The organism is uncultured Campylobacter sp. (genome assembly GCF_938030145.1).
GTDB lineage: Bacteria > Campylobacterota > Campylobacteria > Campylobacterales > Campylobacteraceae > Campylobacter_B.
The window spans coordinates 1-57,671 of the sequence record NZ_CALHGM010000030.1; the positions used below are offsets into that span (position 1 = coordinate 1).

Annotated in this window: 58 protein-coding genes and 1 other RNA gene (1 of these 59 running past the window's edge); 33 read left to right on the forward strand and 26 right to left on the reverse strand. The window is 45.2% G+C overall.

Annotated features, from left to right (window positions below):
• Positions 1–55: 55 nt before the first annotated feature.
• The 7 genes from Q0323_RS05430 to Q0323_RS05460 form a co-directional block, all read right to left on the reverse strand.
• The gene (locus Q0323_RS05430; RefSeq protein WP_298052290.1) at positions 56–613 is read right to left on the reverse strand and encodes a hypothetical protein; all 558 of its coding nucleotides are present in this window, start codon (positions 611–613) and stop codon (positions 56–58) included.
• A gap of 11 nt (positions 614–624) precedes the next feature.
• Positions 625–993 carry a hypothetical protein gene (locus Q0323_RS05435; protein ID WP_298052292.1) on the reverse strand — a complete coding sequence of 123 codons (369 nt, stop codon included), beginning with the start codon at positions 991–993 and terminating at the stop codon, positions 625–627.
• A gap of 35 nt (positions 994–1,028) precedes the next feature.
• Positions 1,029–1,511, reverse strand: coding sequence for a hypothetical protein (locus tag Q0323_RS05440; RefSeq protein WP_298052294.1), 483 nt, complete (start codon positions 1,509–1,511; stop codon positions 1,029–1,031).
• A 177-nt stretch (positions 1,512–1,688) separates the two neighbouring features.
• Entirely contained in the window at positions 1,689–2,042 is a 354-nt protein-coding gene (locus Q0323_RS05445) for a hypothetical protein (protein WP_298052295.1), read from the reverse strand.
• A 46-nt stretch (positions 2,043–2,088) separates the two neighbouring features.
• On the reverse strand, positions 2,089–2,616 hold the full coding sequence (locus Q0323_RS05450) for a hypothetical protein (RefSeq protein WP_298052297.1): 528 nt from the start codon (positions 2,614–2,616) through the stop codon (positions 2,089–2,091).
• 13 nt (positions 2,617–2,629) lie between these two features.
• Positions 2,630–3,037: a hypothetical protein gene (locus Q0323_RS05455; RefSeq protein WP_298052300.1), complete on the reverse strand. Its 408-nt coding sequence runs from the start codon at positions 3,035–3,037 to the stop codon at positions 2,630–2,632.
• Between the two features lies 1 nt (position 3,038).
• Entirely contained in the window at positions 3,039–3,230 is a 192-nt protein-coding gene (locus Q0323_RS05460) for a hypothetical protein (protein ID WP_298052302.1), read from the reverse strand.
• 313 nt (positions 3,231–3,543) lie between these two features.
• On the opposite strand from Q0323_RS05460, the gene Q0323_RS05465 reads away from it, so the two are divergent.
• The 8 genes from Q0323_RS05465 (at position 3,544) to Q0323_RS05500 (ending at position 11,636) form a co-directional block, all read left to right on the forward strand.
• A complete protein-coding gene (locus Q0323_RS05465; RefSeq protein WP_298052306.1) occupies positions 3,544–3,732 on the forward strand; it encodes a hypothetical protein in 189 nt (62 codons plus the stop codon).
• A 288-nt stretch (positions 3,733–4,020) separates the two neighbouring features.
• A complete protein-coding gene (locus Q0323_RS05470; RefSeq protein ID WP_298052309.1) occupies positions 4,021–4,866 on the forward strand; it encodes a universal stress protein in 846 nt (281 codons plus the stop codon).
• Between the two features lie 300 nt (positions 4,867–5,166).
• Complete coding sequence (locus Q0323_RS05475) at positions 5,167–5,724, forward strand: hypothetical protein (protein ID WP_298052312.1); 558 nt, start codon at positions 5,167–5,169, stop codon at positions 5,722–5,724.
• Between the two features lie 15 nt (positions 5,725–5,739).
• Complete coding sequence (locus Q0323_RS05480; RefSeq protein ID WP_298052518.1) at positions 5,740–7,668, forward strand: TonB-dependent siderophore receptor; 1,929 nt, start codon at positions 5,740–5,742, stop codon at positions 7,666–7,668.
• A gap of 390 nt (positions 7,669–8,058) precedes the next feature.
• A complete protein-coding gene (locus Q0323_RS05485) occupies positions 8,059–9,978 on the forward strand; it encodes an SbmA/BacA-like family transporter (RefSeq protein WP_298052314.1) in 1,920 nt (639 codons plus the stop codon).
• A gap of 12 nt (positions 9,979–9,990) precedes the next feature.
• Complete coding sequence (locus tag Q0323_RS05490) at positions 9,991–10,239, forward strand: hypothetical protein (RefSeq protein WP_298052316.1); 249 nt, start codon at positions 9,991–9,993, stop codon at positions 10,237–10,239.
• A 494-nt stretch (positions 10,240–10,733) separates the two neighbouring features.
• Positions 10,734–10,943 carry a hypothetical protein gene (locus tag Q0323_RS05495; RefSeq protein WP_298052318.1) on the forward strand — a complete coding sequence of 70 codons (210 nt, stop codon included), beginning with the start codon at positions 10,734–10,736 and terminating at the stop codon, positions 10,941–10,943.
• Between the two features lie 75 nt (positions 10,944–11,018).
• Entirely contained in the window at positions 11,019–11,636 is a 618-nt protein-coding gene (locus Q0323_RS05500) for a chemotaxis protein (RefSeq protein WP_298052321.1), read from the forward strand.
• A gap of 12 nt (positions 11,637–11,648) precedes the next feature.
• On the opposite strand, the gene prfA is transcribed toward Q0323_RS05500, so the two are convergent.
• Both prfA and rpsT read right to left on the reverse strand, forming a co-directional pair.
• Entirely contained in the window at positions 11,649–12,716 is a 1,068-nt protein-coding gene (prfA, locus tag Q0323_RS05505; protein ID WP_298052324.1) for a peptide chain release factor 1, read from the reverse strand.
• Positions 12,717–12,740: 24 nt separating this feature from the next.
• A complete protein-coding gene (gene rpsT, locus Q0323_RS05510) occupies positions 12,741–13,013 on the reverse strand; it encodes a 30S ribosomal protein S20 (RefSeq protein ID WP_291938896.1) in 273 nt (90 codons plus the stop codon).
• A gap of 152 nt (positions 13,014–13,165) precedes the next feature.
• Between rpsT and glmM the strand changes: the two genes are divergently transcribed.
• From glmM to nhaA, 5 genes are all read left to right on the forward strand, one after another.
• On the forward strand, positions 13,166–14,506 hold the full coding sequence (gene glmM, locus Q0323_RS05515; RefSeq protein ID WP_298052327.1) for a phosphoglucosamine mutase: 1,341 nt from the start codon (positions 13,166–13,168) through the stop codon (positions 14,504–14,506).
• Positions 14,507–14,604: 98 nt separating this feature from the next.
• Entirely contained in the window at positions 14,605–15,066 is a 462-nt protein-coding gene (lspA, locus tag Q0323_RS05520) for a signal peptidase II (protein WP_298052329.1), read from the forward strand.
• Positions 15,053–15,445: an SHOCT domain-containing protein gene (locus tag Q0323_RS05525; RefSeq protein WP_298052331.1), complete on the forward strand. Its 393-nt coding sequence runs from the start codon at positions 15,053–15,055 to the stop codon at positions 15,443–15,445. Before lspA ends, Q0323_RS05525 begins: the two co-directional genes overlap by 14 nt.
• 9 nt (positions 15,446–15,454) lie before the next feature.
• Positions 15,455–15,895 (forward strand): CopD family protein, encoded by a 441-nt coding sequence (locus Q0323_RS05530; protein WP_298052333.1) that lies wholly within the window; start codon positions 15,455–15,457, stop codon positions 15,893–15,895.
• Positions 15,896–15,959: 64 nt separating this feature from the next.
• Entirely contained in the window at positions 15,960–17,123 is a 1,164-nt protein-coding gene (gene nhaA / locus Q0323_RS05535) for a Na+/H+ antiporter NhaA (RefSeq protein ID WP_298052336.1), read from the forward strand.
• A 133-nt stretch (positions 17,124–17,256) separates the two neighbouring features.
• On the opposite strand, the gene Q0323_RS05540 is transcribed toward nhaA, so the two are convergent.
• From Q0323_RS05540 to ruvC, 3 genes are read right to left on the reverse strand one after another with little or no spacing between them, the layout of a single operon-like run.
• Positions 17,257–17,784, reverse strand: a complete 528-nt coding sequence (locus Q0323_RS05540) for an isochorismatase family cysteine hydrolase (protein ID WP_298052339.1) — start codon at positions 17,782–17,784, stop codon at positions 17,257–17,259.
• On the reverse strand, positions 17,784–18,590 hold the full coding sequence (locus Q0323_RS05545; RefSeq protein WP_298052341.1) for a nitrilase-related carbon-nitrogen hydrolase: 807 nt from the start codon (positions 18,588–18,590) through the stop codon (positions 17,784–17,786). The genes Q0323_RS05540 and Q0323_RS05545 overlap by 1 nt, the downstream gene beginning before the upstream one ends.
• 10 nt (positions 18,591–18,600) lie before the next feature.
• Positions 18,601–19,080: a crossover junction endodeoxyribonuclease RuvC gene (gene ruvC / locus Q0323_RS05550; protein WP_298052344.1), complete on the reverse strand. Its 480-nt coding sequence runs from the start codon at positions 19,078–19,080 to the stop codon at positions 18,601–18,603.
• A 110-nt stretch (positions 19,081–19,190) separates the two neighbouring features.
• On the opposite strand from ruvC, the gene dnaA reads away from it, so the two are divergent.
• The 6 genes from dnaA (at position 19,191) to Q0323_RS05580 (ending at position 27,119) form a co-directional block, all read left to right on the forward strand.
• The gene (gene dnaA / locus Q0323_RS05555; RefSeq protein WP_298052346.1) at positions 19,191–20,519 is read left to right on the forward strand and encodes a chromosomal replication initiator protein DnaA; all 1,329 of its coding nucleotides are present in this window, start codon (positions 19,191–19,193) and stop codon (positions 20,517–20,519) included.
• Positions 20,520–20,675: 156 nt separating this feature from the next.
• A complete protein-coding gene (dnaN, locus tag Q0323_RS05560; RefSeq protein ID WP_298052349.1) occupies positions 20,676–21,755 on the forward strand; it encodes a DNA polymerase III subunit beta in 1,080 nt (359 codons plus the stop codon).
• A gap of 9 nt (positions 21,756–21,764) precedes the next feature.
• Complete coding sequence (gene gyrB, locus Q0323_RS05565) at positions 21,765–24,077, forward strand: DNA topoisomerase (ATP-hydrolyzing) subunit B (protein ID WP_298052352.1); 2,313 nt, start codon at positions 21,765–21,767, stop codon at positions 24,075–24,077.
• Positions 24,077–25,510 (forward strand): EAL domain-containing protein, encoded by a 1,434-nt coding sequence (locus Q0323_RS05570; RefSeq protein WP_298052354.1) that lies wholly within the window; start codon positions 24,077–24,079, stop codon positions 25,508–25,510. The genes gyrB and Q0323_RS05570 overlap by 1 nt, the downstream gene beginning before the upstream one ends.
• On the forward strand, positions 25,507–25,887 hold the full coding sequence (gene queF / locus Q0323_RS05575; protein ID WP_298052356.1) for a preQ(1) synthase: 381 nt from the start codon (positions 25,507–25,509) through the stop codon (positions 25,885–25,887). The genes Q0323_RS05570 and queF overlap by 4 nt, the downstream gene beginning before the upstream one ends.
• On the forward strand, positions 25,884–27,119 hold the full coding sequence (locus Q0323_RS05580; protein WP_298052358.1) for an HD domain-containing protein: 1,236 nt from the start codon (positions 25,884–25,886) through the stop codon (positions 27,117–27,119). The genes queF and Q0323_RS05580 overlap by 4 nt, the downstream gene beginning before the upstream one ends.
• A 3-nt stretch (positions 27,120–27,122) precedes the next feature.
• On the opposite strand, the gene ffs is transcribed toward Q0323_RS05580, so the two are convergent.
• Positions 27,123–27,220: signal recognition particle sRNA small type (gene ffs / locus Q0323_RS05585), an RNA gene on the reverse strand.
• A gap of 47 nt (positions 27,221–27,267) precedes the next feature.
• Here ffs and Q0323_RS05590 point away from each other — a divergent pair.
• The 3 genes from Q0323_RS05590 (at position 27,268) to Q0323_RS05600 (ending at position 30,253) form a co-directional block, all read left to right on the forward strand.
• Positions 27,268–27,687, forward strand: a complete 420-nt coding sequence (locus tag Q0323_RS05590; RefSeq protein WP_297901478.1) for a hypothetical protein — start codon at positions 27,268–27,270, stop codon at positions 27,685–27,687.
• 64 nt (positions 27,688–27,751) lie between these two features.
• Positions 27,752–29,554 carry a translational GTPase TypA gene (gene typA, locus Q0323_RS05595; protein WP_297896887.1) on the forward strand — a complete coding sequence of 601 codons (1,803 nt, stop codon included), beginning with the start codon at positions 27,752–27,754 and terminating at the stop codon, positions 29,552–29,554.
• Positions 29,555–29,665: 111 nt separating this feature from the next.
• On the forward strand, positions 29,666–30,253 hold the full coding sequence (locus Q0323_RS05600; RefSeq protein WP_291938868.1) for an HAD-IB family hydrolase: 588 nt from the start codon (positions 29,666–29,668) through the stop codon (positions 30,251–30,253).
• A 450-nt stretch (positions 30,254–30,703) separates the two neighbouring features.
• Here the strand turns inward: Q0323_RS05600 and Q0323_RS05605 are convergent, their stop codons facing one another.
• Positions 30,704–31,516 (reverse strand): transporter substrate-binding domain-containing protein, encoded by an 813-nt coding sequence (locus Q0323_RS05605; protein WP_298052361.1) that lies wholly within the window; start codon positions 31,514–31,516, stop codon positions 30,704–30,706.
• 225 nt (positions 31,517–31,741) lie between these two features.
• Positions 31,742–32,545: a transporter substrate-binding domain-containing protein gene (locus Q0323_RS05610; protein ID WP_298052363.1), complete on the reverse strand. Its 804-nt coding sequence runs from the start codon at positions 32,543–32,545 to the stop codon at positions 31,742–31,744.
• Between the two features lie 97 nt (positions 32,546–32,642).
• On the opposite strand from Q0323_RS05610, the gene Q0323_RS05615 reads away from it, so the two are divergent.
• Positions 32,643–33,671 (forward strand): hypothetical protein, encoded by a 1,029-nt coding sequence (locus Q0323_RS05615; protein WP_298052366.1) that lies wholly within the window; start codon positions 32,643–32,645, stop codon positions 33,669–33,671.
• Positions 33,672–33,970: 299 nt separating this feature from the next.
• Entirely contained in the window at positions 33,971–34,378 is a 408-nt protein-coding gene (locus Q0323_RS05620; protein WP_177386916.1) for a DUF805 domain-containing protein, read from the forward strand.
• 133 nt (positions 34,379–34,511) lie between these two features.
• Here Q0323_RS05620 and Q0323_RS05625 read toward each other — a convergent pair whose 3' ends face one another.
• Positions 34,512–35,093 carry a Crp/Fnr family transcriptional regulator gene (locus tag Q0323_RS05625; RefSeq protein ID WP_177386915.1) on the reverse strand — a complete coding sequence of 194 codons (582 nt, stop codon included), beginning with the start codon at positions 35,091–35,093 and terminating at the stop codon, positions 34,512–34,514.
• A gap of 127 nt (positions 35,094–35,220) precedes the next feature.
• Between Q0323_RS05625 and Q0323_RS05630 the strand changes: the two genes are divergently transcribed.
• The 3 genes from Q0323_RS05630 to Q0323_RS05640 all read left to right on the forward strand — a co-directional run bounded on the left by Q0323_RS05630 (position 35,221) and on the right by Q0323_RS05640 (position 39,312).
• Positions 35,221–35,787, forward strand: a complete 567-nt coding sequence (locus Q0323_RS05630) for a hypothetical protein (RefSeq protein ID WP_177386671.1) — start codon at positions 35,221–35,223, stop codon at positions 35,785–35,787.
• A 13-nt stretch (positions 35,788–35,800) separates the two neighbouring features.
• Positions 35,801–38,248 (forward strand): molybdopterin-dependent oxidoreductase, encoded by a 2,448-nt coding sequence (locus Q0323_RS05635; protein ID WP_298052369.1) that lies wholly within the window; start codon positions 35,801–35,803, stop codon positions 38,246–38,248.
• Positions 38,249–38,595: 347 nt separating this feature from the next.
• Positions 38,596–39,312, forward strand: a complete 717-nt coding sequence (locus Q0323_RS05640) for a hypothetical protein (protein ID WP_298052370.1) — start codon at positions 38,596–38,598, stop codon at positions 39,310–39,312.
• A gap of 275 nt (positions 39,313–39,587) precedes the next feature.
• Here Q0323_RS05640 and tpx read toward each other — a convergent pair whose 3' ends face one another.
• Positions 39,588–40,112: a thiol peroxidase gene (tpx, locus tag Q0323_RS05645; protein ID WP_298052373.1), complete on the reverse strand. Its 525-nt coding sequence runs from the start codon at positions 40,110–40,112 to the stop codon at positions 39,588–39,590.
• An 89-nt stretch (positions 40,113–40,201) separates the two neighbouring features.
• Between tpx and Q0323_RS05650 the strand changes: the two genes are divergently transcribed.
• From Q0323_RS05650 to Q0323_RS05675, 6 genes are all read left to right on the forward strand, one after another.
• Positions 40,202–41,680 (forward strand): NINE protein, encoded by a 1,479-nt coding sequence (locus tag Q0323_RS05650; protein ID WP_298052376.1) that lies wholly within the window; start codon positions 40,202–40,204, stop codon positions 41,678–41,680.
• Positions 41,681–41,740: 60 nt separating this feature from the next.
• Entirely contained in the window at positions 41,741–42,184 is a 444-nt protein-coding gene (locus tag Q0323_RS05655; protein ID WP_005872982.1) for a DUF805 domain-containing protein, read from the forward strand.
• A gap of 216 nt (positions 42,185–42,400) precedes the next feature.
• A complete protein-coding gene (gene hutX / locus Q0323_RS05660; RefSeq protein ID WP_298052379.1) occupies positions 42,401–42,913 on the forward strand; it encodes a heme utilization cystosolic carrier protein HutX in 513 nt (170 codons plus the stop codon).
• Positions 42,914–43,935: 1,022 nt separating this feature from the next.
• Positions 43,936–44,535: a disulfide bond formation protein B gene (locus tag Q0323_RS05665; protein WP_298052382.1), complete on the forward strand. Its 600-nt coding sequence runs from the start codon at positions 43,936–43,938 to the stop codon at positions 44,533–44,535.
• Positions 44,536–44,555: 20 nt separating this feature from the next.
• Positions 44,556–45,164 carry a cytochrome C gene (locus Q0323_RS05670; protein ID WP_298052385.1) on the forward strand — a complete coding sequence of 203 codons (609 nt, stop codon included), beginning with the start codon at positions 44,556–44,558 and terminating at the stop codon, positions 45,162–45,164.
• The gene (locus tag Q0323_RS05675) at positions 45,161–47,677 is read left to right on the forward strand and encodes a molybdopterin guanine dinucleotide-containing S/N-oxide reductase (protein WP_298052387.1); all 2,517 of its coding nucleotides are present in this window, start codon (positions 45,161–45,163) and stop codon (positions 47,675–47,677) included. Before Q0323_RS05670 ends, Q0323_RS05675 begins: the two co-directional genes overlap by 4 nt.
• Positions 47,678–48,055: 378 nt before the next feature.
• On the opposite strand, the gene Q0323_RS05680 is transcribed toward Q0323_RS05675, so the two are convergent.
• From Q0323_RS05680 to Q0323_RS05720, 9 genes are all read right to left on the reverse strand, one after another.
• Entirely contained in the window at positions 48,056–48,868 is an 813-nt protein-coding gene (locus Q0323_RS05680; RefSeq protein ID WP_298052390.1) for a hypothetical protein, read from the reverse strand.
• A 190-nt stretch (positions 48,869–49,058) separates the two neighbouring features.
• A complete protein-coding gene (locus tag Q0323_RS05685) occupies positions 49,059–50,372 on the reverse strand; it encodes a sodium-dependent transporter (RefSeq protein ID WP_298052393.1) in 1,314 nt (437 codons plus the stop codon).
• Positions 50,373–51,019: 647 nt separating this feature from the next.
• Complete coding sequence (locus Q0323_RS05690; RefSeq protein ID WP_297943960.1) at positions 51,020–52,333, reverse strand: hemolysin family protein; 1,314 nt, start codon at positions 52,331–52,333, stop codon at positions 51,020–51,022.
• A gap of 321 nt (positions 52,334–52,654) precedes the next feature.
• Positions 52,655–53,464: a M48 family metallopeptidase gene (locus Q0323_RS05695; protein WP_297945685.1), complete on the reverse strand. Its 810-nt coding sequence runs from the start codon at positions 53,462–53,464 to the stop codon at positions 52,655–52,657.
• A 1,108-nt stretch (positions 53,465–54,572) separates the two neighbouring features.
• Positions 54,573–55,832: a hypothetical protein gene (locus Q0323_RS05700; RefSeq protein WP_298052395.1), complete on the reverse strand. Its 1,260-nt coding sequence runs from the start codon at positions 55,830–55,832 to the stop codon at positions 54,573–54,575.
• A gap of 8 nt (positions 55,833–55,840) precedes the next feature.
• Positions 55,841–56,101, reverse strand: a complete 261-nt coding sequence (locus tag Q0323_RS05705; RefSeq protein WP_297961700.1) for a DUF493 domain-containing protein — start codon at positions 56,099–56,101, stop codon at positions 55,841–55,843.
• The gene (moaC, locus tag Q0323_RS05710; RefSeq protein WP_297917802.1) at positions 56,079–56,549 is read right to left on the reverse strand and encodes a cyclic pyranopterin monophosphate synthase MoaC; all 471 of its coding nucleotides are present in this window, start codon (positions 56,547–56,549) and stop codon (positions 56,079–56,081) included. Before moaC ends, Q0323_RS05705 begins: the two co-directional genes overlap by 23 nt.
• A 618-nt stretch (positions 56,550–57,167) precedes the next feature.
• Complete coding sequence (locus tag Q0323_RS05715; protein ID WP_298052398.1) at positions 57,168–57,614, reverse strand: hypothetical protein; 447 nt, start codon at positions 57,612–57,614, stop codon at positions 57,168–57,170.
• Positions 57,615–57,671, reverse strand: partial view of a DUF1508 domain-containing protein gene (locus Q0323_RS05720; RefSeq protein ID WP_298052401.1) — the 3' portion only. It continues 306 nt past the right edge of the window; 57 of the gene's 363 nt are visible here — the last part of the coding sequence; its start codon lies off the right edge, out of view; the stop codon is at positions 57,615–57,617.

A 57,671-nucleotide genomic window follows, 5' to 3' on the forward strand; every position in this document is an offset into this window, starting at 1 on the left:
CGCCCGCTTCTTTCTTGGATACCAAAGTTAGCTATAAAAGAAATGATTGAAATAGTTAATTGATAAAATATTCGCGTTTAGGAATAGCAAGATTACAATCTATTCGGCACTCGGTAAGAGTATGCGGATAAAATTTCTTCTCGCAGTTTATACAGGCGAAAACGATTTCGTCCGTCGCTTCATTCAACATAACTCTATAATCGCTAGGCGACCATTGCGGGCATTCGCACGCCAAGTCCAAATCCACGCTAACTACCAAGCTGTCAAATACAATCGAGTTTAATTCCTCGTAGACTAGTCTTAAGCTCTTTTGATCTTTCAATGCTCTAATTTTATTTATCAAGCGGTATTTGTCCGATTTGATGATCTTTACGCCAAAGAGATCCTTCGCTTTTCCGTCGCCGTAAATCGATAGCTCGGTAGGATAATCTTTAAAATTTAACTTTAAAAGTTCGTCCAAGCCGCAACCGTCGTATTCTTTCATAAGAAACAAAATTTTATTTTCCATAAACCATGCCGCCATGCAATAACATACTTGCTCGGGATCAAAAGAGCGTAAATTTAAAATTTTATTTTCCAGCGATACGCATAAATTTCTAATTTTGGGCTGCATTATTTCATCCTTTATTTATTCCTAAATATCAAATAGGCTAAATTTTTGCTCAAATTCCCATACGCAACCACCCAGTATTCCTTTATGATATTTTTAATTTGCAAGTTATCGTTCAGAAAGTCGGCAAATATTTTAATCCTATCCTTATCTACCGCGCCTAGCTCTTCATCCTCTTTCTCAAACGAAGCGACAATTAAATGCGACAGAGCAATCTTATCGTAGAAATTTAATGTCTTGTTTTCTAGTAGATTTAGCATAGACGTAATTTTGCCAATGTCTGCTAATTCTAGCTCCCAATCTTGCTCATCTCCCGCCGAATCTAACCCCAAAAGCTTATTTAATTTTATTGCGCTTTCTTTTCTTACGAAATAATCGGTCATTTTATTATCCTTTATAGATGTTTTTGCCGCGATACTTAGACGACCGCGCCATCTAGCAGTTTTCTAGAATTTTGCAAAGCCCATACGAAATTTTCGAGCTCTACGCAGTCTTTTAATACAAATCCAAAATTTAACAGACCTACCGATAGGGCGTCGCCATATTTTATGACATGCGCTATTAGATTGCCTTTATGTTCTATACTCACTTTATTTTCATATCTTGTAAATTTAAAGATATTTTTCGAGCATCTTCCGTTTCTTTTTGAAAATTTCTCAAATTGCTCCGTAAAATTCGGTCTTTGATTCCCATCTTTTAGCCATAATCCCCCGGCATATAGCGCCCATATAAGCTCGTAAAAATTGATATTATGCCGAGTCTCGGTAGCAGCGACTAAAAGCTTATTCGTTTCATGGTTGATCTCTATTAAAGCCTCTCTGCCCATATGCCAGATCTCGGCTACTACTTTTTCTCTATCCGGCACGGAGGCAATTAAAAATTCAAATTCATTTTCTATCATATTAAAATCCTATTTTTTGTTTTTGCTACCTAATTTAATTTGAATGCTCCATCGTTCGAGCCTAAATTATATTTATCCCATTCTTTTATGACTTCTCGAATCATGCTCTCTATGCGGAATTCCTGCCCTACTAAAATAAGCATCTATTTTCTCCATAATTCTATTAAATCATTATATCTAAATCAAATTTCTATCCATATCAAATATTTTAGGATAGTTTTTATGGTTTATTTCGATATAATCGCCCTTTTTAAATTTTACAGCTCGCGTCGATAAAACCTCTAAAACTACAAATTCAAATCCAAAAAATAGCTCATCCCATCCCTCTTCTCCTTCTTCGAGACCCGGATCGCAGCATCCTTCAAAATCATCATAAAATCTGACTTTATATATATTATTTTCATCAAACTCAATGATAAACTCTCTTTTGTTTAGTTCATATATATTTCTCGCCAAATTTTTCATAATATCGCGTTCGTTGTCCGAAAATCTTAACAAAAAATTCTCGTAAATTTCCTTTCCGCTTAGCATCGCACTCCTTTTTGCAATTTAGCAAAGATTTGTCCGCTTGAGCCTTTTAATCGGCTTCTTGGCTATTGTATTTCGCACTCTCGATCTTTGCAAGCGTTAATTTCGCTAAAGGATTGATAAGCTTAGCGATACAATATTTATTATCGCATGTAATCACGCTTTGGCGCTCATCTACTTTCATTGCGTTGGAGCAATTCGGGCACATTACATAGCCTTCGCCCAAATCAACGCCAATCGGAAAATTTAACCCTCTCTGTTCTTTCAAAAATCTAAAAAATTCCTCTTTTGAAATTTTGATATTAGAAAATAATCGAAAAATTTCTTCTGCCTTTTGCCTTATCTCGCCTTCTTTAAAAAATACGTTAGGAGCCTTTTTAAAATCTTCATCAAACTCAGAAAATCTACCCGTCATCATATCCAATTCTTTTAATGCCTGCTCTTCCGCTTTATTGGTTACGCAATATTGCGATTCCAAATCATACATCTTATAAAATTCATCGCAAAACAGCTCTATATCGCACCAATCGGATAGAAATCCAGCTACTAAATAATACAACCCTTCATTTTGCTGCATATTTCACCTCATTTTAAATTTTATCGCCATTTTTATTATTTACGCCTTTTAGAATTTCATGCAATAGCTCGTTTTCGGTTGCATTTTTCTCATCCAATATTGATACGCCCATAGTTGTTGGAGTAATCTTAAATAAAAATAGATTTACAAGCTCTGTTTTTTCATCGATTCCGTATGACAATGTAACGATATCCAATAAATCGTGCCGCTCTATAAAACCATCAAAGATATCTTCTAATCGCGACGCTTTCTCTGCGTAGAAGAATATCCACTTGACGCCTATAAGAAAATCCGTTGTGATATTACTAAAGATATCTATCTTATCCATAAAGTGCGATCCGATAAGCAAATATATATCCGAGCCGTTTTTGGACAAAGAGCCAAGCTCGTAAATAGAACCGATATTTTTATAATTTAGCATTTTATTCCTTGTCGCGCCGATTTTGCACCCTCTTTAGCCACTCTTTTTCAAATTTATAATATTTCTCAAGCTTTTTATTCTTTTCTATTTGATTCCGCTTTTCTATCTCGGCATAATCTTGCAGCTCGCCTCCGCACTTATGGCAAACACTCCTATCTTTAACGTCCGAGAAATTATAAAATTTACTTCTCATATTTTTAAAATTTTACCGTAATTTTCCTACAAAATTTTACTTAAATTTGGCTTCAGTCGTTTAAAATTTTATCTCTTTGAAATTTAAATTTCAACCATTGTCCGGCGTTTTAAATTTCTCTATTTTTAAAATGCACGCTGCAAACGCCGTTTTAAAATTTATGCAGATGCAAGCAGCGAGGAGTCGCTGCGATAAATTTAAAGTCAAATTTTATTTCTAGCCATCTTTTAATTCGTTTCTTATCTTTGGTGTATTAAATCCCGCTTCGTTTCATTCGTAAATTTGAAACGTATCTTAAAAGCAAGGAGAGCCGATGAGCGAAAGAAATTTACAAATTTTAGGTTGGGCGGGCACATGCCTGTCGGTCATCATGTACGTATCCTATGTGCCGAACATAATGGCAAATTTAGACGGCAACAAAGTCCCGTTTCTCCAGCCGCTCGCCACAGCAAATTTCCCGGGGATCATCTTTGAGCTACTAACCGCAATAACGGCGCTTTAAACCGCGCTTTTAGCGGCTTGATAAATTTTAAAACCGCCCGCGCCGCACCTTGTCTGCCGCGTCCGCAACGCTTTTTAGTCGCCTACTACGCTAACTACTCGATCGCTGTCAGCTGAGCCTGAGCTAGCTTACCACAAGCGCGCCCGCACCTCACAAATCCATTACGACGCGGCTTTAAATTTCACAAAACCGTCCGCGCCGCATTCAAATCTACGGAATTTAAATAACTTTTATACAAAATTTGATAAGCTTATTTCGGTTAAAATTTTATCTTTAAAAGGACGAAAAATGAAAAAGGTCATCACTTGCGTCGATCAAAATGCGCTTGCCCCGGCGGTTAGAGATTACGGAATTTACGTCGCTAAAACCTTGGGTGCCGAGCTCGTGTTTATTCACGTGGTTGAAATCCCGGAGCTTGGCGAGAATTTTTATGGGCTAGCCGCAGGCGGGATCGTCCTAGGAGAGAATGATATTCTTGCAAATAGCTACGGAAGTCCCACATTAGGCGGCGTGGATGCGGAGAAAGACCACGAAGAAGCCGAAGCGATGCTGGATGAATATATCTGCGCTGCGACTACTGCGGGCGTAAAGGCGAGTAAGATCATTAAAGATGGCGATTTTATCGACGTTATCGCCGAGTACAAGGACGAAGCTGAAATTTTTGTACTCGGTATCAAGGGCTCAAATAACGAGGACGTAGGCTTTAACGCAAGCGTGCTAATAAAGGAGCTTCACGTGCCGTCGCTGCTCGTGAATAAGGAATTTTCACCTATTAACTCCGTGCTCATTGCGTTTGACGGCACTGACGCGGCGAAACGCACGCTTGAGTTTATAAAGAGCTCAAAGCTTCTTGCGAGCGTACATAAGCATGTCTTGCACATCAATCTCGATGCCACAGAGGGCGAGCGGATGCTAAATCTGGCGCGCGAAATTTTAGGCACTCAAAACGCCACTTTCAAATGCATCCAAGCGGAAGTGCCCGCCGATGAGATCATCAAATATCGCCGCGCCAATAACCTCGATCTGATCGCTACCGGTGCCTTTACGAAGGGCTTTTTCAAAAAGCTCTTTTTAGGCAGCGTTTCCGAGGATATATTACACAATGCGCTTGTACCGGTGCTAGTGCTATCGTAATCGCAAGACCAAACACCGATAAACGCTAAATTCCGTCGCTTACGTTATTTTAAAGCGGCGGAATTTTAGAATTTTAAATTTTTCAATCCTTCGTTTTTCAAATTCATATACTTTTTATAAAATTTATATAAATTTTGCTTAATAATTCGTCAATAAATCTTATCAAATTCCGTTAAATTAGTAATTGCATATAAAATTTTATGATTTAGTTTATTAAAAATTTTATTATTATTTAAGAGGAATTGTAAGATAATCCCGCCAGTAAATTGATATAGATTATAAAATCTAAAAAGGATTTTTATGAAAAAGGGTAAAATTTTACTTTCTTTTGCGCTACTTTGCTCACCGTTTTGGCTTACTGCGGCGCAAAATAGCGGCACTTCTCAAAACTCGTCCGCCGCAAGCTCTACCTCTAAAATTTCGTCATCGCAAAGCTCGCGCGCAAGCGCTGTATCGCAGAGCTCTGCGCCGCCCGTTTCAAATTTAGCCCCTAATAATGCGGCGCCGAAAAACTCTGCGCAAAAGCCTGGAAGCCCTACTGCTGTAAATTCCGCGCCGCAGGGTAACGCCGTCGTAAGCCTCGCTACTAAAGGCGTTGCACAAAATTCCATGCCGCAAAGCGGTAGCGCAGAAAATTCTACGCCGCAGGGTTTGGACGACGATAATCTCGGTACCATAAACGTCACGGGCAAGGCCGATCTGTCCACTACCGAGGGCACGGGCTCTTATACGACGGGCAATATGAGCACCGCGACGGGGCTAAATTTAAGCATAAGAGAAACGCCGCAGTCTATAAGCGTCATCTCCAATCAGCTTTTAAAAGATCTGAGCCTGCACAACGCCGAAGAGGCTCTTTAAAAATACGCCACCGGCATTTCGCTAAATAACGACGCGGGCGGCAATCGCATCGTCTCGCGCGGCTTTTATGTCGATAATATCCAAGAAGACGGCATCGCAAGCTCGGTTTCCAGCTCCGTGTTCGGGCCGCTGGGCTCATCGAAGGAATTTACCGATTTGGAATTCTACGATCGCGTTGAGGTTCTGCGCGGCGTAGCGGGCCTTACGCAAAGCAACGGCGAACCTGGCGGCACGATAAATTTAATCCGAAAGCGCCCGAGCGATCAGTTCGGCTTTAACGCAAGTCTAAGCGGCGGTAGCTGGGATAATTATAGCGGTATGATCGACGTAACGGACGCGGTAAATCAAAGCGGCACGGCACGCGCGCGGTTGATCGGAATTTTAAGTAAAACGGGCTCGTTTAAGGACTATCCGCGCAACGGCTATCGCGAAGGCGTTGGCGTTTCGACGGAATTTGACGTGGCCGATAAGACGCTTCTTAGCGCAGGATTTTTGTGGCAAAAAACCGTCGGCGTCTATGATATTTACGGCGTACCCGTCTTGGATAATCATGGAAATTTACTAAATTTACCGCGCAGAAGCTACTTCGGCTCGGACTGGGATAAGAGCGAATATAAAAAATTTAACGTCTACAGCGAACTTTCGCACGAATTTAGCGATGATCTAAAAGCCTATGCGAGGCTTAATTATACCGATAGCGACAGCATGTTAAAATTCGGAGCGCTCGGCGGGGCAAATCCCTACAACGGCAGCTCGTCGCATACGGTGCGATATAGGATTTACGATAACGACTCCAAAGAGATTGGGTTTCAAACTGGACTAGACGGCAAATTCGAAGCATTTGGGCAGAAGCACGACTTTTTCTTAAACGGCTCGCTTAGCAACGAAAAGCTTAATTGGCGCGAGACTAGAACGAGAGATTCGTCTATGGCGTCACTGGGGATGAATATTTATAACTGGGACTGCTCAAGGATCGCTCAGCCCGATTGGAGTAGCGCCGCTACGTTTAAAGACAGAAGCTCCACTACCATAAAGCAGCGCGCGATCTCGCTCGGGACTAGATTAAATTTAACCGACGATTTTCACTTTTTGCTCGGCGGACGCTTTTCGAAGGTAACTTACAGCAGGTATTATTATAATATTTTGCGCGGTACGGCTTCGCATCAGACAAGCCCGAGCAAATCGGATTTCACGCCGTATGCGGGAGTGGTCTGGGATTTTGCGGATAATTTTTCGTGGTACGCAAGCTATGCCGAAATTTTTAAGCCGCAAGCCGCGCGCGATAAAGACGGTAAAATTTTAGATCCCGTCGTCGGCTATAATTTAGAAACCGGTGTGAAGGGAGAATTTTTTGACGGCGCGCTTAATACGAATGTCGCGCTATTTCAGATCATTCAGAAAAATAGGGCGATGAGCGATCCTCTTAATACGAACTACTCCATCGCCGAGGGCAAGGTGCGAAGCCGCGGCGTGGATGCCGAGGTGCAAGGCTCGCTTACTGAGAATTGGAAATTATTCGCAGGATATACTTTCAACCGCAGCGTCTATTTAAAGACGGAAAGAACCTCCGCAGCGGTCGATTATAGCAAGGGCGCAAACGCCAAACGCTACATTCCGAAGCATCTGTTTAAGCTCTATACGAACTATGAAATTCCGCTCGGCGAAAATCGTAAGATTACCCTGGGTGCGGGCGTGCGCTATCAGAGCAAAACCGCTTCGATATATCGCGAAAACGTTGCGTACTACGCCGCGCCGCAGAAAGCTTACACGCTGTGGGACGCAAATGTCGGCTATCATTTTGACAAGCACTTTAGCGTAAATTTTGCGGTCAAAAACATCACGGATAAGAAGTATTTTCAAAATACGCAAAATCGCGTCGCGGGGATGAATAATTACTACGGCGAGCCGCGGAATTTTATGTTGACGCTAAATTATACGTATTAGGTGCGGATGGAATTTTGCGCTTATGCGAACTCGGACTGACCGAACTCGCACGCGGCCTTGGATAAATTCCGCGCTTTATAAGAGCGCGGATAAAGCGAGCGTAGAGGCGCGAGGCCAAGCTTTGTCGCAAGTAGCACGTAGCGAGGCGGGTAAATTTAAACGAAGCCGCGGGATCAAAATTTAACTTGCGATTTGGTTGATTAGCGATTGATTAGCGCGGACGATCCGGGCGATCGCGGGCAGGGGCGATAAATTTAATTTCGCGAAATTCCAAGCGAATTAAACGCGCAGACTTGCGAGCATAAAATCCGCTCGCGAGGCTGCAGGATCAAATTTAATCCCGCGATCTCGCCGCAACTAGCGCTAAATTTTAAAATTTAAAGAGAAAATTTGAAAACGCTAAAGCAATTTTTTGAAATTCTACGTCCGCACTGGTTCGGCAAGGGCGCGGCGAAGCTGTGGGCGCTGCTGCTGCTCGCGCTTGGTTTTAGTCTCGCTATCATCAAAATCAGCGTACTGATGAACGCGTGGGATAAGCGCTTTTACGACGCGCTAAGCGAGCTTAAGGGCGAGCTGATCCCTGCGCTCGTGGGCGAGTTTTTGCTCTACACGGCGCTCATCGTGCTTTTCATCGTCTGTGGCAGCTGGCTTCGCAAACTGCTTGTAATCGTCTGGCGCGAGCGGCTAAGCGCGATGATGGAGCGCAAATGGCTACATAACGCCAACTTCTACCGCACGAGCCTTGGGAGGAATTTTAGCGCCAGGGGCGGATCAAATTTAGAAAAACCTGGCGACGTAAATTTAGATGAAAATTTAAACGAGCGCGCAGAGTGTTCCGCAGCCGAAGCGGACAGCGCGGCTTTATATAGAGACGTGAGCGGGCTTGAAATTTTACCGAGCACGGCGGAGCAAAATGCAGTAGGGCAAAGCGGCGCAAGCGAGAATGAAAATTTAAACGATCGTAGCGACGAGAATTTTAAAAATTCAAAAAACGCCGAGAATACTAAAGCATATTTGGAGCAGGATACGGATGGCTTAAACGAATACGTGGGCTCTGCGAGCGATCGCGCAGAGTATCTTGCAAGCGAGGCGAGCGGCACCGGTGTGAACGAAAATTTAAACCAGCAGCGTGAGGAAGATTTTAAAGAATATTGGGGACGAGATACGGGTAATTTAAACGAACGTGCGGCGTCCGTGAGGGCGCGGGCTGGGTGCCCCGCAACCGAAGCGGATGCCAAAGGTTCGCTTAAAGCTTCCGAAGACCGGGGAATTGCAAAGCTAGACAACCCCGATCAGCGTATCGCGGAGGACAGCTTGCTGCTCGTGCAAAAAAGCGTCGATCTCGTAAAATCGCTCGTCTATAATCTTGCCAAGCTCATCGCCTTCGTCGCAATCTTGTGGCAGGTCTCGAAGGTGCTGAAATTTGAAATTTTCGGCATGCGCTTTGAGATCGAAGGTTTTTTGCTCTACGTCGCGCTTATTTATACTCTCCTTTGCTCGCTGATTACGCATCTCATCGGGCGCAGGCTTAGGGGGCTAAATTTTGCTAAACAGCGCGCCGAAGCCGACTACCGCTCGGATCTGCTGCTAGTGCGCGAAAATGCAGAAGCCGTAGCGTTTATGCGCGGAGAGGATGCCGAGCGCGGCCGCTTTCGCGCGAGCTTCGGCGAGATCATGAGAAACTGGCGCAGCATCATGAATACGGAATTTCGCCTCGAGTGCTTTTCGGCAAGCTACCTAAAAATCACCAATTTGATCCCGATCTTTGACTGCTTGCCGCTGTATTTGTCGCGGGCGATGAGCTTTGGCGACATGATGCAGGCGCGCTCGGCGTTTTACAGCGTGCAGGACGGATTTGCGTGGTTTATGGACTATTATAAGCAGATCATGGAGTGGGCGGCGAGCGTGCAGAGGATCTATGAGTTCATCTCGCGCATGGACGGCGAGAGCGCAAATCTGCGTACTTGCGTTAAACAAAGCGACGAAAATTCCGCTTGCTGCGAGGGCTTGTCGGTCTTCACGCCTGCGGGCGAGCCGCTGATCGAGGATCTATGCTTCGAGCTTGCGCCTGTGCAGTTTATAATGCTACGAGGCAAGAGCGGTGCAGGCAAAAGTACGGCTCTGCGCTACGTCGCGGGTCTTTGGAGATACGGCCGCGGCGAGATCAGCCTGCCGCGCACATGGGTAATGTTTATCCCGCAAAAGCCCTATATAGCGCCGCTTAGCCTAAAAGAGCTCATTTCCTATCCGCAGTCGCCGCGCGCAGACGACGCGGAATTTTTAGAAATTTTACGCCGCGTAGGGCTTTAGAAATTTGCCCGCATGCTAAACTCGCGCGCCGATTACGTTAAAATTTTAAGCGGCGGGGAGGCGCAGCGGCTTAGTTTCGCACGTATTCATTACCACAAGCCGAGCTTCGTTTTTGCTGACGAGATCACGTCCGCGCTCGATCCCACTTCGGCGCGCGAGCTGCTACTTGGTCTGCGTGCGGATCTACCGAGCCTCGGCATGCTAGCGATCGTGCATCAAACGGGGCTTGAGGACATATTTGAGCGGACGATAGAGCTTTAAATTCGGCCCTTTAAATTTCACGCCGCAGGGATTTTGCCTTTAAATTCATATCTTTTTAAATCCAGATTTATTAAAATTACTCGTTTATATTAAACGGCGATAAAATTTAGCCGAGGCGCTCGGTGCCTATGCGCATGAGTAATTAGCGCTCGCTACATAGGCGCAGAGGCTCGCATCCGTGTATGCTCGGACCCATACACGCAGTCGGCAGCGGCAGGCACTACGGCGCGGCGAGCGGCTTGGAGGTCGGTAGACGGCGCGCGATCGCGGTTCTGCACGGAAATTTAAGCTGATAAAATTTAAACGCAAGATAGTCTGCTCAATGCGGGGCGTCTCGATAAAATTTTAAGCTACGCGGCGAGCGGTTTGGAAGTCGGTAGACAGCGCGCCAAATGAGAAGGCTGCGGCAGCGGCGCGATGCGCGGGCGTAGCGATAAATCGGTAGCGCGTCGGATGGCGCGTGACACATCGGCGGCGCAGACGGCACGCCGTAGTTGAGAAGCGTAGCGGCGATACGTACCTACTCGGCGCCGTATGACATGACCTTCGCTCGTGCAAATCATCATCGTAACGGCGCTACGATCGAAGCGAACAATGCTACCGCGGCGGCGGATCGACAGCACAAAGCGGCGCGGCGTGATTACGGCGACGACAGCATAAAATGCCGCAATATGGCAACCGCGATCGACGGGATGCGTATGTAGGTAAAGCGCAGTGCAAGTAGCGCAAACGCCGCGATACGATGATGGCGATCCGCGGAGCGTATAAGTGAAGTAGCGATGCGGGCGGCGCAACAACGCCACGGAGATACGATAGCGGCGATCAGCGAGGCGTACCGGTGCAGCAGCATAGCACTTGCAGGCGCTATGCCTGAGCCGCTAAATTTTAAAACTAAGCAAGGAGATTTTATGCTTAAAGCGGGGATTGTTTATAAATTTGCGCTCATCGTGCTGCTAGCTTGCGCGCTTTGCATTTTGGGCTTTTCGGGCGTTAATTTTGCGCGCGGCGAATATGACGAGGCCTGGATGAGCCTACATAAAATCGCAGGATTGGGCCTGCTTTGCGTCGCGATCTTGCATATAATCACGAGGCGAAAGAAGCTCGTAAAGCTCTGGGGCGAGTTTTTGGACGTGGTTTTGAGCCGCAAAAATCCCGGCTTTTGCAATATGGACCGCATCATAGGCGCGATCGAGTCCTACAATATCAGAGAGATCGCTGGTAAAATGGGCTTTGAGCCGGACGAGCTCGCTGCGATTTTGAAATCAAACGGCATCAAGCTTATAAGCGCAGATCAAGGCCTGCGCGAGCTTGCGAAGTTTAACGACGAAAAAATTTTCTTCATCTTGGTGCTTTTGATCGAGGCAAAATTCGGCAAAGCGGGTGGATGTAAGGTCTAAATTTTAAAAGGCTTAATAGCTGGCGTCTGCGATCGCTTCGGCTTGAGAGTGCGCGATGAGCGGATCGATGATCTCGTCGAACAAGCCTCCCGCCATGATCGCGTCGAGGCGGTAGAGAGTTAAATTTATGCGGTGGTCGCTGATGCGGTTTTGCGGATAGTTGTAGGTACGAATTCGCCCCGAGCGGTCGCCTGTGCCTACCTGATCCTTGCGATCTTTGCGCTCTTTTTCTAAGCGCTCCTGCTCTTGCATATCGTAAAGGCGCGCCTTCAGCACCTTCATCGCCGCCTCTTTGTTTTTGTGCTGGTCCTTGCCGTCTTGGTTGGTAACGACTAAACCGGTCGGGATGTGAGTGATGCGAACGGCGCTGTCGGTGGTATTTACGGACTGCCCGCCGTGGCCGGAGCTGCGCATAACGTCGATGCGAAGGTCGTTTGGGTTGATCTGTATCTCGCTATCCTCGATCTCGGGCATGACGGCGACTGTGATCGCGGAGGTATGCACCCTGCCCTGGCTCTCCGTTTCGGGGACGCGCTGCACGCGGTGAGTGCCGCCTTCAAATTTTAGTCGCGAATACGCTCCCGCGCCCTTTACGAGCAAGATAGCTTCTTTATAACCGCCGACACTACCTTCGCTGGTGCTTACGATCTCGCATTTATATCCGCGAAGATCGGCGTAGCGCAGATACGCGCCGAGCAGGTCGCCCGCAAACAGCGCCGCTTCATCGCCGCCTGTACCGGCGCGGATCTCTAAAAAGATATTTTTATCGTCGTTTGGGTCTTTTGGAAGCAGTAAAATTTTGATTTTTTCTTCGAGCTGCGGCTTTTGCGCCTCTAGGCTTTTAAGCTCCTCTTTGGCTAGCTCGCCGAGATCGGCATCGCTTAGCAGGGCTTTGTTTTCTTCGATCTGATTTAAAATTTTAAGATACTCGCTAGCCGCCTCTTTGATCGGCTCAATATTGCGCTGCTCCTTAGATAGCGCCGTCATATTAGCGATATCTGCAGTAACAGCGGGATCGCTAAGCATGCGAGAAAGCTCGTCGTAGCGATCCAAAAAAGGCTTTAGTTTATCGGCTAGCATTTAAATTTTATGCGTAAGTAGCGCTTACGCGGCAGTTTTTAAAGAATTTACGAGTTTGGCTAGGCGGCTTACTTTTCTGCTCGCGGTCTGTTTTTTCAAAAAGCCCCTGCTTACGAAGCTGTGAAAGCTTTCATTAGCCGTTTTTAGAGCCTGAGTCGCTGCGTCTAGATCCTTGCTCTCGACCGCCTCTCTTACGGCTTTTGTGATATTTTTTACTCTGGTGCGATAAAATCTATTTCGCTCCGTTCTTTTTATGGTTTGTCTCGCGCGTTTTTCGGCGGATTTGTGATTTGCCATAACGTTCCTTTTCGGTTAAATTTGAACCTGCGATTATACGTAAAAAATATTTAATCGACGCTTAATTTAAGTAAAATTTAAATATAGTTTAAATTTATATAGATTAAACTTTTTTTGGTAGAATTTCACGATTTTTATATAAGGATTTGATAATGAAACTTTTCGGAACGGACGGCATACGAGGCAAAGCGGGAGAATTTCTAACCGCCGAGCTTGCAATGCGCGTAGCGATGGCAGCGGGGATTTATTTTAGGAAAAATTACGTTACGAATATGATTTTAGTCGGCAAAGATACCCGCAGAAGCGGCTATATGATAGAAACAGCAATCGTAGCAGGCCTTACCTCGGTGGGCTACAACGTCCGCCAGATCGGACCGATGCCTACTCCTGCGATTGCCTTTCTTACGGAGGATATGCGCTGCGACGCGGGCATCATGATAAGCGCAAGCCACAATCCATACTACGACAACGGCATTAAATTTTTTAACAGCGAAGGCTTTAAACTCGACGAAAAAGAGGAAGCGCAGATCGAAAAAATTTATTTTAACGACGAGCTCATCGCCGAAGCGCGCACCAAAATGATGCAGATAGGCGCCGCAAAGCGCGTAGACGATGTCATCGGCAGATACATCGTGCATATTAAAAATTCCTTCCCGAAGCAAAAGACGCTGCACGGGCTTCGCGTCGTGCTTGATTGCGCAAACGGAGCAAGCTACAGGGTCGCACCTACGGTATTTAACGAGCTGGGAGCCGAAACAATCGTCATCGGCGACGAGCCTAACGGAAAAAATATTAACGACGCCTGCGGTGCGCTAAGCCCACAAGGTCTGGCCGGGGAGGTAAGGCGCCTACGCGCCGACGTGGGCTTTGCCTTTGACGGGGATGCCGACAGACTCGTAGTCGTGGATGAAAACGGCGAGATCATCCACGGCGACGCGCTGCTTGGAATTTTAGCGGTCTATTTGAAAGAAAAAAAGCGTCTCGCGGGCGATCAGATGATCGCGACGGTGATGAGCAACTCCGCGCTGGAGGATTTTTTAGCCAAACACGGCATTGCGCTTCATCGCTGCAATGTCGGCGATAAATTCGTACTTGAGATGATGCGCGAGCTGGGCGCAAATTTCGGCGGCGAGCAGAGCGGACACGTGATCTTCGGCGATTACGCCAAAACGGGCGACGGCATCGCAAGCGCGCTGCAATTCGCCGCTTGCATGCTGGATACGCACAAAAGAGCTAGCGAACTCTCATCAATGCTCAAGCCGTATCCTCAAATTTTAAGAAATTTAAAGATCGCGGATAAAAAGCCGCTTGAAAAATTAAAAGGGCTAAAGGAGCTTGAAACAAGCCTCAAAGCGGACAAGATCCGCTCGCTCTTTCGCTACTCCGGCACCGAAAACGTTATCCGCCTCTTGCTCGAGGGCAAAAACGAAAAACTGCTGCAAAAGCGAATGGATGAGGTCGAGAAATTTTTTACCAAAGCCCTAAATGAATAGCGATTTGATAAAATTTTACGGCGCGACAAGCTATCGGCTGTACACGAAAAGCGCGGACAAAAAATGCAGGCTTTACATATTTAAATTTAGGCTGTGAGATGGCTAAGACCTGTATTAAATTTATCCTGCTTTTTGCAGTGATCTTTGCGATCGATCAAGCGATAAAACTTCTGTTTTTAAACGGCTTTTCATGGCAGGGAGAGTTTTTTTCACTAGAGCTTACGCTTAATCGCGGCGTTGCGTTTTCGATGTTTGCCTTTTTGGGCGAAAATTTAAAATTTATCCAGATCGCGCTGATCTCGGCGCTTGCGGCGTATGTATTTTGTCATAAAAAGCTTTTTTGCGAGCACTGGGCGCCGTTTGCGCTGATGCTCGCGGGAGGCTGCTCAAATTTACTCGATCGCTTCATTCGCGGCGGCGTGGTCGATTACGTCGCATGGCATAAGTGGTTTGAGTTCGCGGTGTTTAATTTCGCCGACGTGATGATAGATCTGGCCGTCGTGATTTTTATCTTCCAAAGCTACAAGATCGCGAAAAAGGAGAAAAATGAAGAGAAATAATTATATCGCTTACGCGCTTTGGTTTTTAGGTGCGTTTTCATGGATCGCAGCTATGCCGATCGGCGGCGGACTGCATAGAATTTATTGCGGCAAATTTATCAGCGGATTTGCTCAAATCGCGCTATTTTGGCTGGGAAGTTTTACGCTATGGTTTTTAGTGGGCTTTTTGTTTTGGGCGATTTGGGGAATTTGGATTTTGCTAGACATATTTTTCGTAGGAATTTGGGTTGAAGATTTAAATGCTTTTGCAAGCAAGACGGAGGAAGACGACTACGAGGGGCGTCTAAAAAAAGTCGATGCGCTCTTTGAGCTGTATCAAAAAGGCGCGATTTCCAAAGAGGAATTCGAAGCACGAAAAGAAATTTTAATGAGAGATTAAGGAGAAAAAATGAGTTACTATTGGTTTAAATTTGTCCATTTTGCGGGTTTTATTTCATGGATGGCGATGCTGTTTTATATGCCGCGCCTGTATGTTTATCACGCTGAAAATTTAGACAAGCCGGATTTCGTAAAGGTCGTTAAAAAGATGGAGCGAATGCTGTATCATGCGATCGGCTGGATAGCGATGGCAGTGACGGTTTTTAGCGGGGTAATGCTGATCGTTTTAAATCCCGGGCTTATGAAAATGGGGTATTTTCATCTAAAGTTGTTAGCCGGGGTTTTGCTAATCTGTTATCATTTGTGGCTGTATTATTATATGTATAAATTTGAAAAAAACGAGTGTCACAGGAGCGGAAAATACTTCCGTGCGATCAACGAAGGCCCTACGATCATAATGTTTATAATACTTTATGCAATGCTAATAATGCCGAATTTACCGAGCAACTAGCCCGTTTTGATAAAAATTTAATTAAAATTTGCATAAAATTAGAGCAAAATTTTAAAGGAAGCATGTGCAACATATCATTAAGAAAATTTTATCAAGCGAAAGTAGCGCGGGAATTATACTGCTTTTATCCGCAGTTCTTGCGATCATCGCTCAAAACGTAAGCTTTTTATCAAAATACTATGAGGCGTTTTTACATCTAAGTTTTACCATAGGCGTCGGCCCCGCAAAGCTCGATGAATCGATGCATTTTTTAGTAAATGACGTGCTCATGGCGATATTTTTCTTTGCCATCGGACTTGAGCTCAAGCGCGAAAAGATCGAAGGGCAGCTGCGCCATTTTTCTCAAATTTTACTTCCTAGCTTCGCGGCTTTGGGCGGAGTAATGATGCCCGCGATTATATTTTCGATCATCAACTGGGGCGATGCCGTCGCGATGAAGGGCTGGGCGATCCCAACGGCGACAGATATAGCCTTTGCTGTAGGCGTTATGGCACTTTTGGGCAAAAAAATTCCTGCTAGCCTTAAAATTTTTGTCCTAACGCTTGCGATAATGGACGATCTGTGTGCAATTTTAATCATCGCTTTGTTTTATTCCTCTACCATAAACGCAATCTATCTAGGCGGCGCAGCTGCCTGTGTCGCAATAATGTTAGCGATGAGCAGACTTGGCGTTGATAAAAAGCTTCCGTTTATCATCGTGGCCGTGGTGCTGTGGGTGATGGTACTAAACTCCGGTATCCACGCGACTATCGCGGGAGTGCTTGCGGGTTTTTGTATCCCGCTTAAGACCCGCTCGGGTTCTATGCTAAAGGATATGGAGCACGGACTAGCCTACCCCGTAAATTTCTTCATCTTGCCGATCTTTGCCTTTACAAACGCAGGCGTTTCGCTAGCAGGCATCAGTCCTAGCTTCCTTTTCGGTCCGGTGCCGATGGGTATCATGCTAGGGCTATTTTTCGGTAAACAGATCGGAATTTTTGCCTTTAGCTGGATTTTAATCAAAGCCAAAATCGCCTACATGCCGGAAAATGCAGGCTGGCCGCAGCTTTACGCAGTAGCAATTATCTGTGGTATCGGCTTTACGATGGCGCTTTTCGTCGATGGCCTCGCATACGGCGGCAGCGATATGTATCATTACACAGACAAGCTCGCGGTATTTTTAGGCTCGATAATTTCCGGAGTAGTGGGATTTTTCGTCGCAAAAGCAGTCTCAGTAAAACAAAGCTAAATTCCATAAAAAGATTAAAATTTTAAAATTTTACGAGCAACACAAAATTCCAAAATTTTAAGAGCAGCTCTAAAATTTTGGAATTTATACGCTACAAAATTTAGCTTAAAATTCTGTCTGATCCAAGCGCAGCTTAAATCACCAAAATCCCCGCATTCTGCATTAAGCTTAGCGCGCATTCGTCGTAGTAGCCGCGCTCATGGTTCGGCGCATCGTAGGTAGCTACTGCACCTCGCGGAACGATGACGTCCTTATCGGCGCCAGTTTCGTTGAGATAGGTGCGCAGGCTAAGCGCAAACTGCATCACGCAGATGTCGGTGCAACAGCCCGTAATCACAAAGCGATCGAAGCCGTCCAGAATTTTCTTATCCAAATTATGAAAGCCGTTCGTGCTGCGCTTGAAAGTGACGTTTTGCTCGCTTACGTAAGGCGTGAGCTCCTCGATCACCTCCGCTTCGGGCGAGCCAACTAGGCAGTGAACCGGATAGCGCTTCATCTCCAAATCCCGCTCGGCGTGAGCGTCGCAAATAAAATGCACATTTTTCGCCGCCTCAATCTGCCTAATCACCGCAGGAGCGATCTTCGCTATGCTAGGATCGGCCATCGCGCCGAATTTTACGAAGCCATTTAGCATATCGATCACAAATACCAAAGTTTTCATCAAAACTCCTTATAAATTTCAGGTTTCATATCTTTTAAAAGATCCATTTTAGCGCGAAATTTTAAAATTTCATCTAAATCCGCCCGAGCAATCTTCACGGCTTCTTTTTTGCCTAGGCGCGCGACGATCTCGCCGTAGGGATTTATCAGCATGGAATTTCCGCCGAAACTCTCGCCCTGCCCCGTATCGCCGCAGCCGTTTACCGCGCAGATAAAAATTTGATTTTCGATCGCGCGGGCCTTAGCGAGCGTGATAAAATGCTCTATACGGCTCTGTGCAAACTGCGCGATCACAAAAACCACCTGCGCGCCGCGAAGCGCCAAGGCGCGAAAAATTTCACAAAAGCGCAGATCGTAGCAGATCGCGACGCCGATTTTGACCGCGCGATTTTGAAATTTTATCTCGCAAATTCCTAACCTATCGCCGCCACTTACGATCTCATTTTCGCGAGCGAGCGAGAAGGCGTGGATCTTGTCGTAGCGTAAAATTTCGGCTCCGTTTTGATAAACGAAAGCGGAATTATAAATTTTATCTCGCTCGGAGCTTATCGATCCGCCTATTAAAATAGCGCAGCTTTTTCGCGAAATTTCGTTTAAAAATTTTTTTGTATGAGTAGCGTTCGTATCAGCTAGCTCTTTAAATTTAGCCGTATTGAAGCCCGTATTAAAGGCTTCCGGCAGCACCGCTACGTCCGCGCCGCGTTTTAACGCGCGATCGATCAGCCCGCGCGCGCGAATAAAATTTTGCTCACAATCTGCAAAATTTTGAGCCATTTTCACGTCCATTTGCAAAATAGCGATTTTCATATAAACCCTCCTATTTAGGCGCTAAGCGCATAACATTTGCATGCGTAAGCGCGATAGCTATAGCATCCGTAATATCAAGCGGCTTAATCTCCTTATTAATCCCCAAGATCCGCTTCACCATGAAAGCAACTTGCTCTTTCGCAGCCTTTGCCTTTCCTGTGACAGATTTTTTTACCTGAAGCGGCGTATATTCGGCAAAATTTCCAAAAATTTGTAAAATTTTAAGAGCCAGTGCGCCGCGAAATTGAGCGAGCTTTAAAACAGACTGCGGATTATAGGCATAAAACATCGATTCTATCGCGACCTCATCGATCTTATGAGTGCTAAAAATTTGATCGATCGCCTCGCTCATCTGCGTCATTTGAAATTGCACGTTTTCGGCCTTCATTTTCACAAGTCCCGCCTCAATAAGAGCGATTTTATTCACATCTTTTTCCAAAATCGCATAGCCTAAATTTCTAGTTCCCGGATCGATTCCTAAAATTTTCATATCCACCTTTCACACTTATTCACAGTTTAATCACCGGTGAATAAACTTAAATTTACCACAAATTTAGCGAAATTTAGCTAAAATCTTAATCTAACTTGTAAGGGAATTTTATGGCGAAGTCGCAAGCACAAGAAATTTTATCGAATTTAGAGAAGGAAATTTTACCTACCGAATACTCTAGATATATTAAAAATTTGAAATTTAACGATAAAAACTCGACACCAGGGTTTTTCATCTACAACGCAACTAACGAATTTATAGCCAAATATGCCCAGACAAAATACGGCACTAAAATAAAAGAGCTTATCAAAAAACAGTTTGGGCTCAACGACGTGATCGTCAAAATCACCTCAAAGGCTAAAATTTCGCCGAAAGAAAAGGTAAAAATCATCTCGGAAAAGCCAAAGAGCACGATTCTAAGCGAAAATTATAATTTTGAAAATTTTATCATCGGCGATTCAAATAAATTTGCTTTTGAGTGCTCGATTACAGTCGCAAAAGAACCCGGAATTCGCTTTAATCCACTCTTTATCTACGGGCCTAGCGGGCTTGGAAAAACTCACCTGCTTCAATCGATCGGAAATTACTGCATCAAAAAGGGGAAGACCGTCATTTGCGTCACCAGCGAGCAGTTTGCTAATGATTTTGTTTTTAATCTCAAAAACAACTCAATCGATAAATTTAAACAAAAATACCGCAATTGTGACGTTTTGCTCATCGACGATATTCAGTTTTTAATAGGACGCGACAAAGCTCAAGAGGAGCTTTTTTATACATTCAACGAGCTAAAAGACAAAAACTGCCAAATCGTGCTAACCAACGACCTGCCGCCAAAATTTCTAAAAGGCTTTGAAAGTCGTCTTACAACACGATTTGAAAGCGGCATAATAGCAAACATTACCCCGCCGGATCTCGAAACTAAAATCGCCATTATCAATAAAAAGAGCGAGGAAAATCGCGTTAGAATTCCACACGATGTCGTAGAATATATCGCTACAAATATGGGTGACAATATCCGCGAAATCGAAGGCGCAATAAATAAACTAAATGCATATTCCTCGATACTTCGCACAAAGATCACGCTGGAATTTACCAAAAGTACACTGCAAGATCAAATTCACCAAAAATATTCAAGCGTGAGCCTTGAACACGTCATAGAGGTGATTTCAAAAGAACTGAACGTAAAACCTAGCGAGCTAAAGAGCAAAACGCGAGCTAAAAACGTCGTCGAAGCGCGCCAAATTTGCATATATCTAACAAAACAGTTAACTCAAAACTCAATGCCTAAAATCGCCGCATTTTTTAATCTAAAAGATCACAGCGCCATCAGCAAAAATATCAAAAAAATCAACGAACTCATTCAAACCGACGAGATGTTAAAAATAAAGATCGAAGAACTAAAAAACAAAATAACCAAAAAGGATAAGAATGAAATTTAAACTTTATGAAAATAAAGCAAAAAAGGTGAATGAAAGTGAATAAAACAAAGCTACTTACTCACTGGATAAACTACCTAAAGACAAGCTTTAGGATAAGTTTTTCACAAAAACCACTTGCCAACTACTACAACGATAAAAATTTAAAAGGATAAAAATATGAAAGTGTTAATCACTAAAAAACTTCTAGAAGAGATAGTTTCAAATACTAGCTCCTATCTTGATAAAAAAGATCTAAGTTCGATAACTTCGCATCTTTTAATGAGTGCAAAAGATGGAATTTTTAGTATAAAAGCTACCGATCATGAAATTGGCCTAAGCTATAATATACAAAATATCTCAATAGAAACAGATGGAGAAGCTACAGCAAATGGAGGTAAGCTCCTTAGCGTCATTAAAGGCCTAAGCGACGATAGCGTTACTTTAGAAACCGTTAACGGAGCACTATTTGTAAAGCAAAAAAAATCCAAGTACAAGCTTCCGATGTTTGAAACGAGGGATTTTCCGAGCTTTCCTACAATAGATGGTAAAAACAGCTTTGACGTAAATGCTGGAATTTTAGGCAGAAGCCTTAAAAAGATCTATCCGTCGATCGATACGAACAATCCAAAATATGAGCTAAACGGAGCCTTAATCGACGTAAAAGAGGGCTTTTTAAATTTAGTCGGAACCGATACGAAGCGACTTAGCGTTTATAAGCTGATCACTCAATCAAAAGCGGGCGAGCTAGATACTAAAATTTTGATTCCTAAAAAGGCGATAGGCGAAATTCAAAAGTTATTTTCGGATAAAATTAAAATTTACTACGACGAAAACGTGCTACTAGCAGTGAGCGAGAATTTTGAGTTTTTTACAAAGCTTATTAACGGCAAATTTCCAAACTACGAGCGCGTTATTACAAGCGATACGGCGTATAAAATTTTAATTCCGCGCGATAAGATGGTAAGTGGAGTGCGAGCGATAAACGCAATGTGTGAGGAGATGAAGGTTACCATTAAAAAGGACGGAATGATTTTTGAGAGCATCAACGAGGATAATTCCGAAGCAAAGACCGAAATTGAAGCGGTGATCGAGATAAACGGCGAGATAGTTTTTGGCGTGAAAAACCGCTTTCTGCTTGATTTTTTAAGTAATATTGAGAGTGAAATTTTTGAGCTTGATTTTAACAGCTCCGATACGGCGTTCGTACTTAGCGCGGACAGCCTAAAAACGGTTGTCATGCCGATAAATAATATTTAAAGGAAAATTATGAAGCAAAATTACGGCGCTAGTAATATTAAAGTTTTAAAAGGTCTTGAGGCTGTTAGAAAGCGCCCTGGAATGTATATCGGAGACACCAATATCGGCGGACTTCATCATATGATTTATGAGGTTGTAGATAATTCGATCGATGAGGCGATGGCAGGGTACTGTGACACGATCGATGTCGAGATCACTAGCGAAGGAAGCTGTATCGTTAGCGATAACGGTCGTGGAATCCCCGTCGATATACACCCGACTGAAAAAATTCCTGCTGCGACGGTGGTTCTGACCGTGCTTCACGCAGGTGGTAAATTTGACAAAGACACTTATAAGGTCTCCGGCGGTTTGCACGGCGTGGGCGTTAGCGTTGTAAATGCGCTCTCAAAAAAGCTCGTTGCTACGATCAAACGTGACGGAAATATTTATAGACAAGAATTTGCCAAAGGAATTCCTGCTACCGAGCTTGAAAAGATAAAAACTACTAATCGCACGGGCACTACGATCGAGTTTTGGCCCGACGGCGAAATTTTTGAAATTTTAGAATTTGATGATGAAATTTTATCAAAAAGATTTCGCGAGCTAGCGTATCTAAATCCAAAAATTACGATAAATTTTAAAGATAATCGCACGGGCAGGGACGAGCACTTTCACTTCGAAGGCGGCTTAGAGAGCTTCGTAAATGATATGAATAAAGCGCCTGCCATATCTAAAGCCGTGTCGTTTAGCGATAGCGCGGATGATGTTATGGTGGATTTTGCGCTGATGTATAACGAAACATATAGCGAAAATTTACTGAGCTTCGTAAATAATATTAAAACTCCGGACGGTGGTACTCACGAGGCGGGCTTTAGAGCGGGTCTTACGCGCGCGATAACAAATTATGTCGCGGCAAATGCGGCTGCGCGTGAAAAGGACACGAAGATCACCGGCGACGACGTTCGCGAGGGGCTCATCGCGGTAATTAGCGTAAAGGTTCCCGAGCCGCAGTTTGAAGGGCAGACTAAAGGCAAGCTGGGCTCCAGCTATGTTAAGCCGATCGTACAAAAGATGGCGTTTGAGGTGCTTAGCAAATATTTTGAAGAAAATCCGATCGAAGCGCGCGCCATTATGAATAAGGCTCTTTTAGCTGCGCGCGGTCGCGAAGCGGCAAAAAAAGCGCGCGATCTAACGCGCAAAAAAGACAATATAAATTCCGTCGGTACCCTTCCCGGAAAGCTAGCCGATTGTCAGAGTAAGGATGCAAGCATCAGCGAAATTTATCTGGTTGAGGGCGATAGTGCGGGCGGCTCGGCGAAGCAGGGAAGAGACCGCGTGTTTCAAGCGATCCTGCCGCTTAGAGGTAAAATTTTAAACGTAGAAAAGGCGCGCCTGGATAGAATTTTACAATCCGAAGAGATTAAAAATATGATCACGGCCTTTGGTTGCGGTATCGGCGAGGAATTTAACGAAGAGAAGCTTCGCTATCACAAAATCATCATTATGACCGATGCGGACGTTGACGGTAGCCACATCCAGACGCTGCTTCTAACATTTTTCTTTAGGTTTTTGCGACCTATCGTGGAAAACGGCTATGTTTATCTAGCGCAGCCGCCGCTTTTTAGATATAAAAAGGGCAAAAAAGAAATTTATCTAAAAGACGAAAAGGCGCTGAGTGAGTTTTTGATCGAAACCGGCATTGATATGGGCGAGTTTGAAGGAATCGGCAACGAGGATCTGATCGATTATCTAAAAATCGTCTCAAACTACCGCTCGCTTCTTAATGAGCTTAAAAAGCGCTTTAGCGTGCTTAGCGCGATCAGATTTTTGATAGAAAACGACGAAGCGCGAAGCCTTGGTTATGAGGAACTATTTAAAATTTTAAAACCGCGTCTGGAGAGTGAAGGATTTAATATTTTGAATTCCTACGTAAATGATGAAGGGATTAGAATTTATGTTCAGACGCCGAGCGGCTTAGAACAGCTTGTGATAGATGAAAATTTATTCGGCAATTATATCTTTGAAGAGGCAATCAGAGTTTATTCAAAGATCAAAGAGCGAGATGTAAGCTTTGGCAAGGATTTTATTGAAATTTTAGATGAAATCGAAAAAAGCTCGAAAAAAGGCGCTTATATTCAGCGCTATAAAGGTCTTGGAGAGATGAATCCGGAGCAGCTTTGGGAAACCACTATGAGCCCTGAAAATAGAAGGCTTTTAAAAATTAGCATTGCAGACGCGCAAAGTGCTAGCGATACCTTTAATCTTTTTATGGGAGATGAGGTTGAACCGCGTAGGAACTACATCCAAGATCATGCCAAAGATGTTAAACACTTGGATATATAATGTCTGTTTTATTTAGTGAGACCAAAGAGCGCGAAAACCGTTTCATAACGGCACTTAAAATTTCGGTGCCGTTTACCTGCGTTTTGATTGTTTTTGGAATTATTTTGTTTCGAAACGGCGAGTTTAAATTTGATGACGTAATTTTGTTTTTGATACTTTTAATCTGCTATGTTTATTATGTCATCTATCAAATTTACTTTGGCTTTCAAAAGACGCTGATAGATCCCGTTACTCACGTATTCGTGCGCGAGGAGATAGAGAAAATTTTAAGTAATGATCTAGCTAAAAATCGTCAAATAAATATCGTTCTTTTGCGAATTAAAAATATCATCGACATAAACGATCGATACGGCTACAAAAACGGCGATGAAATTTTATACGAGTATTGTAAGGAACTTTCAAATTTTATGGCGGAGCAGGGTTTTAAAGACCTTCCGATCGGTCGCTTTATAAACGGCTACTTCGTATTTGGAGTGGAATCAAAAGCTACAAATTTAAGCCATATTTTGCGGATGTTTGAGCATAAAATTTCAAGTCAAACGATCAAAAATGTAGAGATAAAAAGCGAATTTACGATGCTTCCAAGCTCTTATGATCGCAATCTGCATAATATCGTAAATGCGCTATTTTATAAGATAAATCACCTGGACGACGAAGAACACGGCGAGAAGGCTATTGACGTAGAGAAAGTATTAATTGACGTATTTTCCGCCGACGTAATGGAAGCGATCGATAGCGAAAATTTTAGCTTTAAATATCAGCGCGTTGCAGATAAAAACGGCGTAAAATCACATATAAATTTAATTCCAAAGCTTGATCTAAGAAGTGGCGAAAAGATCACAAAAAGTAGAATTTTGGATATTTTGCTTCTAAATCATTATGACATCAAATACGATATTTCGATGATGAGGCAGATTTCTAGGATCATCTATTTTAAAGATATTGACGCTAAAATTTTTATCGAGGTCATGCCTCAGACCCTGCGAAATAACGAGTTTCGCAATGAAATTTTAAAGCTCATCGATAATAATCTGATCGATCCGAAAAAGATCGTGTTTGAGTTTAACGAAAAGCTTATCTATTCTGAGATTAAGCGCTTTGACGAAATTTTGATTAAATTCCGCGAACTTGGATTTAACTTCGCGCTGTCGCAGTTCGGCGGTTCAAACGCGAGCTTTGAGTATTTAAAATTTCTAAACGTCGATTTTATCGTTTATGACATAGAATTTAATAAAAATTTAGACGATGAAAAGATTAAAAATATATTTATTGGCATCAACGAAGCCTGCGCAAAATCGGGCGTCAAAACCATAATGCGCTTTGTAGATAAGCAGGAATTTCAAATGCAACTTTATAAAATGGGTATCGATTATATTCAGGGATTTTGCGTCGAAAAACCAAATGATATATCGAATTTAAGGAGAGTGCAGTGAGATACGGCGAAGAGGAAATTGAAAAATTTGACATCGAGAATTTAGAAGTTTGGCCCAATAAACAAAAGCACGACTATCTAATAAAAATAACCTTACCTGAGTTTTGCTGCCGCTGCCCACGCTCTGGCTATCCGGACTTTGCGACGATCTATTTGGAATATATCCCCGATAAACTCGTAGTAGAGCTAAAAGCGATCAAACTTTACATAAATTCCTTTATGAACCGCTACATCAGCCACGAAGATAGCATAAATGAAATTTACGGCGCGCTGCAAAGCAAGCTAAAGCCTAAATTTATGAAAATCAGGGGCGATTTTAATCCTCGCGGCAACGTCCACACGGTAATCGAAATAAACTCGGATCAAATTTACCGATGATAAGCTCAAATTTAGTCGAACAAATTTTTAAATCCGCAAGCATTAGTCGCTGGAACGATTACCCAAAGATGGTAAGTCTAGTAGAGCTCGACAAACAGGCGCATAAATTTATCATCGCTTATTTCATCGCTAACTTTGAGCGCGATGTGGATATCAACTATGTGATAGAAGCGGGGATTTTCGAGTTTTTAGCGCGCATCGTCGTAACCGACATCCGCCCGGACGTCTTTCATCAGATACAAAAAACCAAGAAAAAAAAGATCAACGAATGGGTTTTAAGCGTCCTAGAAAGCGATCTTTTGCCTATTCAAAACGGCGAGTTTTTCGAGCGATTTAAAAAATATCTAAATTCCAAGGATCATAAGAAAGAGGCCGTAATTTTAAAGGCGGCGAGCTACCTCTCTACGCGATGGGAATTTAACATCGTCTATCAAACGAGCCAGTTTCTAAACGACATCGAGGAGTTAAAAGCCAAGGTCGAGGAGGAGCTCGAGGATTATTATGAGCTCATCGGCGTGCGAAAGATCGTGATGAATAAAAAACTTGCCCGCATAGTCGATCTTAGCGGCAGACTTCGTTTTCAAAAACGCTGGGCTCAGACGCCGCGCATTCCTGAGACATCGGTGCTGGGACATATGCTGGTAGTCGCGATTTTAAGCTACTTTTTCTCGCTTGAAGTTGGTGCGTGCCACTCGCGCACGGCGTATAATTTTTTCTGCGCGCTATTTCACGATCTACCAGAAAGCCTCACTCGCGACATCATTAGCCCCGTAAAATACGGCGTCAAGGGCCTTAGCGACATCATCAGCGAATATGAGATGCGGCTAATAGACGATAAAATTTTACCCTTTGTGCCGGAACATATGCGAGATGATTTTAGTTATATTTTGGGTATCCGTAAAGAGGGCAGTAAATTTATAAAAGACGAGTTTGAAAACCGCACCTTCGAGCTAGGCAAGGAGCCTAAATTTGCAGAGGGCAGCCTAAAGATGTTTAACGAAGATAAATTTCGCGCAATCGACGGCAAGGCGCTTAAGTATTGCGATAAACTAGCGGCGTTTTTCGAGGCTGGAATTTCGATCAGTTACGGCGTGAAAAGCAAGGAGTTGCTTAGCGGGTATAATTCGATGTTAGAGTTTTTCAAAGCTAAGCCGAAAATTGAAGGCGTCGATTTTCAGAGTGTTTGCGAGGATTTCAAAGAGCATTTCGGGCTTAATAGGATCGATTTATAAAACCCCTTCCCAGATGGCTGCGGCACATGCGAGATCTAAGTGCTCTGCTGTATTCCTACCCTGAAGCGGTGCCTAAAAAAAGCATTGCACAGGTCTAAGAAAGGGCAAACGGGATTATATGGAAATGTTTCTTAAAGTAAGGTTATAAATGAATTTCAAAAATCATCTTCTATCCGTATTTCGCGAGGTTTTTATCCCTCATCATCGCTCTATCGAGTTTAGAGCCAAAATTTTTGCCGCAATGCTGCTTGCCAAAAAGAAGCAGACCGACGAGGATTACGACGTGATCAAAGATATAGCGGGCGAAATTTATCCGGGCGACGAGCAGCGCATCGGCGTGCTAGTTTCTATCGTAAAAGAGTATATCTTAAAGGCGAAAACTTATAAAAGCTTAAATTTAGACTCGCTTCTAAAAGAGATCGACAGAGATATCAAAAACAACAAAAAATATATCAAAAAGATCGATTTTTCGCATCTGCGCCGTCTGATCGGAGATGATGACGAGGATGCGCTGATCCAACAGCGCGTTTATGAGTTTTTTGTCTGCGAAGTCAAAGAGTACTCGTAAATTTTTATCTTAAGAATTTTTTTAGTATAATCATCAGTTTTTGAAATTATAAACGGAGAAAAATTTGGAAAATATCAGAAATATTGCGGTTATCGCGCACGTCGATCACGGCAAGACCACTATCGTAGATGAGCTTTTAAAACAGTCCGGCACATTTGGTAATCACCAAGAAGTCGGCGAGCGTGTGATGGATAGCAACGACATCGAGCGCGAGCGCGGCATTACGATCCTATCCAAAAACACTGCCATCCACTACGGCGGCGTTAAAATCAATATCATCGACACCCCAGGTCACGCCGATTTCGGCGGCGAGGTCGAGCGCGTGTTAAAAATGGTAGACGGCGTACTTTTGCTCGTCGACGCGCAAGAAGGCGTCATGCCGCAGACAAAATTTGTCGTAAAAAAGGCACTATCTTTAGGGCTCAGACCTATCGTAGTCGTAAATAAAATCGACAAGCCCGCAGCCGATCCGGACCGCGTGGTAAATGAAATTTTCGATCTTTTCGTAGCGCTTGATGCAAACGACGAGCAGCTTGAGTTCCCCGTCATCTACGCCGCTGCTAAAAACGGCTACGCAAAATACGATCTAAGCGACGAAAGCGCCGATATGAAGCCGCTTTTTGAGACGATCATCTCTCACGTCCCTACTCCGAGCGGTAGCGACGACAATCCGCTGCAGCTGCAGGTTTTCACGCTCGATTACGACAACTACGTAGGCAAAATCGGTATCGCTAGAATTTTTAACGGTACGATAAACAAAAACCAAAGCGTTATGCTAGCTAAAGCCGACGGCACGCACATCAACGGTAGAATTTCAAAACTCATCGGCTTTAGCGGGCTTGAGCGTGCTGACATTGATGCGGCGGGCACGGGCGACATCGTGGCGATTGCGGGCTTTGACGCACTTGACGTAGGCGACAGCATCGTCGATCCCAATAATCCGATTCCGCTTGATGCGCTACATATCGAAGAGCCCACCCTTAGCGTAATTTTCAGCGTAAATGACGGACCGCTAGCTGGCACAGAGGGTAAATTTGTAACCTCAAACAAGATCGACGAGCGCTTGGAAGCGGAGATGAAAACTAACATCGCGATGCGCTATGAAAACGCGGGCGAGGGTAAATTTAAAGTAAGCGGCCGCGGCGAGCTGCAGATCACTATTTTGGCCGAAAATATGCGCCGCGAGGGCTTTGAGTTCTGCCTCGGGCGCCCGGAAGTTATCATCAAAGAGATCGACGGCATCAAATGCGAGCCTTTCGAGCACCTAGTTATCGACGCGCCCGATGATTGCACCGGCACCGTCATCGAAAAACTAGGCCGCAAAAAGGCCGAGATGAAGGTGATGAACCCTACCGGCGACGGGCAGACGCGTATGGAGTTTGAGATCCCGGCGCGCGGTCTTATCGGCTTTCGCTCGCAGTTTTTGACCGATACTCGAGGCGAAGGGGTGATGAACCATAGCTTTTTGGAATTCCGCCCTTTCATCGGCGCGGTCGAGAAGCGACAAAACGGCGCGCTCGTGAGTATGGAAAACGGAGTGGCGCTAGGATACAGCCTGTGGAACCTGCAAGATCGCGGCGTGCTTTTTATCGCTCCGCAGGCGAAGGTCTATCTCGGTATGATCATCGGCGAGCACAGCCGTCCGAACGATTTGGACGTAAATCCGATCAAGGGTAAAAATTTAACCAACGTCCGCGCCAGCGGTAGCGACGATGCGATCAAGCTCGTGCCGCCGCGTGCGCTAAATTTAGAGCGCGCGCTGGAGTGGATCGAAGAGGACGAGCTTGTGGAGGTTACGCCCGTAAATATCCGCGTGCGTAAGCGATACTTAGACCCTACGACGCGCAGACGAATGGCGAAAAAATAGAATTTCAAAATGAAATTTTAAAATTTGGCGTGAAATTTAGCTTTAAATTTCACGCCTTTTTTATAGGCAAATTTTAAAATTTACGCTTCTGAAATTTTGCTAGGAGAGGCAATGAATCTTGTTTTATTCGACTTTGACGGCACGATCACGCGCGATGATTCGCTACTTGAGTTCGTCGCCTACGTAGTCGGATTTAAGAAATTTTTTCGCGGGATTTTGGTGCTATCGCCTATTTTAGCGGCGTATAAGCTAGGTCTTGCGAGCAATAATTTTACGCGCAGAAAGCTCTTGGGCTACTTTTTTGCGGGTATGAGTGCCGATAAATTCGATAAAATTTGCAAAAAATACTCCACCACCCACATCGAAGATATCCTAAAACAAAGCGCGATGGACAAGATCGCAAGCTATAAAGCCGCGGGCGATAAGATCGTCATCGTCACCGCCTCGCTCGAAGATTGGCTACGTCCGTGGTGCGACGCGCAGGGCTTGGAACTTTTAGGCACTAAAATACGGCGCAAAGGCGGCATCATCACGGGCGAGATCGAGGGGCAGAACTGCTACGGCGCGCAAAAGGTCGCTCGCGTGCGCGCGGCATACGACGTGCAGGCTTTCGATCGCGTTATCGCTTACGGCGACAGCAGGGGCGATCGCGAGATGCTTGAGTTCGCCGATGAGGCGCACTACAAGGCGTTTGAGTAAAATTTAACGGCTGAAAGTTTAAAATAGCATCTGCGGCGACTGCGCTTTTGCCGTGAGTCAGAATTTAGCTCACGCAGAATTTTATCCTTTTAAATTTATCGCGCTTATCTGTGGAATTCTACACCGCACGATAAATTTATATTTTATCGCAGCGCAAAAGCCCTCAACTACGAAATTATGTTGCAGAATGGGATTTTAAAATTCTCGGTGCGGGTAAAATTCTAAAATTTCGTCATGCATAAAATTTTAAAATTCTATCATAGCGTGAAATTTTGCTCCGAATGGAATAGATGTTTTTAAACCGAGCGTGAGATAAAATTTGAAATTTTAGAATTTTATGGAATTTTTTGGTTACTAAAATTTAAAAATTTGCAGATTTTAGAATCCCGCTCGCCGCGTGCGAAGCGGAATTTCAAAATTTCAAAATTCCGCGCCTTAGAATTCTAAGATCTAAAGCATATTATAAATTCCGTCTAGCAGGAAGTATTTTTTATCTGCAGTGCCGCGGTAAAATGGCTCGAAAGTGTCCTCATAAGCCTTTTTGAAAAAGCCTTCTTTGCTTAGCTTAATTAGATCGGCATTGATGAAATCAAGCAGGCTTTGATTGCCTTTTTGCACGCCGACGCCTAAGAATTCCGCCGCGCCTAGGTTTTTAAACGGCACTTCAAGCGTATCGTCCACGACGGCGTAGGCTAGGACGATGATGTTGTCATTGGCATAACCGTCGGCTCTGCCGTCCTTCATCATCGCATAGCACTCGGAGGTATTTTTGCAGTAAACTAAATTGCTAAATTTCTCTTTGCGTAGATAGCGCTCGGTCATTGAGCCGTTGGGATTTTTTTCGATTGAAATTCTCATATCACGAACCTGTGCGAAGTCCTTCACTTGATCCTCTTTACGCGTTACGATGCCAAAATTTACCGATAGATACGGAAGCGAGAAATCCACCTGCTTCTTACGCTCTTGCGTAATCATAAAGGTGCCGATAACCATATCGACCTTATTATTTTTCAAAAACGGGATTCTCTCGCCTGCGGTTACGGCTACGAACTGCACTTCGCCTTTTTTATCGCCGAAAATGTCTTTGGCGATTGAGCTAGCAAGCTCGATTTCAAAGCCCTCAAACTTGCCGTTATTAGACTCGCTTAGCGGCGGACGACCTTCGCGCACGCCTACTCTGATAACCCCTGCCTGCCTGATTTCATCTAGTGTATTTGCAAAAATGCTAGCGTAAAATAAGGCTAAAATAAAAAGTAATCTCATAAAAAGCCCCCTACTTTTTAGTTTTCGGAATAATTATAGCACTATATATTTTAGAGAAAATAAATGCAAGCGGTTTAAAATTCAATCACTGCGCGTATGCAAGTTTGAAATTTGGGGGCAAAGCGGGGATTTAAAATTTCGCAAATTCTAAATTTTAAATCCCAAGATTTATTCGTTATGCAAACTGCCTTCGATAAATTTTATATTTTGATTCCTAGCTCGCTTTTATAGCAAGTCATAAATTCCATCTAAAAGGAAGTATTTTTTATCCGCTGTGCCGCGGTAAAAAGGCTCGAAAGTGTCCTGATAAGCCTTTTTGAAAAAGCCCTCTTTGCTTAGCTTGACAAGCTCTGCGTTGATAAAATCAAGTAGCTCCTTATTTCCTTTTTGCACGCCAATACCGATGAAATCGGGCTTGCCGAAGTTTTGAAACGGCACTTCGAGCGTATCGTCCACGACGGCGTAGGCTAGCACCGTGATATTTAGATTGACGTATCCGTCGGCTTTGCCGTCACGGATCATCGCGTAGCATTCGCTTGTGTTTTTGCAGTAGCTTACGTTGCTAAATTTCTCTTTTTTGAGGTAATTATCTACGGTCGTGCCCTCTTCGGTTATGAGCCTCATATCGCGCAAACGCGATATATCTTTGATGGCGTCCGCTTTGCGAGTTAGTACGCCGAGATTGGTCGAAAAATACGGCATCGAGAAGTCTACATGATTTTTGCGCGCCGAATCGATGACGAAGGTAGCTGCGACCATATCAACTTTATTATTGACTAGATACGAGACGCGATCGGCGGCGCTTAGAGAGACAAACTGCACTTCACCTTGTTTGGCACCGAAAATCGCCTTTGCGATCGCATTGGCAAGCTCGATCTCAAAGCCTTCAAATTTACTGCCGCTAATCTCGCTAAAAGGCGGTCTGCCATCTCTGACGCCTACTCTAATGACGCCGCTATTTCTGATCTCTTGCAGCGTGTTTGCAAAAAGCCCTGCACAAAGCAAGATCAAAGTAAAAAGTAGTTTCATTTGCCGCTCCTTTGTTTAGGTTATTTATGGCTAATTCTAGCGAAATTAAAATCAAAAGGCGCTTTTTTGGGCTAAATTTATTTGCCGTTTGCTTTTTATGAAATTTCAAGACGCCGTTAAATTTAGCCTTAGATTTGATATAATCGTGCAAAATTTAAGCGAGGGCAATATGAAAAATTTTATCTTTTTGTGGCTTTTACTTGTGGGCTACGCTTTTAGCGCTGCTAAGGATGACGCGAGAGTTTCTGCTTCACAGCAAGCAGAGTCAAATTTATCGCAGCCAAATTTTGAAATTTTTTACGATGAAAATGCTAGCGATGCGCAGATAGATGCGGGCTTGGACGCACTTTTAGCCTTCGCGGCGCAAAACAGGGGCAGGATCGACGATGATTTCGGGGAGTTTAAAGATAGAATTTTCACTGCTTTCATTTTTAATCCGAAGGTGCTGCGAAATTCAAAATTTGACTTCGAGCGGATAGAAAAAATCCTTAAATTTAAACCAAATCTCAATTACGGCGGAGACGGCGGTTATTTCTCGCCGCTAAAGCTCGCGATCTTTTTCGGCTCGAAATTTAGCGGCGAGATGGCGAAGCTTTATCGCTTTGATAGCGCTGATGCGATGCGGCTTTTAGAGCTTTTGGTACAAAACGGCGCGAACGCCAAGACTAGCGGGCTGCTACGAGATGCCGTGGCAAACGATAATTTCGAGGCATTCAAGTTTTTGATTGCAAACGGCGCGCGAGATACGAAAGACGTGGTCGGCTCGGTTGCGGGCAGCGAATTAATATTTTTAAGTGACAACAACGTTTCTATTCTCGGATATAAAGAGGCGCTGCCGCTTGCTGCGAGGGAGTTTGCTGCGGGAGCCAAATTTAAAGAATTCCGCGACGAGAGATTACGCTATTTGGACGAAATTTTAAAATTCCAAAGCTTTGCGAGCATTGATAAAAAGGAGATCGAAACGCTTATCAAAGTAGCTGTGGTGCTGGATGACGAGATGACGGCGAAATTTCTGCTCTCGCGAGGTCTGTGCGAGCAGAAGGAGCTTTGCGAGTTTCTAAAAGCGCAGGCGAAAACTTACGGCTCCGCAAAAATTTCTAAAATTTTAAGCCGTCAAAAGGGCTAAATTTTAAAATTTATACGGCTATGGCATGGCAAAGCAGATAAAATCACTATTATAATTGTGCTAGTCGCAGCCGCCCTACTTTGTTATTTAGTGCGAGCGAAAAAGCAAGATTTGTTCCGCCTAACCTACCCTCCTCCGCTTATCAAACAGCTCGCTATTAAGTTCATTCGAGATAAATTTTAATGTATTTGCCAGACAGCGCGGCGGCGAAGGTAAATTTTAAAATTTAATCAATATAAAGGACAAATTTAAGTGCCATTGTTATATAATTTATCTTATTTTTTAAAAAGGAGTTTGAGATGACTTTTATAGAGTCTGTTCGCACTTGTCTCAAAGAGAATTATTGCAACTTTGAGGGGCGTGCACCACGTTCAGAGTACTGGTGGTTTGCATTATTTGCGGCACTTTTAGGAATTGTAACGTTAGTATTGGATGGCTTTTTAGGCACCTATGCCGTTACGAGTTCCGGTAGAATGATCGGTTTCATTAACTCAATCTTTTTATTGGCAATACTTTTACCTTCTATCGCCGTGGCGGTAAGGCGTCTGCACGATACCGATAGAAGCGGCTGGTTTTATCTGTTAATTTTTGTCCCGATAATAGGCCCGGTAGTATTGATCGTATTTTTTATCCAGCAAGGCACTAACGGAGGCAACCGCTTTGGAGACGATCCGTTGCGACCCGCAAGCAGAGGCTCGATTTTTTAAAGCGCACACACAGTCTTTGCAAATAAGCTAAATTTAGGGCTAATTCCATTTTGGTTTTTAGCCCTTTTTAATAGGCGGTTTTGCTCAAAATAGCCTTTTGTGTTTAAATTTAGATCCACTGCGCAGATTCAAACTACAAAATTTTAATCCTATTGCCCTTTAATTTCACGATCTTTTTGTCATTTACGAGCTTCGTAATCGCCTGAGAGACGTTTTGGCGAGGCGCGCCGAGCAGGCTTGCCAGCGTCATTATATTAAAGGGAAGCTCCACGATCTTATCTGCGTTTGCGATGCGATTTAGAAAATTTAAAATTCGCGTCTGGATTTTCGCAAAGACGATCTCTTTAATTAAAATTCGCTGCGAGTAGATATTTTTGATAAGCGCGTTTATGATCGAGCTTGCGAACTCGTCTCCAAGCAGCTCAAAAAGCTCCGAGATGTTGATCTGTAGCGTCTCGCAGTCGCTTAAAATTTCAAGGCTAGTATTTTTATCCAAGCAGATGTAGGCGCCGCTTTTTACGAAGCTAAAGATAAATTCCTTGCCGTTTTCGTAGCAGTTTAGCTTCGCCCTGCCACGCAGCAGAATGATAAATTTAAACTTCTGCGCGTAGATCACGTCGCCGCGAGCGTAGCTTTCGCGCCTAAATTTAGCAATCCGCTCCCTACTTAAAAAGTCGAATTTCTCGCTGTAATCGTTATTTAGTCTATCTATCATAGCAGCTCTTTGCATAAAATTTCACGTAAATTTTACATAAAAAGGATAAATTCGTCGCAATCGCGACAAATTTAAATTTATCTTTGATTTATAATTCGCGTTAAAGACAATCTAGAAAGGATACTTTATGAGGAAAATTTTTATCTCATTTATCTGTGCGTGTTCGCTTTTTGGCGGTGAGGTGATCTCCAAAACCACGGCGATCTCGCAGGACGGCAAAGCAATCGGCGAGGCTGAAATTTTAACGCCGATCGAGGTGATATCCAGCGAGGGTAATGTTACCAAGATTAAAATTAAAGGCGTCGTGAGCGAAAACTATCAGCTTCAGATCCAAAAAAATATGAAGGAGGCTGAAATTTACGCGATTTTTACGAACGAAGCCGAAACAAATTTTAAAAAGGGCAAAAAGCTCGAGGACGATTACGGCGAGATCTGGTACGAGGTCGAGGGAATTTACGAGGTTGGCTCGGATGCCGTAGCTAAGGACGCTAAGGCGCTTTATGCGGAGGCAAAGACGAACTATGAGCAGATCTGCTCGGCATGTCACCGCTTGCATGAGCCAAAGAGCTTCACGGCAAATCAGTGGCCTGCAAATTTACAAGAGATGATCAATGCAAACTACGTAGCGCTCGAGGGCGACGAGCTAAATTTGATCATAAAATATCTACAACACAACGCAAAAAAACCTGAATGATAAAGGAGATCAGATGAAAAGGCGAGACTTTTTAAAGGCAGGGATTTTAGGCGCAAGCGCAGCAAGTGCTAGCAGGATCGAGGGGGTTACGCAGACGATTTTCGATAACAAAAAGGTATTCGGCGCGAATAGATTCGGTACTTTTTGGCTAAATTTAAACTCATCGCAGATCGTTTCGGTAAGCGAATTCGAGGGCGATAAATTTCCAAACACTATGAATTACAGCTTGCCCGATTCCGTGCAGAACGAAAACCGCGTGCTCTATCCGATGGTGCGCAAAAGCTATCTAAAGGCTAAAGGCGCGGCGAAGAGCGAACTGCGCGGCAAAGAGGAGTTCGTGCGGGTTAGCTGGGACGTAGCGCTTGATCTAGCGGCGAAGGCTTTGAAAGAAAATTTCGACAAATACGGCGCCGAGGCGATCTACGGCGAGTGCTACTGGTGGGGCGGCAGCGGTAAGATCGGCTGGGGACGCACCGTAGCGCACCGAATGCTTAAAATTTTAGGCGGCTACGTAGAGGAAAGCGGCGATTATTCGACCGGCGCGGGGCTCGTTATCATGCCTCACGTGCTGGGCAGTAGCGCCGTTTACGACGCGCCTACTACGTGGAAAGCGATCATCAAAAACGCCAAAAACGTCGTATTTTGGGCGACCGATCCTGTAGTAACCAATCAAATTTCATCCATTCCGCCTACGCACGACGGCTACATCGGCATGCAAGAGCTTAAGAAATCGGGCATCAAAACCTACAGCGTAAACGTGATGAGAAACGACACCGCGCGCTACTTTGACAGCGAAGATATCATCGTGCGCCCAAATACCGACACCGCGCTCATCATCGGCATGTGCCACCATCTCTTTACGAGCGGGCTTTATGATGCGGAATTTATCAAAAAATACACCGTCGGATTTAATAAATTTAAAGACTACTTTCTAGGTACCGAGGACAAGGTCGTAAAAGACGCCTCGTGGGCGAGCAAAATTTGCGGCGTGAGCGAGGAGACGATAAAAAGCTTCGCCGAAGCGCTAGCTAAGGAGCCTACGACCGTGCTGATCGGTCGCGGTTTGCAGCGCGCAGATCACGGCGAGCAGCCTTTCTGGGCGCTAGTGGCGCTTAATGCGATGCTGGGATATATCGGCAAGGAGGGTCTTGGCTTTGAATTTAGTCTAGGATACGGCTCTGCGGGCGCTACGAATAAAGTGGCTCCGATTTTAAAGGGGCTTAGCACTCGTATAGATGAAAAATACGAAAACACGGGCTCTGCGCCTTGGAAAAGTGCGAAAAACATTACTATCCCGTCCTCTCGCAGCATCGAGGCGCTGGAGCACCCAGGCAAGCAGATCGATTACGACGGCACTAAAATCAAGCTGCCGCATATGAGGGTTGCTTATATGGCGTGCGGGTCGATGTTTACGCGTCACCAAGACGTGAATAATATTGTGAGGCAGTGGCGTAAATTTGATACCGTTATCACCGCCGAGCCTTACTGGACGAGCACGGCGAAGCTTAGCGACATCGTGCTTCCCGTCGCGATCGAGGTCGAACGCAACGACATCAACCAAACGGGCGCTACGGGCGAATATATAGTTGCTTACAGACCTGCAATCGAGCCGATGGGCGAGAGTAAGAGCGACTTTTGGATCTGCGAGCAGATCTGCAAGCGCTGGGGATACGGCGAGGTCTTTAGCGAGGGCAAGGACGAGTTAGGCTGGATGAAAGAATTCTACGCCGATGCCGTAGAGCAAGCCAAAGGTCTAAATATAACGATGCCTAGCTTCGAGGAATTTTACGATAAAGGCTTCGTGCGCTTTGAAAAGGACGACGAGAGTAGCGCGCTATATACGCGCCTTGCGGCATTTCGCGAAAATCCCGCCAAAAACCGCCTCGGCACGCCGTCTGGCAAGATCGAGCTTTACTCGCCGACCATTGCTAAGATGGGCTATGCCGACTGCCCGCCGATGCCTACTTGGATCGAGCCAAAAGAGTGGCTGGGGGACGCGAAAAAGACGGCGAAGTATCCGATTCACGTCGTAAGCCCGCACTCTCGCTACCGCCTGCACAGCCAGCTAAACAACTCGATCATCAGGAATTTTGCCGAAGTTAGCGGCAGAGAGCCGGTGCTGATAAATCCAAAAGACGCCGAAGCGCGCGGGCTTGCGAACGGCGACATCGTGCGCGTTTTCAATGACCGCGGCGAAATTTTGGCAGGCGTACTCGTTACCGATATCGTGCCCGAGCGCGTCGCAGCGATCTGCGAGGGCGCTTGGTACGATCCCGAGGTTTGGGGCGAGAAGAGCCTCTGCCAGCACGGCTGCGTAAACGTGCTCACGTTTGATAAAGGCACGTCAAGTCTTGCGCAAAGTAACTCGGCTCACACCGTGCTAGCGCAGATTGAGAAATTTAAGGGAGAGATTAAGCCGATACAGGCGTTTAGTAAACCTAAAATTTTGCAGTCGCTATAAAATTTAGCGCGTCGTCTTTTAAGCGTCTTTGAATGGGCTAGAAAATTTCGCCCTGCGACAGGTTAATTTTTGTAGAATTTAACGCGTCGTCTCGCGAGTGCTTTTGAGAGAGATTTGAAATTTTAAGTCTGCGGCAGACTACTTTATCTAGCCTTGACTTAAAATTTCTGCACAACTCTCAAAATCATCTCGCGATACTTCCGCTTGTCTTTTTACGCTCAAATTTGCAGTTTGTTGAATTTGAGCGCAAATTTACTTCTTTCGTATCCGTCAAATTTGAATATAAATTTTTACGCGGATTAAAAACTCTGCTAAAATTCGCTCAAATTTAACCCAAAGGCCGCGCCGTGCAAATCCCAAGTTTGATCCGAAATTTTATCCGCAAGCGTATCGTTTCAGAGTACATTTTGCTGCCGTTTTTCTACCCCGACGAAGGCGAGTTTGAGAGTTTTCAGGAGGGATATAGGCTCGCTAGCCGCAAAACGGGCGAGGAGCTAGCAGACGATATGCCCGGACAGTGGCGCAAGAGCTGGCGGGTCATCGCACGTAACGGCATGGACGATCCGTTTTTCGTAGATTTTGCTCTTGGGGACGCCTCGCCGGTGTATTTTGCCTATCACGGCGCCGGCTCTTGGGAGCCGATCAAGGTTGCGGACGACATCATTAAATTTGAAGAAATTTTAACCGCTCTTGCCGCGCTTAAAAAGCCCTGCTCGCTTGAAGCGATCGCGCCGCTTGCTGATTTAAACAACGAATTTTACCGTGAGCTGGCGGACGATTATGCGCAGCAAGATGAAGCGCGCGAGGAGCCGGGATATAAATATTTCAGCGTTTTCATCGAGGACTTGGGCGCGGACAAGGTAAAAACGCTCGTGTTTTTAAAGAAATTTTTTGACGACGAGAGCTTTGCGGATACGAAAGATAGGACGCAAAATTTGCCGCTTTGCGTATTTAGCGGTATAGAGGAGCTGGCGCTGCCGCTGCAAGACAAACTCGCCTCGCTCGGAGTTAAATTTTACGCCCGCGAGATAACTTTTAGCGAGTTTATCGCGCGGAGTGGCTAAGCAGGTAAATTTAAAATTTTAACTCTCGCTGTGGCTAAATTTAAAATTTAGCAGCAGGCGATTCTATAAATTTCGTGCTCGTTCGCTTGCTATCGCAGTGCGTTAATAGCTTTGCGTACGCTGGAGCGCAAATTAAAGCATAAAATCAAAATGTAAAATTGAAGTAGAATTTTAAGCGCCCTACTTCGTTTTTTACTTGCAGTAGGGCGAATTTGCTTAAAGTAGTGAACTAAAGCGAGGCGAAAATTATCCAAACCTTGGATCTATTATCTTGCTCAGTTAGAGCAGCTGTTGCGAGCGACGAGCTCTGCAAAATCTAGCGCTGCGTCGTAGTCGGGCTCAGAGGCTATGTCGCTTACGAGCTCTTTATAAACCACGACGCCTGCGGTATCTATGACGAAGATCGCTCTGGCGCTGAGACCTGCTAATGCGCCGCTGGCGATGAGAGTGCCGTAGCGGCGGCAAAATTCCTTATCGCGGAAATCGCTTGCAATGCGTAGATTTTTGATCCCCTCAGTCGTACAAAACCTCTCCATCGCAAACGGCAAATCCATCGAAACGACGATTACTTCGGTGTTAGGAAGCGATGCGGCGCGCTCGTTGAACTTGCGTGCCTCCGTCGCGCAGACGGGCGTATCTAGCGACGGCACGGCGACGATGATTTGCACGTGCTTGCCGCTAGCGATCTCGATTTCGCTTAGATCTTGAGCTACTAAGCGCACTTGCGGCGCGCGATCGCCTAGATTTATCTCTTGCCCGCTTAGCTCTACAGGCTTTCCTTGAAATGTTACTTTTGACATTTTTGTCCTTTGTTTTGAATTTGTAGCGGCGAATATACAAAAATTCCTTAAATTTCAGGTAAAATTGCTTTAAAAATCAAGGAGAGCAGATGGGCGAAGATATTTGGGGCGGCAGTAGCAATCCTGCATCGCTAGCTAGCATAAGACGTAAAAGAGGCGAAGAAAAAAAGCCTCTGGACGAGAAGCCACAGGAGCAATCTGAGAATTTGGATTTAACGCAAGAAGCTCTTGCGGCGGATGATACTAGCGAGCAAAATTCTGCGGCTCAGAATTCTATAGAGCAAAATTCCACTTTTACAAAACAGAATTTCACACCACAAAATTCTGCGGAGCAAAATTTAGCTTTTGCAGCTCAAGGCCTAGATGAAGAAAATTCTATTTTGCGAGATTCTGCCACGACAGGTTCTAGCGAGCAAGATTCTAACGCCAAAGGCTTGAATTTTACCGAAAATGCTGCGAGCTCGCAGAATTTTGTAGAGCAGAATTCCACTTGGCAAAATTTAGCTTCCTTAAATTCCGATAGAATTAACTCTACGCAAAGCTCAGCTAAGGCTTACGATCTAAATAAGGCCTACGCGTTTTATATGTTCCTCGGGCCTTTCGGCGCGCATAGATTTTATCTTGGGCGTATAATCTCCGCGATTTTTCAGCTTTTAGGCGGGCTGCCATTTCTCATCTGGCTTTTTTTAGTAGTGGTTGCTGTCATGTGGACGAGTATAGAAGGTAACGAGCTGTTGGCGCTTGTAAACTCATCTCGTCCGGATTTGGGCGTGCAAGCATCAGACCTAAAAGATATAGAACAGGGCTTTTTTCATTTTATGGTTATTTTCTCGGTGCCTAATGTTTTATTTTTAATCTGGCTTATTAGCGACTTTTTTAGGTTGCCTGATATGGTGCGAAAGCTAAATGTATCCGTAGGCGCGGGAGCAATCCTGTATGTTTATACGGATGACGCTAAAGAGCAGAGCGAGAATCTATCTACTGCCAAAACTACCCTTTACATAGCATTTGGGCTTGAGGCGTTAAATGCGGTAGGCAGATATATCAAGAATGTAGATAAAGTGGGCGCGTTGGAGGGTGTCGGACTTATATCTATGATATGCCTAGCTGTGGGGCTATATTTTTTAGCGCGCGCTATACGCAGCACGGATCTGCTATCAAACGCCGTGCTAGTCGGGGTTTCCTCGGCTATAAGCGCAGTAAGCACTATATTTGTAGGATTTGAATTGTTTAAACCATCAGTTTTTATGATAAGCATTTATTGTGTATGCACAGCGGTATATCTGATCTATCAGCTGCTAGTTAGTAAAGAGCTTTACGATTGCAGCGGAGAGAAAAACTATCTAAGAGCGTTTTATGTTATTGCAGCTACGGAGATAGTAACTCTAGTCTTGATAGCGCTTGACTCACAGCTTTTCGCCTTAGTATTTGCCATAGGGTGGTTAGCTTCGGTAATTCTAAATGTTTCGGCGGTTTATGGTACTAGGGAGGTTACCGCTTCAAAAGGTGGCTACGGCCTAGCGCATCTGGCGTATCACGTAAGGCAGATGAATAGGCGGGAGTTTTAGGTATTTAAATTTAAGGGGCGATTAGTATAATCTTACATTATTTTAAAAAAGGAGTTTAAAATGACTTTTATGGAGTCTGTGCAAACTTGCGTCAAGCAAAAATACGCCGCATTTAGCGGGCGAGCATCGAGGTCGGAGTACTGGTGGTTTTTTCTATTTACTGTGCTTGGTGGGATTGTTTTGAGCTTGATAGATGGCGTTTTAGGCACTACGATAGGGTACAATCAAATAATAGCCGGCAAAATCGTCCATCAAGAAATCGGCATTATAGATGCGCTTTTCCAGCTAGCTATGCTCGTGCCAGCTATCGCCGTATCAGTTAGGCGACTACATGACACCGATAGAAGTGGCTGGTTTTTTCTGCTTATTTTAACGCCGATCGTGGGTGCTTTTTTCGGCGATATCGGACTTTTAGTATCATTTGTGGGCTGGATAGTGCTGCTTGTATTTTTCGTGCAGCGCGGCGATAGCGGGTCCAATCGCTTCGGATACGATCCGCTATGATAAAGCTCTAAAACTTTGCGGAATTTAGAATTCTAAAATTCCGTGCAGATAAAATTCTTTGTATTATCACTTAAAATTCTACGCATAAGCACTTTGCAGCGCTAAATTTTTCTTCAAATAAGCTGTGGAAATCCTCTTTAATTGATTGCCATTATCTGTAACTTAGAATTTTTATATTATAATGGCTCTTAAAATTTTATTTTAGAAAGGATGAAAATGAAAGAGAGAATCGAGGCGCTGTTCGCGCAAAACCCTAAAATTTCGATCGCGCAGATCTGCAAGGAGCTCGGCGCCAAGGAGATCGACGTGCTGCTAAACCTGCCCGAGCGCTTCGGAAAAAGCGCCGGCGGCGATAAATTCTGCGAGGTCATTAGGGAGCTCGAGAGTTGGGGCGAGGTGCTTTTCGTAAAAAATACGCCGAGCTTCATCATCGAGTTTAAAACCAAGATCCCAAGCGGCAAGAGCGCGCGCGGATATTATAATTTCGGCATGGGTGCAAACGGCGATGAGGCGCATGGGCTGGGTATTTTGGGGGGTCATCTAAAGACGGATGAGATCGATAAGATTATCCTCGTGACGCAGACTTTCATGGGGATGCTCTCGAAATTCGTGGGCTTTTATGACAAGGCGGGCGAGAATATCTTTAAAATTTACGTCTCGCGCGATGAGAAAGGACAGCTTCTAGCCAAGCAAGACGCGAAATTTGAGGCATTAAAAGCCGCGATTTAGCGCTCGCGCAAGACCCGCCTTGCGCGGCTTGCGTAAAATTTGCTCTTGTCGGGCATTTAGGTTTGATCTCGCCTTTGTGCGCGAGATCAAATCCGTAAAATTCTACTGCGAAATAACACTGCACGCACTCCTGCGCGTTTGCGCACAAAGTTTATCCGCGCCGCCGCCCTCTTTATCTCCCGCCTATGCGTATTTATAGTTTTGATCTGCGGCGCAGAATCGCCTCCTTTTCTCGCCGCCTTCATTTAAAATCGATCTTGTCGGTTTAATTTACCAAGCCGACTTTTGCGCGCGGGAATAGTTTTTCGAATTTGACGCAAGATCGTCCTCTTTTTTCATTTTAGCCTAAAGCGCGCGCAGTATCTCGGGCGCAGAGAGTTTGAATTTAAACAGGCTCGCAGCGAGGCAATTAAACGGATAAAATTTAGTCGGAGGATTTATGCAGCGGCGTTTTTAGCGGCCTTAAATTTTAAATTTTAGATTTGCTGTGCTGCGCCACCGTAAGGCGTAAATTTCGAGTACGGGCTGTTTTGATCGAGCGCAACTTCGGGCGATCACGATTTTAAGCGCGCATTGTTTTAAAATTTGCGCCGCGCCGCTAGCTTTATTCTATCTTATCACGCCGCGCTCCGTTCTACCGCGCCTATCTTCTGCCGCATCTCGTCTTGTCCCGCTCTCCTTTCTGCCCCGCGCCCACTCTTTTTTAAAGAAAGGCGTGCGACCGAGAAAAACCGCCCTACTTCGGATCAAAATTTTATTTTTCCTCAAAATGAACCCGGATAAAGATAAAATTTTATAAAATCTATCATTTTAATTTCATATCTCAAAAACGTTTTCCCGCCGCGCAAGGAGCGACAAATTTTAAAATTGAAATTTTATACGTTAAGCTTAAAGCTTATTAAACTCCGATATTTAGGGCAATGTAGACATGAATTTTTATCTTTTATTGCTATAATTCTCTCATAAATTTAAATCTTAAGATTAAAAAGTATTCTTAAGAATTTTATAAGACGGAGGCGATCTTGAATAGATTGATTTTAAAGATTTACGCGTGGCAAAATACCGCTACGCCGTGGTTTTGGCTCTTTGTGATAAGCGCGGGATATCTTGCGGTATCGTATTTTTTCTTTCAGCGCTACCTTTTTATGTCGCTTACGCAGACGAGCGCCCTCGTGCGTCTGGGCTTTGCCGTAGCGGGCGTGGGCGCGCTTATAGGCTTGCTGCTGCCGTTTGGCTTCATAACAAGGCTCGTTGCTTACGCGCTCGGATTTACGGGCGCGATATACGGCTATTTACAAAGCTCCGTGCCGCACCCCGCCGTAGATACGGCAAATTGCCTCACCGCGCCCGCCTTTCCTTTTGCGGCGCCGCTTGATAGCCTGCTGCCGGAGCTATTTCGCCCCGCAAGCTGCACGGGCACTCCGTCCTTTCCCGCAGGCACCGCGCTTAGCGATGTGCAGAGCTTTTTTGGCGGATTTTACGGCGAGGGGTTCTATCTGGTGCCGAGCATTAAATTTGCAGACGCGGCGCAGTGCGCGCAGGTAGCGTTTGCGGCATTCGCGGCTGTTTTGGCCGTGATGTTTGCGAGCTTTTTATACGGCAGATTTACGAGAAGTTTTTAAAATTTTAAGAAAGGATAAGCATGAAGTTTTTAAATTCTATTGCGGCTGCGGCGGCTCTTGCGGCTGTGATCGCAAGCTGTGCAAACGCCGAGGTCAAGGCGGGCGAGACGCTTTACGGCACGGTGCTAAAGCAGGTAAGCGTAAGCGGCGATTTGTCGCACAAGGACGGCAGGCTGCTGCCTACGAATGCCATAGAGGTTTTGGAGGTCAAGGACGGAGTGGTGAAATTTTCGATCACCGGCTATCAAAATCCAAAGGCGCCCAACGTTATTTATTTCACGCCTAAAGCGCGCATAATCGCGGTGGCGTTTTCGAAGCAGGCTAAATTTCAAAGCGAGAGCTTGGGCGAAGAGGACGGCTTTAATAAGGTTAAAATAACCGCCTACACCGACGAGGGCGCGCTAAGCGGCGACGTGGATAAAATTTTCGCGGGCGCTAAGGAGAAATTCGAAACCTCGTGTAGCGTCTGCCATGCCTTGCATCAGCCCGCAAGCTACGAGGCAAACAAATGGCCCGGTTACATCAAATCGATGCTTTCGCGTACGCCTATTAGCGAGGACGAGAGCTGGGCGGTGGTGCAATATTTACAAAAGCACTCTAAAGATGTCAATTTAAAGGAGACGAAATGAAAAGACGAAATTTTTTAAAGCTCGGCGCGGCGGTCTCGGCGCTTCCGCTCATTCCAAGCTCGATGCTTGCGGCGGATAAACTTACGGCGCTTAAGAAAAACGGCGAAATTTTAACCGCGGCACGGTGGGGAATTTTAAAAGCGAGCGTCAAAAACGGCAAGATCGTAAAATCCGCGCCGTGGAAGATCACCTCTAAAATTCCCAATACTCTTCAAAATACGATGGCGGATCTCGTTTATAACACGCGCATCAAAGCGCCGATGGTGCGAAAATCCTATCTCGCCGATCCTGATAATCCTAAGCCGGAGCTTCGAGGGCTTGACGAATGGGTCGAGGTAAAATATGAAGACGCGATCAAACTCGTCGCGCGCGAGCTTAAAAAGACGCGCAAGCAAAAGGGTGCAGACTCAGTATTTGCGGGCAGCTACGGCTGGCAGAGTACGGGCAACGTGCATGTCTCAAGGACGCTGCTTCATAGATTTATGAACTTAAGCGGCGACTTTACGGGCGTCACGGGCGATTACTCTACGGGCGCGGCACAGGTCATCATGCCGCACGTAACGGGCTCAAATCAGGTCTATGAGCAGCAAACCTCTTGGCCGGTGGTACTTGAAAATTCCAAAGTTGTAGTCTTTTGGGGATTAAATCCGATCTCTACGCTTCGCGTGGCGTGGACGAGCTCGGACGAGCAGGGATTTAAGTATTTCGAACAGCTAAAAAACAGCGACAAAGAGATCATCATCATCGATCCGATCAAAACCGTAAGCGGCAAGTATTTCGAGGGTAAAGCGCGATGGATCGCCCCTCGCCCGAACACCGACGTAGCGATGATGCTGGGCATGGCGCAGCATCTCTACTCACAGGGCAAGTACGATAAGGAATTTTTACAAAACTACACCGTGGGCTTTGAAAAATTCGTACCGTACCTCACGGGGCAGAGCGACGGCGTGGCTAAGACGCCGGAGTGGGCTAGTGAAATTTGCGGCATTAGCGCGGACGTGATCAAAGAGCTTGCGATAAAATTTTACGAAAATCGCACGATGATAATGGCGGGTTGGGGTATCCAGCGCGCTCATCACGGCGAGCAGGCGCACTGGATGATCGTGACTTTGTGCGCGATGCTAGGACAGATCGGACTTGCCGGAGGCGGCTTCGGCTTTAGCTACCACTACGCTAACGGCGGCGCGCCTACCTGCGCGGGCGGCGTGATCGGCGGAATGAACGCGGCAAGCGTTGGCATCGTTAAGGACGGCAAATTTTTAGGGCTTGCGCAGGATCAGAAGCAAGGCGGCGAAGCTACTCAGGCGTGGCTAGTAAATACGGCGAAGGTTGCCTTTCCTTTAGCTCGTATCGCGGACGCGCTACTAAATCCTGGCAAGACGATCGACGCGAATGGCGCAAAGATCACCTATCCGAAGATTGACTTCATCTACTGGGTCGGCGGAAATCCTATCGTGCACCATCAAGACACCAACACCAATATCAAGGCTTGGCGCAAACCGCGCACCATTGTAGTGAATGAAATTTACTGGACGCCGACTGCTAAGATGGCGGATATAGTGTTCCCGACCACGACGGAGTATGAGCGCAACGACATCACGATGAGCGGAGACTACTCCAATATGCATATAATCCCGATGAAGCAGGTCGTCGCCAAGCAGCACGGCGCGAAGGACGATTATCAAATTTTTACCGACCTTTGCAAGGCTTATGCAGACGGACTTGCCGAGGTTTATACGGACGGCGGCAAAACGGAGATGGATTGGATCAAAGAATTTTACGAAGGGGCAGCTAGCGCCGTGAACGCAAACACCGCTTTGGGAATACAGATGCCGAGCTTTGAGCAGTGGTGGGAGAAAAACGAGCCGACGGAATTTTACGAAACGCCGGAGAGCGCTGCGTACGTGAGCTTTGAGGATTTTAGAAACGATCCCGTTTTGGAGGCTTTGGGAACGCCTAGCGGGCTGATTGAAATTTACTCCGATACGATCGCCGCTATGAACTACAAAGACTGCGGCGCGCATCCGATGTGGTTCGAGCCCGTCGAGTGGCTCGGGATGAAGGATAAGCCTGCAAAATTTCACCTGCTTAGCCTGCATCCGCTTGATCGCTTGCATTCGCAGCAGAGCAACACCTCAAATCGCAAGAGATACGCCGTCGCGGATCGCGAACCGGTACTGATCAATACCGAGGACGCTAAGGAGCTCGGTATCAAGCAGGGCGATCTGGTGCGCGTTTATAATGCTCGCGGCGAAATTTTGGCGGGAGCCAACGTAAGCGACGACATAATGCGCGGCGTGGTGCAGATCTTTGAAGGCGCGTGGTACGATCCTAACGCCGAGGGGCTTTGCAAAAATGGAAATCCGAACGTACTTACGATCGATCTTCCTACGAGCGAGCTTGCCAACGGCAACATCGCGCACACGGCGTTAGTAAATATCGAGCTTTATAAACACAAGGCGGGCGAAGATATCAAACTAACCGCGTTTATGCCGCCTAAAGGGGCGAAGTAAGGATTGTGGGCGGTTTGGGGTTTAAGACTGGCTCATTGCTGGCTTGGACTAGATACGCCGATCCTCTACAGGCTTTAGCCAAACTCGCCGTGGTTTTGCTACGGCGAGGTATATCGATTTCGACTTGCCGCGGCTTTATATAGTCGCGGCTGTGTACCGAGACCAATTTAGCTTGCCGTAGCTTCGCGACTTCAACGATAGGTCGCAGAGCTGATTTAAATTTTATAGCCTTGCGCTTGCAGTGATGACTGAGTTATCGTAACTTTGAGCTGTGGCAGGCTGGAGATAACAGCAAGTAATATTTGCCTCGCCGTCCTACCCTCTATTCGCTCGTGAAATTCTCGCTAAATTTAAGAACTTACCGTTTGGACTAAAATTTCAATCCAAACTAAAAAACCGCCTAAGCTTCCATTTAAAATTTTTCTTCGGAATTTGTGTATCACTAAAATCGTCGCTGTAAATTTCGTTTTTATCGGTGAAATAGCCGCTATTTTGAGCCTGCGGTATAAAGTCGGTCCGATCTTCTATTTTTACGTTTAGCGCCTTGAAATATTGCAGCAGCTCATGATACTCTTTTGTAGATACGGCATTTATTAAAAAGTAATTTCTGTTGTTAAATTTAACGACAAAATTTCTTTTTAACAGCCAAAGGGGCTCCGAGCTCTTTTTGAGCTTGTAAATTTTATACGGCAGAGCAAATATTAAATATAGCATTAGATGCTTTATATAAAGAGCAAGTTTGCCTATATGAACGCCTATGCTTGAATATCTATATAACTCATACGAGCTTAAATAATGGAACCTGCCGTAAGAGTTTTCTAGTTCGCATACTACGCAGAAATGAACGCTAGATATATTTGCGGACGGATCGGGGGCTATTTTGGTTTCGGAAATTATGCTATCTTTCATATCTATATTTTCGACGTAGCGGATAAGGCTGTTTGAAAAATAAAAATAGCTCGGATTTTTAGAAAAATTTTGCTCCGCCGAAATTCTTAGCCGTATGAAAGAATATGTCACAAAAATTAAAGAAACGATACCGAAAGCGCTAAATTTTCCCGTAGTGCCAGTCGTAATCAGATCATAACCCAAAAGCGAAAAACCCAATATGCAAGTAAATATGCTCCAGGAAAATACATGATAGACGGTGTAATCGTTTATGATCAATGGCTCTTTATCGTAGTCTCTCATAAAATCCCCTATTTTGTAAAATTTTTGGCACATTATAACGCTTTATTCTCATAACGTATTAAAATTTAAAGTCGTTTTGACCATTTAAATTTTTAAGTTCGTTATTAGGTAGAATTTTAAAATTCTACCCTATTTCGCCTTCTTTGCCGTATCTTGCCAGTCGTTGCATTTATGCCAATGTGGCGATGAGTTAAAACGAAATATGCATACTAAGCGCGATTATGCATAAAAGTAGCGCCAGCGGGACATAGACAAAGCGCCCGATATCATACCAGAGCTTGCCGCGAGCCCTATCTGCGCCTAGATTGATCTCATCTAAAATTTCATTCCGCTTAATCACCCAAAACCACGATATTGCGCCGATTACCGCTCCGATCGGAATGATATAAATCGATACAAAGTCCATCCACGGACCCCATGAGCTTATCGCTTCCATACCAAGGCCCGCACCAAGGCAGATCGCGCACAATAGCGCAAGCGTGAATGCACGGCTTAGCCTTGGAAACTTATGCATTAGCGATTCAGCGACTACTTCGAACATATTTTGAAGCGATGAAATTCCACCAAAAATCACGGCGGTAAATAAAATCACTGCAAAAATTCTACCACCTGCCATATCTTGCAAAATTTTAGGCAGAGTTACGAAAAGTAGCTTAGGCCCCGCCGCAGGATCCATTCCGTAAGCAAATACTGCAGGGATCATCACTAGCGCAGCTACCATCGCGGCTAGCGTGTCAAATAACGCGGTATTTTTCGCCGCAGATACGATGTCTTCGTCCTTGGATAGATACGCGCCATAGACGATCATCCCTGAGCCCGTAATCGATAGCGAGAAAAATGCCTGTCCCATCGCAGAAATCCAAACCATCGGATCTGCTAGCTTAGTAAAATCGGCGCCGAAAAGAAAGGCATATCCGCCTGTAGCGCCTTGCAGCGTCGCGACCCTAACCGCCAAAATCGCAAATAGCACGAAAAATAGCGGCATCATAATTTTATTCGTTTTTTCGATGCTTTTGGCGCCGAAAAATAGCGTCAGCAACGTACCTGCGACGATTATGCAGTGATAAGGCACCACGGAGTAGGGCGTCAGGGCAAAAGAGTTGAACCACGTATCGGTATTTTCGCTCATTAGCGAGCCGTCTATGGCTTGGACTAGTGCTTTTAGAACGTAGGCGATGATGACGGCATAGCCCACTGCGATACACATCGAACCGGCAAGCGGTAGCCAGCCGATAACCTTACCGATAGCGCCCAGTCCGCGGCTTTTCCACGCGTATTCGTATGAGCCCAGCGTGCCTGTTTTGGCACGGCGACCGATCGCGTATTCGGCGCTTAGGCCTACGTATGAAAACAGCGCTACGAAAAAAACGTAAATTAGCAAAAATGCGCCGCCGCCGTTCGTGCCGAGTTTGTAAGGGAAGCCCCAGACATTTGCCATACCTACGGCGGAGCCCACGCAGGCGATGATAAAAGCCCAGCGCGATGAGAATTTGTGTTTTGTCATAAAGCCATCCGTGCGAAAAATTTTCGTTATGGTAGCAAAAAGGAATTTAAGATTTATTTATGCGGAATTTTAAGGCGTGCCGATTTGATTACTTAGGAATTTTTAGAATTTAAAATCGCGAAGTTTTAAAGCAAGATTGGCGGAATTTTACGATTAAAATCGATAGAGTTAATTCTGCGATACTGCGCGGCAAAATTTTATCTTTAATAATTTTAGAATTTTACGCTTAGGCTTTGGATTTAGAATTCGCTTGACCTGGGCTTGTAGCAGGGCTTGATATTTAAGTTAGGCGAGAAATTTAGATCAATTGAAATTTTAAAATTCCGCGAAATTTTGAAATTTTTAAAATCTACGATCTCGCAAAATTTAAAAATAGGCTCATCAAGAAATTCTATTTAGCGTCGCTCTGGCAGAATTTTTGCGGTAGAATCTCGCCTTTCGTTTGTAATATGAAGAGGACTTATAAATAGCACTTTATGGCGCTCTGAAGGGCGGCGGGCATTCCTGTTCGCTATTAGGGCATCTATGTGGTAGCAGCAAAAAATTTTTGCCCGAAATGAGAATTAGCGGCGTCGCAAGTGGCAGCGCGCTTAAAATTTACGGCGCGCAGCATTGCAAAGTGGAATTTTATTAACCCGCACTTTGGCTTAGTTATTTTTCTCAGCCTCTTCGTTTTCTTGCGGCTGCGCGACTACTTTTTTGATCGCTTTTACGAGCGAGACCCTCGTGCCATCCATTCGCAGTACTTCGTAATCGCAGTTTTCATCGCTTATTTTATCGCCGATTTCAGGTAGGCTGCCGAAGAGATTAAAGACGTAGCCGCCGATCGTTAGCTGCTCGGTCTCCTCGTCGAAGTCGATGCCCATCACCTCCTCGACGCCTTCGATCTCGAAACGCCCTCTAAACTCAAAGGTGTTCTCGTCGATACGTTTGAAATTTTGCGCATTCGCGTCGTGCTCGTCGTTGATATCGCCAAAAATTTCTTCTATTATATCTTCCATCGTCAAAAATCCCGCCGTGCCGCCGTATTCGTCGATGACGAGCGCGGCAAAAATGCGCTGCTTATTCATCATAGGTAAAATTTTAGAGATCGGGCTGTTTTCAGGCACGATGATGAGCTTGCGCACGATCTTATCGAAGCTTTTATCTCCCTTTTGTTGGATGATGTCGCGGATGTGGATGAGGCCTAGGACGTTATCCTTGCTGCCGTCGATATATGGAAAGCGCGTAAATTTCGACTGCAATACGGTTGCATAGTTTTCGTCGTAGCTTTTTTGCTTATTTAGGCATATGAGATCGCGCCTCGGCGTCATTATCTCTTTAGCGACCGTGTCGCTGAAATCGACGGCGTTTTTGATGATCTCGGTCTCTAGGCTATCGAGCACGCCGCCTTTTAGGCTCTCGCTTGCGATGATTTTGATCTCCTCGTCAGAAAGCGCGAGCTCGCTCTCTTTGGCGGGCTTTACGCCGATGATTTTAAGTGAGACGGCAGCGATGAAGTCAAATGCCTTGATGATCGGAAAAAACATAATCCAAAAAATATGAAGCGGTCTAGAGATAAAAAGCACGATCTTCTCGGTTTTAGCAATAGCGATGGATTTTGGCACCAGCTCGCCGAGTACGACATGAAATAACGTAACGAGCGTAAAAGATATGACGAAGGCGATCGTATGCGCCGCCGCTCCGCCGCCTATGCCGATGGATCTTAGTGGCAGCTCGATCAGTCTTGATACCGCGGGCTCGCCGATCCAGCCGAGGGCGAGCGAACTTATCGTGATGCCTAGCTGTGTGGCGCTGAGGTAGGTGTCTAGGGAGTTTGAAATTTTAAAAGCGAGCTTTGCGTTTGGAATTTTATCCTTGATAAGCTCTTCGAGGCGAGACTTTCTTACTTTGACGATTGAGAATTCCGAAAGAACAAAAAAAGCATTCATAAAGATGAATACAAAAGCTAAAACTAACATTAAAACCGAACTGTCCGTGTCCAAATTTCTTATCCTTTGAAATTTAAAAATAAATATTTATGATTATATCTAAAAACGCTTTAAAATCCAAAAGGCGCGGAAAATACCTCGCGCCCGCTCGTAGAATTCTGCGGTAATTTAAAATTTCGCGCTGCGGCAGACCTTTGTTGCGGCGAGATTTTATCGCAATAGAGCTTATGCGCTGCGGCGGATAATCCTAGCGCCACGCGTAAGCCCATTAAGAAATTTAAATGCGACGATAAAACCTGCTACTTAAAAAACCTTAGCGCGCAAGCTCTTGCGAAATTTTAAATCGCAAGACTATCTATTTCTTGTGGCAGCCTCGTAAAGCGGCAAGACTTTCGGCATCACCTCTTTTAGATCGGCGATGCGATCGTCGTTTGAAGGGTGCGTGGACATAAATTTAAGCGGATGGCTCTCATTTAGCTTATTCATCTTCTCCCAGACGTTTATCGCCGCCCTTGGATCGTATCCCGCGCGCGCCATCAGCTCGACGCCCATCAGATCGGCCTCGGTCTCATGCGTGCGCGAAAACGGCAGCGTGAAGGTGTATTGCGCCGCCATGTTCAAAGCCGCTGAGCCTAGATCTCCAAGCCCTGCTGCGGAGCTTGCTACAGCGATACCGACATCTTTCATCTGCTCAGTCGAGGCTCGCTCGCGACTGTGTTCGCGCAGTGCGTGCGACATCTCGTGCCCCAAAATAGCAGCCAGCTCGGCATCGGTAAGCTTAAGCTTTTCGATGATGCCAGTATATACGACGATGCGACCGCCAGGCATACACCAAGCATTGATCGTAGGGTCGTTGATGACGTTTACCTGCCAGTTCCATTTCAGTGCGTCTTTGCGAAATGCGCCAACTTGAGCGATTAGGCGCTTCGAGATGCCTCTAACGCGATCAGTTAGCTTTTTATCGGTATTTAGGACGTGCTTGGCGTTTGCTTGGGCGGTAATTTGCTTGTAGGCAAGCGCGGCACTTTGATCCATTTCAGCTTCGCTTACGGTGATGAATTGCGAGCGGTCGATGCCTACGGCGCCGCCTTGCGTGGTACTCGCGCAGCCGGTAAAAATCATCATCGCAGCAAAGGATATTAAAAGAGCTATTTTTTTCATCTTTTCTCCTTGGAATTTTGCGGCGATTTTAGCGAAATTTGATTAAATTTTTAGAATTTTATTTTGGATTGCCGGATTTTGCAGGCGCGATCTATTTGGAATTTGCCGTAAAATTTAAGGACGCTCGTCGCCTTTAAAATAGAATTAGGCTTTGTAATTTAGCGATAAAATTTAGCGGAGATTTCGCAGAATTTTATCGTGGCGTAAACGAGGCATTGCTGTGTGAAAGTAGTGGATTTATCCAAATCCAAGTGCGACGTTGTATAAATAAGGCGCCTCTGCGCCCAAATAGAGCGGGGGTGCGGTTTTAAATTTACGCAACGATAAATCCGGTAGAATTTTATTTACACAAGGCGCTCGGTTCGGGCGGATAAGAGCAATTTGAAATTTGCACAATCAAATCGCGCGATAAGATGGGCTCGGATGTTGCTATGATTTGAGATGAGCCGCGCTAATCTTTGCAACGTAAAATTCTAATTGTTAGCTTAGCGGTATCCTTTCACATTGCATCTTGCGCTACAATAAAATTTCGTTGTGGGAATTGAAATGATCGCAGAAATGCCAAACGTCAAGACGCCTTTTCGTAGAATTTTATCTCGCGGAATTTCATTTGCGCGCAGCGGGATAAAATTTCAAACTGCAAGCCGCACTGTATCATTTTGGATGGAATTTTAAAATTTTACGCGTTTAGAATTTTAAAATTCTGCTACGCAAATCTACGCGATGAAATTTCAAGCTTAAAATTCCGCGCCGGCTTTGGAATTTTATATGCGTCACGTCAGCTATAAAATCTTGCACTTAGAATTTTATCACTGCGGCAAGATTTGGTTGGACCGGGGTCTCACATCGCCGTAGGATTTTTGGCGGCACGGAATTTTGCAGCGCACATCTAAATTTAGTTATGCAAAATTCGTAAAATTCTTTATCGGCATGGAATTTTACAGCGCCGTTAAAGCGCATAAAGAATTCTGCGCAGGCCTCGCAAACTCTAACGAAAGCTCCTTTCTTTTAGGGCACGCGAGCTTTAAGGCATGCTAGTAAATTTTGCAGCGCAAAGCAGTGAGCGCTGAGTGTTTACCGCTAGGGATTTTGCGCCTGCGGCACCCATTTAGTCCTTTTTGGACTTTAGCTTGGCGATCGTTTCTTTTGCGGCCTCGTAAGCCTTAGCGCTCATCTCGCGCGCCCTTTCGCTTACGTTTTTGGCGACGTCGGAGCTTTTTAGCTCGGCAAATTTTTGGCTCATCTTCTTTTCAAATTCGCTAAGCTCTTTTTTGATTGCGTCGAGCTTCTCGTCCAGATCGAGGTTTTCGATGATTTTGGCGCTTTTTTGGCTCAGCTCTTGAGTGATTTCGCGCGCTTTGGCGCTCGCCTTTTTCGCGCGCTCGCCAAGCTCGATCTCACCGATTTTGGCGCTTAGTTGCTCGGCAAGATCGCTTGAAATTTTTCTAAATTTAGCCAGGTAGCCTCCGAATTCTTCATCGGCGATCTTGGCGATCTCGCTTTTAGCGGGCTCCTCCGAGCTTGCGATCGCGTCGCTTAAAACCGCGCTAAATAGCTCGCTCATCTGCGAAATTTGAAGCCTTTCGTTCTCTAGGCTCTGTGCGTCGCTTGCTGGCGAGAAACTTAGCTCGTCGCGATATCTCTCGGCGGCTTTGTTTATGCCGTCGTAGCAGCCTAAAATCGCGCCTCTAATCAGCGCAGAGGCTGTATTTTTGCTCTCGTTTGCGACGAAAATCGCGCGATTTATGATGATTTTTGAAATTTCTTTTGTGCGGAATTTCGTAAATTCCCCGTCGCCTATAGCCGAAAATGCGATGTTTTTCGCCGTCTCGTGCGCGGTATCCTCGATGTCGGTTCCGCTTTCGAGTACGCTTATGAAGGCTAGCTCGCTTGCTTCTTTCAGCACATCCGCAAGCGGCAGTTTGCTCGCAATCGCGCGCTGTAGCGCCGAGCCTATGCGCTCTTTTAGCTCTGTTTCGCTTGCGTTTTGCAGCGCGGTATCCAGATCATCGTAGCTGCGCAAAACAAGGGTTTTAATCGCCTTTTGTTTGCAAGCGATCTTTTTGCGCAGATCGTCGTAGTCGTAGATGAGCTTGTAAAGCCCCTGCTCGTCCTCGTCGCACAGCGCCTTTTTTACCCCCTCGATTAGCGCTTCGGAGGAGGCGTCCTTTAGCGCTCCTATTTCGTCAAGCTCGGCGGCAAAGCTTAAAATTAGCTCGGCGCTTTTAGCGCTTTTTTCATCTTCGCTTAGCCCGCACAGAGACTTCAGGCTCTGTTCAAAGGCTAAATTTTGCACGCAGGCTGCCAGCTCGGCTTGTGAAATTTGCGCGAGATCGGCGCCGAATTTTTCTATCAGTTTTTCCTTCATATCCTCTCCTACAGTATGTATTTAAAATGAGCCTTTAAGCGCTCGAAAATTTCGTTTCGATGCAAGTCGTCTTTAACGAAAACGCTTACGTTGAAGCTCATATATTTGCCGCCGTTTGAAAAGCGCGAAAAGTCTATTTTGTAATTTTCGCCCTTTAAAATTTCATCGATCTGCTCGCGCTTTTGGGTGCTTGCGTCCAGGATGATTTTGTATTCCCAAAAGAGCGGATAGTCGATTTTGGGCTTTTCAGCTCCTAGTATACACGCCACTCTTGCCCCCCTCTTTGCGTTGCAGCACGACGTCGGTGATCTGCATCGATTTATCTATCGCTTTTAGCATATCGTAAATCGTCAGTAGCCCCACGCTCACGCCCGTTAGCGCCTCCATCTCGACGCCCGTTTTGCCCGTGATTTTTACAGTTACGAAAAGTTTAAACGCGCATTCGCTCGCAAGCTCCTCAATATCGGTTTTAATCGAAGTAATCGTAAGCGGATGAGTCATTGGTATTAGCTCGCTCGTCTTTTTAGCGCCCATTATCGCGGCAACGACGGCGGTTTGAAGCACGGGGCCTTTTTTGGCCGTGTTTTGCTTGACGGCGGCAAACGCCTCCGCGCTCATGCGGATGATACCGCTAGCGGTGGCTACGCGCTCGCTATCATCCTTAGCGCCGACATCCACCATGCGCGGCATATTGTTTTCGTCGATATGTGAAAGCATAAAATTTCCTTGCAGTTTTTGGCGGGATTATAGCAGAATTTCGGGCATAAAAAAAGCCCGAGCTTTTAAACTCGGGCTTCATACAAAAAGGAGGTTTTATCTTGTCGGACGAGAACGATTATACTACCTAAACAGTAAATAGAAATAAAATATATCCTTTTTAGGCGAACTCTTTCGCGCTTAATTTATAGCCGTTTTTAAAATTTTGATAAAATTTGACTATATGCTTTGGCGCGCTGTGCGGGCATTTGAATGGGTAGCGAAATGAAACCGAGCCAAAGAGCGATTAAATTTGAAGCGGACGTTAAAGAGCAAAGATAAAATTTAAAGCAGAGTTCGTGGTTATTTTGGCTCAATATGGACGATCAAAAGAACGGAGCAGAGCGCTCTACCGAGGCAGCATAAATAAAATGCTACAAAGAAGCGGCTTAAATTCAATGTCTTTTTTGCTTTAAATTTAAGTCCGCCTTAATTAAGCGCGAGGTTTTTGCGCGCAATACAGCATAAATTTAAACCCTTCACGCGAGCGTTAAACGACGCAGGCGCGGATTAAAATAGCGTGCGCAAATTTAAATATCGTCGCGCAAAATCCGGCCTGCGTTTTAAATTTAGCCTCGTTTAAATTTTAAACGTTTTTAGCAGGCTGTCTAAATTTAACCCCTTATCTTCGCCGTTTGCGCCTCCTCCTAAAAGATCGCCCAAAAAGCTACTTGCGTCGTTGATATCGATTTTGCCGTCGCCGTTGAGGTCGAGCTTGGCGCTTGCGATTTTGCCGATCAGCGCACTAAAATCCACACCTTTGCTATCGACGGCGTTTGCTTGCACGTCCTCGCCGCCGCCCAAAAGTCCACCCAGCATCGAGCCTAGCGAGCTAGATCCGCCGCTTTCGTTTTTGCTTAAAAAATTTGAGCTGATGCCCGCAATTATCGCATTTATCTGATCGTCCGGCAGGTCCACGCCTAGAAATTTTTCGATAAAAGCGACAGGGCCGCTTTGAAATTCTCTTAAATTTTTATCGTCGTTTTTGAGTGCAGAGACCATATTTACAAGTCCGTTTATGTCCATTTACGCCTCCTTGATCTTGGCTTTCGGAGCCTGTTTGACGATAAGCTCTATTACTTT

Coding starts and splice junctions, on each gene's coding strand:
- tpx (WP_298052373.1), bottom strand. CDS start 40,112: ATGTCAAAAGTAACATTTCAAGGAAAGCCTGTAGAGCTAAGCGGGCAA.
- Q0323_RS05490 (WP_298052316.1), top strand. CDS start 9,991: ATGCTAAACTCGCGCGCCGATTACGTTAAAATTTTAAGCGGCGGGGAG.
- Q0323_RS05465 (WP_298052306.1), top strand. CDS start 3,544: ATGAGCGAAAGAAATTTACAAATTTTAGGTTGGGCGGGCACATGCCTG.
- Q0323_RS05455 (WP_298052300.1), bottom strand. CDS start 3,037: ATGCTAAATTATAAAAATATCGGTTCTATTTACGAGCTTGGCTCTTTG.
- Q0323_RS05690 (WP_297943960.1), bottom strand. CDS start 52,333: ATGTTAGTTTTAGCTTTTGTATTCATCTTTATGAATGCTTTTTTTGTT.
- Q0323_RS05635 (WP_298052369.1), top strand. CDS start 35,801: ATGAAAAGGCGAGACTTTTTAAAGGCAGGGATTTTAGGCGCAAGCGCA.
- Q0323_RS05675 (WP_298052387.1), top strand. CDS start 45,161: ATGAAAAGACGAAATTTTTTAAAGCTCGGCGCGGCGGTCTCGGCGCTT.
- Q0323_RS05435 (WP_298052292.1), bottom strand. CDS start 993: ATGACCGATTATTTCGTAAGAAAAGAAAGCGCAATAAAATTAAATAAG.
- Q0323_RS05460 (WP_298052302.1), bottom strand. CDS start 3,230: ATGAGAAGTAAATTTTATAATTTCTCGGACGTTAAAGATAGGAGTGTT.
- Q0323_RS05570 (WP_298052354.1), top strand. CDS start 24,077: ATGTCTGTTTTATTTAGTGAGACCAAAGAGCGCGAAAACCGTTTCATA.
- gyrB (WP_298052352.1), top strand. CDS start 21,765: ATGAAGCAAAATTACGGCGCTAGTAATATTAAAGTTTTAAAAGGTCTT.
- Q0323_RS05545 (WP_298052341.1), bottom strand. CDS start 18,590: ATGAAAATCGCTATTTTGCAAATGGACGTGAAAATGGCTCAAAATTTT.
- hutX (WP_298052379.1), top strand. CDS start 42,401: ATGAAAGAGAGAATCGAGGCGCTGTTCGCGCAAAACCCTAAAATTTCG.
- Q0323_RS05580 (WP_298052358.1), top strand. CDS start 25,884: ATGATAAGCTCAAATTTAGTCGAACAAATTTTTAAATCCGCAAGCATT.
- Q0323_RS05540 (WP_298052339.1), bottom strand. CDS start 17,784: ATGAAAACTTTGGTATTTGTGATCGATATGCTAAATGGCTTCGTAAAA.
- Q0323_RS05500 (WP_298052321.1), top strand. CDS start 11,019: ATGCGGGCGGCGCAACAACGCCACGGAGATACGATAGCGGCGATCAGC.
- Q0323_RS05440 (WP_298052294.1), bottom strand. CDS start 1,511: ATGATAGAAAATGAATTTGAATTTTTAATTGCCTCCGTGCCGGATAGA.
- Q0323_RS05525 (WP_298052331.1), top strand. CDS start 15,053: ATGAAGAGAAATAATTATATCGCTTACGCGCTTTGGTTTTTAGGTGCG.
- Q0323_RS05610 (WP_298052363.1), bottom strand. CDS start 32,545: ATGAAACTACTTTTTACTTTGATCTTGCTTTGTGCAGGGCTTTTTGCA.
- Q0323_RS05655 (WP_005872982.1), top strand. CDS start 41,741: ATGACTTTTATGGAGTCTGTGCAAACTTGCGTCAAGCAAAAATACGCC.
- Q0323_RS05590 (WP_297901478.1), top strand. CDS start 27,268: ATGAATTTCAAAAATCATCTTCTATCCGTATTTCGCGAGGTTTTTATC.
- prfA (WP_298052324.1), bottom strand. CDS start 12,716: ATGCTAGCCGATAAACTAAAGCCTTTTTTGGATCGCTACGACGAGCTT.
- ruvC (WP_298052344.1), bottom strand. CDS start 19,080: ATGAAAATTTTAGGAATCGATCCGGGAACTAGAAATTTAGGCTATGCG.
- Q0323_RS05600 (WP_291938868.1), top strand. CDS start 29,666: ATGAATCTTGTTTTATTCGACTTTGACGGCACGATCACGCGCGATGAT.
- Q0323_RS05715 (WP_298052398.1), bottom strand. CDS start 57,614: ATGGACATAAACGGACTTGTAAATATGGTCTCTGCACTCAAAAACGAC.
- Q0323_RS05695 (WP_297945685.1), bottom strand. CDS start 53,464: ATGAAAAAAATAGCTCTTTTAATATCCTTTGCTGCGATGATGATTTTT.
- dnaA (WP_298052346.1), top strand. CDS start 19,191: ATGGCGAAGTCGCAAGCACAAGAAATTTTATCGAATTTAGAGAAGGAA.
- rpsT (WP_291938896.1), bottom strand. CDS start 13,013: ATGGCAAATCACAAATCCGCCGAAAAACGCGCGAGACAAACCATAAAA.
- Q0323_RS05685 (WP_298052393.1), bottom strand. CDS start 50,372: ATGACAAAACACAAATTCTCATCGCGCTGGGCTTTTATCATCGCCTGC.
- Q0323_RS05670 (WP_298052385.1), top strand. CDS start 44,556: ATGAAGTTTTTAAATTCTATTGCGGCTGCGGCGGCTCTTGCGGCTGTG.
- Q0323_RS05475 (WP_298052312.1), top strand. CDS start 5,167: ATGAAAAAGGGTAAAATTTTACTTTCTTTTGCGCTACTTTGCTCACCG.
- Q0323_RS05620 (WP_177386916.1), top strand. CDS start 33,971: ATGACTTTTATAGAGTCTGTTCGCACTTGTCTCAAAGAGAATTATTGC.
- dnaN (WP_298052349.1), top strand. CDS start 20,676: ATGAAAGTGTTAATCACTAAAAAACTTCTAGAAGAGATAGTTTCAAAT.
- Q0323_RS05630 (WP_177386671.1), top strand. CDS start 35,221: ATGAGGAAAATTTTTATCTCATTTATCTGTGCGTGTTCGCTTTTTGGC.
- moaC (WP_297917802.1), bottom strand. CDS start 56,549: ATGCTTTCACATATCGACGAAAACAATATGCCGCGCATGGTGGATGTC.
- Q0323_RS05445 (WP_298052295.1), bottom strand. CDS start 2,042: ATGCTAAGCGGAAAGGAAATTTACGAGAATTTTTTGTTAAGATTTTCG.
- Q0323_RS05470 (WP_298052309.1), top strand. CDS start 4,021: ATGAAAAAGGTCATCACTTGCGTCGATCAAAATGCGCTTGCCCCGGCG.
- Q0323_RS05530 (WP_298052333.1), top strand. CDS start 15,455: ATGAGTTACTATTGGTTTAAATTTGTCCATTTTGCGGGTTTTATTTCA.
- Q0323_RS05650 (WP_298052376.1), top strand. CDS start 40,202: ATGGGCGAAGATATTTGGGGCGGCAGTAGCAATCCTGCATCGCTAGCT.
- Q0323_RS05605 (WP_298052361.1), bottom strand. CDS start 31,516: ATGAGATTACTTTTTATTTTAGCCTTATTTTACGCTAGCATTTTTGCA.
- Q0323_RS05430 (WP_298052290.1), bottom strand. CDS start 613: ATGCAGCCCAAAATTAGAAATTTATGCGTATCGCTGGAAAATAAAATT.
- Q0323_RS05700 (WP_298052395.1), bottom strand. CDS start 55,832: ATGAAGGAAAAACTGATAGAAAAATTCGGCGCCGATCTCGCGCAAATT.
- Q0323_RS05450 (WP_298052297.1), bottom strand. CDS start 2,616: ATGCAGCAAAATGAAGGGTTGTATTATTTAGTAGCTGGATTTCTATCC.
- lspA (WP_298052329.1), top strand. CDS start 14,605: ATGGCTAAGACCTGTATTAAATTTATCCTGCTTTTTGCAGTGATCTTT.
- Q0323_RS05615 (WP_298052366.1), top strand. CDS start 32,643: ATGAAATTTCAAGACGCCGTTAAATTTAGCCTTAGATTTGATATAATC.
- glmM (WP_298052327.1), top strand. CDS start 13,166: ATGAAACTTTTCGGAACGGACGGCATACGAGGCAAAGCGGGAGAATTT.
- Q0323_RS05625 (WP_177386915.1), bottom strand. CDS start 35,093: ATGATAGATAGACTAAATAACGATTACAGCGAGAAATTCGACTTTTTA.
- Q0323_RS05680 (WP_298052390.1), bottom strand. CDS start 48,868: ATGAGAGACTACGATAAAGAGCCATTGATCATAAACGATTACACCGTC.